Origin of the sequence: Caldisphaera sp., assembly GCF_046536515.1 — an archaeon.
Classification (GTDB): Archaea; Thermoproteota; Thermoprotei_A; order Sulfolobales; family Acidilobaceae; genus Caldisphaera.
On record NZ_JAWDMQ010000001.1, the window covers coordinates 1 to 57,671 of the forward strand.

The 57,671-nt window shown below is 30.9% G+C and carries 53 protein-coding genes and 1 tRNA gene (1 of these 54 running past the window's edge); 32 read left to right on the forward strand and 22 right to left on the reverse strand.

What is annotated here, in order from left to right; all coding sequences use genetic code 11:
- Positions 1-224 precede the first annotated feature (224 nt).
- The 4 genes from RXO53_RS00005 to RXO53_RS00020 all read left to right on the forward strand — a co-directional run bounded on the left by RXO53_RS00005 (position 225) and on the right by RXO53_RS00020 (position 4,766).
- Positions 225-1,136, forward strand: coding sequence for a C2H2 type zinc finger domain-containing protein (locus RXO53_RS00005; RefSeq protein ID WP_410712233.1), 912 nt, complete (start codon positions 225-227; stop codon positions 1,134-1,136).
- On the forward strand, positions 1,133-1,459 hold the full coding sequence (locus RXO53_RS00010) for a TA0938 family protein (protein WP_410712234.1): 327 nt from the start codon (positions 1,133-1,135) through the stop codon (positions 1,457-1,459). Before RXO53_RS00005 ends, RXO53_RS00010 begins: the two co-directional genes overlap by 4 nt.
- A gap of 129 nt (positions 1,460-1,588) precedes the next feature.
- A complete protein-coding gene (locus tag RXO53_RS00015) occupies positions 1,589-3,094 on the forward strand; it encodes an AMP-binding protein (protein ID WP_410712235.1) in 1,506 nt (501 codons plus the stop codon).
- Between the two features lie 43 nt (positions 3,095-3,137).
- A complete protein-coding gene (locus RXO53_RS00020; RefSeq protein WP_410712236.1) occupies positions 3,138-4,766 on the forward strand; it encodes an acyl-CoA dehydrogenase family protein in 1,629 nt (542 codons plus the stop codon).
- 396 nt (positions 4,767-5,162) lie between these two features.
- Here the strand turns inward: RXO53_RS00020 and RXO53_RS00025 are convergent, their stop codons facing one another.
- Positions 5,163-5,354: a hypothetical protein gene (locus tag RXO53_RS00025; RefSeq protein ID WP_410712237.1), complete on the reverse strand. Its 192-nt coding sequence runs from the start codon at positions 5,352-5,354 to the stop codon at positions 5,163-5,165.
- 382 nt (positions 5,355-5,736) lie between these two features.
- Here RXO53_RS00025 and RXO53_RS00030 point away from each other — a divergent pair, with 382 nt between their 5' ends.
- Genes RXO53_RS00030 through RXO53_RS00075 form a run of 10 tightly spaced genes read left to right on the forward strand, consistent with a single transcriptional unit; the run spans position 5,737 to position 14,880 of the window.
- A complete protein-coding gene (locus RXO53_RS00030; RefSeq protein ID WP_410712238.1) occupies positions 5,737-6,513 on the forward strand; it encodes a 1-deoxy-D-xylulose-5-phosphate synthase N-terminal domain-containing protein in 777 nt (258 codons plus the stop codon).
- A 2-nt stretch (positions 6,514-6,515) separates the two neighbouring features.
- Entirely contained in the window at positions 6,516-7,454 is a 939-nt protein-coding gene (locus RXO53_RS00035; protein ID WP_410712239.1) for a transketolase family protein, read from the forward strand.
- Complete coding sequence (gene aroF, locus RXO53_RS00040; protein ID WP_410712240.1) at positions 7,444-8,238, forward strand: 3-deoxy-7-phosphoheptulonate synthase; 795 nt, start codon at positions 7,444-7,446, stop codon at positions 8,236-8,238. The genes RXO53_RS00035 and aroF overlap by 11 nt, the downstream gene beginning before the upstream one ends.
- On the forward strand, positions 8,238-9,278 hold the full coding sequence (gene aroB, locus RXO53_RS00045) for a 3-dehydroquinate synthase (RefSeq protein WP_410712241.1): 1,041 nt from the start codon (positions 8,238-8,240) through the stop codon (positions 9,276-9,278). Before aroF ends, aroB begins: the two co-directional genes overlap by 1 nt.
- Positions 9,266-10,015: a shikimate dehydrogenase family protein gene (locus tag RXO53_RS00050; RefSeq protein WP_410712242.1), complete on the forward strand. Its 750-nt coding sequence runs from the start codon at positions 9,266-9,268 to the stop codon at positions 10,013-10,015. The genes aroB and RXO53_RS00050 overlap by 13 nt, the downstream gene beginning before the upstream one ends.
- The gene (aroC, locus tag RXO53_RS00055; RefSeq protein ID WP_410712243.1) at positions 9,984-11,132 is read left to right on the forward strand and encodes a chorismate synthase; all 1,149 of its coding nucleotides are present in this window, start codon (positions 9,984-9,986) and stop codon (positions 11,130-11,132) included. Before RXO53_RS00050 ends, aroC begins: the two co-directional genes overlap by 32 nt.
- Complete coding sequence (locus RXO53_RS00060; protein ID WP_410712244.1) at positions 11,123-11,872, forward strand: shikimate kinase; 750 nt, start codon at positions 11,123-11,125, stop codon at positions 11,870-11,872. The genes aroC and RXO53_RS00060 overlap by 10 nt, the downstream gene beginning before the upstream one ends.
- Entirely contained in the window at positions 11,869-13,095 is a 1,227-nt protein-coding gene (locus tag RXO53_RS00065) for a 3-phosphoshikimate 1-carboxyvinyltransferase (RefSeq protein ID WP_410712245.1), read from the forward strand. Before RXO53_RS00060 ends, RXO53_RS00065 begins: the two co-directional genes overlap by 4 nt.
- Positions 13,088-13,708 carry a type I 3-dehydroquinate dehydratase gene (locus RXO53_RS00070; protein WP_410712246.1) on the forward strand — a complete coding sequence of 207 codons (621 nt, stop codon included), beginning with the start codon at positions 13,088-13,090 and terminating at the stop codon, positions 13,706-13,708. Before RXO53_RS00065 ends, RXO53_RS00070 begins: the two co-directional genes overlap by 8 nt.
- A 47-nt stretch (positions 13,709-13,755) precedes the next feature.
- Positions 13,756-14,880 (forward strand): MFS transporter, encoded by a 1,125-nt coding sequence (locus tag RXO53_RS00075; RefSeq protein WP_410712247.1) that lies wholly within the window; start codon positions 13,756-13,758, stop codon positions 14,878-14,880.
- A gap of 7 nt (positions 14,881-14,887) precedes the next feature.
- Here the strand turns inward: RXO53_RS00075 and RXO53_RS00080 are convergent, their stop codons facing one another.
- Complete coding sequence (locus RXO53_RS00080) at positions 14,888-16,030, reverse strand: alkaline phosphatase family protein (RefSeq protein WP_410712248.1); 1,143 nt, start codon at positions 16,028-16,030, stop codon at positions 14,888-14,890.
- A gap of 101 nt (positions 16,031-16,131) precedes the next feature.
- Between RXO53_RS00080 and RXO53_RS00085 the strand changes: the two genes are divergently transcribed.
- The 3 genes from RXO53_RS00085 to asd are packed head-to-tail and all read left to right on the forward strand — an operon-like array spanning position 16,132 to position 18,450.
- Positions 16,132-16,305, forward strand: a complete 174-nt coding sequence (locus RXO53_RS00085; protein ID WP_410712249.1) for a hypothetical protein — start codon at positions 16,132-16,134, stop codon at positions 16,303-16,305.
- Positions 16,286-17,380: a hypothetical protein gene (locus tag RXO53_RS00090; protein WP_410712250.1), complete on the forward strand. Its 1,095-nt coding sequence runs from the start codon at positions 16,286-16,288 to the stop codon at positions 17,378-17,380. The genes RXO53_RS00085 and RXO53_RS00090 overlap by 20 nt, the downstream gene beginning before the upstream one ends.
- 2 nt (positions 17,381-17,382) lie before the next feature.
- Positions 17,383-18,450: an aspartate-semialdehyde dehydrogenase gene (gene asd, locus RXO53_RS00095; RefSeq protein WP_410712251.1), complete on the forward strand. Its 1,068-nt coding sequence runs from the start codon at positions 17,383-17,385 to the stop codon at positions 18,448-18,450.
- A gap of 1 nt (position 18,451) precedes the next feature.
- On the opposite strand, the gene RXO53_RS00100 is transcribed toward asd, so the two are convergent.
- Positions 18,452-19,189, reverse strand: a complete 738-nt coding sequence (locus tag RXO53_RS00100) for an exodeoxyribonuclease III (RefSeq protein WP_410712252.1) — start codon at positions 19,187-19,189, stop codon at positions 18,452-18,454.
- Positions 19,190-19,336: 147 nt separating this feature from the next.
- Here RXO53_RS00100 and RXO53_RS00105 point away from each other — a divergent pair, with 147 nt between their 5' ends.
- The 5 genes from RXO53_RS00105 (at position 19,337) to RXO53_RS00125 (ending at position 23,502) form a co-directional block, all read left to right on the forward strand.
- Positions 19,337-20,725: an APC family permease gene (locus RXO53_RS00105; protein WP_410712253.1), complete on the forward strand. Its 1,389-nt coding sequence runs from the start codon at positions 19,337-19,339 to the stop codon at positions 20,723-20,725.
- 35 nt (positions 20,726-20,760) lie between these two features.
- Positions 20,761-22,017, forward strand: a complete 1,257-nt coding sequence (locus RXO53_RS00110; protein ID WP_410712254.1) for an amidohydrolase family protein — start codon at positions 20,761-20,763, stop codon at positions 22,015-22,017.
- Between the two features lie 227 nt (positions 22,018-22,244).
- Complete coding sequence (locus RXO53_RS00115; protein WP_410712255.1) at positions 22,245-22,943, forward strand: hypothetical protein; 699 nt, start codon at positions 22,245-22,247, stop codon at positions 22,941-22,943.
- Between the two features lie 67 nt (positions 22,944-23,010).
- On the forward strand, positions 23,011-23,136 hold the full coding sequence (locus RXO53_RS00120; RefSeq protein ID WP_410712256.1) for a hypothetical protein: 126 nt from the start codon (positions 23,011-23,013) through the stop codon (positions 23,134-23,136).
- 84 nt (positions 23,137-23,220) lie between these two features.
- Positions 23,221-23,502, forward strand: coding sequence for a hypothetical protein (locus tag RXO53_RS00125; RefSeq protein WP_410712257.1), 282 nt, complete (start codon positions 23,221-23,223; stop codon positions 23,500-23,502).
- A 32-nt stretch (positions 23,503-23,534) separates the two neighbouring features.
- Here RXO53_RS00125 and RXO53_RS00130 read toward each other — a convergent pair whose 3' ends face one another.
- Positions 23,535-23,915: a putative metallopeptidase gene (locus tag RXO53_RS00130; RefSeq protein ID WP_410712258.1), complete on the reverse strand. Its 381-nt coding sequence runs from the start codon at positions 23,913-23,915 to the stop codon at positions 23,535-23,537.
- Between the two features lie 2 nt (positions 23,916-23,917).
- Positions 23,918-25,177 carry a M20 family metallo-hydrolase gene (locus RXO53_RS00135; protein WP_410712259.1) on the reverse strand — a complete coding sequence of 420 codons (1,260 nt, stop codon included), beginning with the start codon at positions 25,175-25,177 and terminating at the stop codon, positions 23,918-23,920.
- A gap of 96 nt (positions 25,178-25,273) precedes the next feature.
- Here RXO53_RS00135 and RXO53_RS00140 point away from each other — a divergent pair, with 96 nt between their 5' ends.
- Complete coding sequence (locus RXO53_RS00140) at positions 25,274-25,696, forward strand: cupin domain-containing protein (protein WP_410712260.1); 423 nt, start codon at positions 25,274-25,276, stop codon at positions 25,694-25,696.
- A 3-nt stretch (positions 25,697-25,699) separates the two neighbouring features.
- Here the strand turns inward: RXO53_RS00140 and RXO53_RS00145 are convergent, their stop codons facing one another.
- The 6 genes from RXO53_RS00145 to RXO53_RS00170 form a co-directional block, all read right to left on the reverse strand.
- Positions 25,700-27,202 (reverse strand): class I adenylate-forming enzyme family protein, encoded by a 1,503-nt coding sequence (locus RXO53_RS00145; RefSeq protein ID WP_410712261.1) that lies wholly within the window; start codon positions 27,200-27,202, stop codon positions 25,700-25,702.
- A gap of 18 nt (positions 27,203-27,220) precedes the next feature.
- Positions 27,221-29,119 (reverse strand): AMP-binding protein, encoded by a 1,899-nt coding sequence (locus tag RXO53_RS00150; protein WP_410712262.1) that lies wholly within the window; start codon positions 29,117-29,119, stop codon positions 27,221-27,223.
- Positions 29,120-29,266: 147 nt separating this feature from the next.
- Entirely contained in the window at positions 29,267-29,722 is a 456-nt protein-coding gene (locus RXO53_RS00155; RefSeq protein WP_410712263.1) for a Zn-ribbon domain-containing OB-fold protein, read from the reverse strand.
- A gap of 11 nt (positions 29,723-29,733) precedes the next feature.
- A complete protein-coding gene (locus tag RXO53_RS00160; protein WP_410712264.1) occupies positions 29,734-30,264 on the reverse strand; it encodes a Zn-ribbon domain-containing OB-fold protein in 531 nt (176 codons plus the stop codon).
- 12 nt (positions 30,265-30,276) lie between these two features.
- Complete coding sequence (locus RXO53_RS00165) at positions 30,277-31,455, reverse strand: thiolase domain-containing protein (RefSeq protein WP_410712265.1); 1,179 nt, start codon at positions 31,453-31,455, stop codon at positions 30,277-30,279.
- A gap of 10 nt (positions 31,456-31,465) precedes the next feature.
- Positions 31,466-32,620 carry a thiolase domain-containing protein gene (locus RXO53_RS00170; RefSeq protein ID WP_410712266.1) on the reverse strand — a complete coding sequence of 385 codons (1,155 nt, stop codon included), beginning with the start codon at positions 32,618-32,620 and terminating at the stop codon, positions 31,466-31,468.
- Positions 32,621-32,713: 93 nt separating this feature from the next.
- Here RXO53_RS00170 and RXO53_RS00175 point away from each other — a divergent pair, with 93 nt between their 5' ends.
- On the forward strand, positions 32,714-34,693 hold the full coding sequence (locus tag RXO53_RS00175) for an AMP-binding protein (RefSeq protein WP_410712267.1): 1,980 nt from the start codon (positions 32,714-32,716) through the stop codon (positions 34,691-34,693).
- 10 nt (positions 34,694-34,703) lie between these two features.
- Here RXO53_RS00175 and RXO53_RS00180 read toward each other — a convergent pair whose 3' ends face one another.
- The 3 genes from RXO53_RS00180 to RXO53_RS00190 form a co-directional block, all read right to left on the reverse strand.
- Entirely contained in the window at positions 34,704-36,362 is a 1,659-nt protein-coding gene (locus tag RXO53_RS00180; protein ID WP_410712268.1) for a long-chain-fatty-acid--CoA ligase, read from the reverse strand.
- A 95-nt stretch (positions 36,363-36,457) separates the two neighbouring features.
- Complete coding sequence (locus RXO53_RS00185) at positions 36,458-38,413, reverse strand: 3-hydroxyacyl-CoA dehydrogenase/enoyl-CoA hydratase family protein (protein WP_410712269.1); 1,956 nt, start codon at positions 38,411-38,413, stop codon at positions 36,458-36,460.
- 77 nt (positions 38,414-38,490) lie between these two features.
- Positions 38,491-39,642, reverse strand: coding sequence for an acyl-CoA dehydrogenase family protein (locus RXO53_RS00190; RefSeq protein WP_410712270.1), 1,152 nt, complete (start codon positions 39,640-39,642; stop codon positions 38,491-38,493).
- Between the two features lie 235 nt (positions 39,643-39,877).
- Between RXO53_RS00190 and RXO53_RS00195 the strand changes: the two genes are divergently transcribed.
- A complete protein-coding gene (locus RXO53_RS00195; protein WP_410712271.1) occupies positions 39,878-41,554 on the forward strand; it encodes a class I adenylate-forming enzyme family protein in 1,677 nt (558 codons plus the stop codon).
- 321 nt (positions 41,555-41,875) lie between these two features.
- Positions 41,876-42,634 carry a queuosine precursor transporter gene (locus tag RXO53_RS00200; RefSeq protein WP_410712272.1) on the forward strand — a complete coding sequence of 253 codons (759 nt, stop codon included), beginning with the start codon at positions 41,876-41,878 and terminating at the stop codon, positions 42,632-42,634.
- Positions 42,635-42,648: 14 nt separating this feature from the next.
- On the opposite strand, the gene RXO53_RS00205 is transcribed toward RXO53_RS00200, so the two are convergent.
- Together RXO53_RS00205 and RXO53_RS00210 are read right to left on the reverse strand one after the other, a co-directional pair.
- Positions 42,649-44,517, reverse strand: a complete 1,869-nt coding sequence (locus RXO53_RS00205; protein WP_410712273.1) for a peptide-N4-asparagine amidase — start codon at positions 44,515-44,517, stop codon at positions 42,649-42,651.
- Positions 44,514-48,719: a protease pro-enzyme activation domain-containing protein gene (locus RXO53_RS00210; protein ID WP_410712274.1), complete on the reverse strand. Its 4,206-nt coding sequence runs from the start codon at positions 48,717-48,719 to the stop codon at positions 44,514-44,516. Before RXO53_RS00210 ends, RXO53_RS00205 begins: the two co-directional genes overlap by 4 nt.
- Before the next feature lie 174 nt (positions 48,720-48,893).
- On the opposite strand from RXO53_RS00210, the gene RXO53_RS00215 reads away from it, so the two are divergent.
- The 6 genes from RXO53_RS00215 to RXO53_RS00240 all read left to right on the forward strand — a co-directional run bounded on the left by RXO53_RS00215 (position 48,894) and on the right by RXO53_RS00240 (position 53,251).
- Positions 48,894-49,574 (forward strand): orotidine 5'-phosphate decarboxylase / HUMPS family protein, encoded by a 681-nt coding sequence (locus RXO53_RS00215; protein WP_410712325.1) that lies wholly within the window; start codon positions 48,894-48,896, stop codon positions 49,572-49,574.
- 42 nt (positions 49,575-49,616) lie between these two features.
- Positions 49,617-50,573, forward strand: coding sequence for a hypothetical protein (locus RXO53_RS00220; protein ID WP_410712275.1), 957 nt, complete (start codon positions 49,617-49,619; stop codon positions 50,571-50,573).
- Between the two features lie 123 nt (positions 50,574-50,696).
- The gene (locus RXO53_RS00225) at positions 50,697-51,047 is read left to right on the forward strand and encodes a hypothetical protein (protein WP_410712276.1); all 351 of its coding nucleotides are present in this window, start codon (positions 50,697-50,699) and stop codon (positions 51,045-51,047) included.
- Positions 51,048-51,173: 126 nt separating this feature from the next.
- Positions 51,174-51,998: a CoA transferase subunit A gene (locus RXO53_RS00230; RefSeq protein WP_410712277.1), complete on the forward strand. Its 825-nt coding sequence runs from the start codon at positions 51,174-51,176 to the stop codon at positions 51,996-51,998.
- Positions 51,999-52,748 (forward strand): CoA-transferase subunit beta, encoded by a 750-nt coding sequence (locus RXO53_RS00235; RefSeq protein WP_410712278.1) that lies wholly within the window; start codon positions 51,999-52,001, stop codon positions 52,746-52,748.
- Between the two features lie 14 nt (positions 52,749-52,762).
- Entirely contained in the window at positions 52,763-53,251 is a 489-nt protein-coding gene (locus tag RXO53_RS00240) for an HIT family protein (protein WP_410712279.1), read from the forward strand.
- Positions 53,252-53,254: 3 nt separating this feature from the next.
- On the opposite strand, the gene RXO53_RS00245 is transcribed toward RXO53_RS00240, so the two are convergent.
- From RXO53_RS00245 to RXO53_RS00270, 6 genes are all read right to left on the reverse strand, one after another.
- Positions 53,255-53,332: transfer RNA gene (locus RXO53_RS00245), tRNA-Arg, on the reverse strand.
- 79 nt (positions 53,333-53,411) lie between these two features.
- A complete protein-coding gene (locus RXO53_RS00250; RefSeq protein WP_410712280.1) occupies positions 53,412-54,080 on the reverse strand; it encodes a bifunctional precorrin-2 dehydrogenase/sirohydrochlorin ferrochelatase in 669 nt (222 codons plus the stop codon).
- The gene (locus tag RXO53_RS00255; RefSeq protein WP_410712281.1) at positions 54,055-55,248 is read right to left on the reverse strand and encodes a radical SAM protein; all 1,194 of its coding nucleotides are present in this window, start codon (positions 55,246-55,248) and stop codon (positions 54,055-54,057) included. Before RXO53_RS00255 ends, RXO53_RS00250 begins: the two co-directional genes overlap by 26 nt.
- Positions 55,245-56,207: an Lrp/AsnC family transcriptional regulator gene (locus RXO53_RS00260; protein WP_410712282.1), complete on the reverse strand. Its 963-nt coding sequence runs from the start codon at positions 56,205-56,207 to the stop codon at positions 55,245-55,247. The genes RXO53_RS00255 and RXO53_RS00260 overlap by 4 nt, the downstream gene beginning before the upstream one ends.
- A 9-nt stretch (positions 56,208-56,216) precedes the next feature.
- Positions 56,217-57,392: a TIGR04053 family radical SAM/SPASM domain-containing protein gene (locus RXO53_RS00265; protein ID WP_410712283.1), complete on the reverse strand. Its 1,176-nt coding sequence runs from the start codon at positions 57,390-57,392 to the stop codon at positions 56,217-56,219.
- Between the two features lie 75 nt (positions 57,393-57,467).
- Positions 57,468-57,671 carry the 3' portion of a signal recognition particle subunit SRP19/SEC65 family protein gene (locus RXO53_RS00270; RefSeq protein ID WP_410712284.1) on the reverse strand. Its footprint extends 87 nt past the window's final position, so 204 of the gene's 291 nt are visible here — the last part of the coding sequence; its start codon lies beyond the right edge, outside the window; it ends in the stop codon at positions 57,468-57,470.

Sequence of the window (57,671 nt, forward strand, 5' to 3'; positions counted from 1 at the left end):
TTTCTTGCTAAATTAAACCATGGATTATAATGAATAGAAATCAATATTGTTATCCATGAGGACAATATAGCTAGATAAGCAAAGTATTTAAAATATTTCATAATATTTATTGTATTCATGTATATCATAATTTATATTAGGAAACAAACTTAAAAATAGTTTTATGAAATTTTCTTATAACTAAGGTTTAAGAATTTTATTTGATTTAAATAAATGTGGTTGCTATGCCTATTTGTCCAGTTTGCAGATTGGAATTAGACTCTTGGAGGGATATTTCTGAGCATATAGAGAAAATGGCTAATGAAAAAAGCGATCCTCAACATGTTATGTGGCTAAGCAGACATATTTCTAATAAAGAAATAAAAAAAGAAGACTTAGAGACATGGCTATTCAATTATTTTGAAAAGCCAAACGAGCTATCTCTCTGGATTAGAAAAAGGTTTATTGAAAAATTTTATTCACATAAGCCGCATCCATTTATGTTAGCTATGCAAAAACCGACTAGAGGAGTATTACTAGGTTACGTTTTGGAGCACAGACACTTTTTGCAAAATTGGGTCAAAGTTTTATCACTAATTGTTTTTAATACTGATAAAGACGATGTAATAAAATACGAGCTTGAAAACATTTCAACTGAATATTTAGGCATAAATGGTAAACCGTCTCACTATGAGCTTTTAATAAGAATGGGAGAAAGTTTAGGATTGTCAAGAGAAATTATATTTTCCACGGATCCTTTACCATCAACTAAAGAATCTATAGAAACATGGAGGTATATAGCTTTAAATAGACCATGGATAGAAACTATGGCCGCAATGCACAGCTTAGAAATAGCAGCCGACAGATCAAATAAAAACTATGGTGCGAAGATACATTATTTTGATATTGAAATACTAAATTCTGATAAATATAATAAAGAAGTAAAGGACTTCTTAAAGGAAGGATATGAAGCAGACATAGGTCATACAGGAGAAGCGTTAAATCTAATAGAAAAGTATGCAGATACAAGAAAAACTATAGAAAACATCAAAGTAACGGTTTTAAAATCTTTAGATGCCCTAGACAAATATCTTTTTGCAAGGTTAGAAAGAGCAATGCAATTCGAGCCTGAACTAATTGAGGTGATAAAGCAATGATAGTAATTGTTAATGGTTCTATTGTTGGTACAAAAGAGACAGGATGTGCACTTTGTGGAGGAACTTGGGGAAATCATTATGAAACAATAGAGGGCCATAATTTATTTTTCTGTTGCCATATTTGTGCTAAGGCATTTAAAAATATTATTAATGAAGCTAAGAGAAGAGGAAAACTTGAGAATATAGAATATATAGATATAAAAGGGAATTTTTATAAGGGAAGAATTATTGAAGCTAGGGATAGTAAAAAATCATATAAATTTTATGTTAAATTTTCTGATGAAGGAGAAATAATTGAGCTAAAAGAATTGAGTAATAGCTAATACCTATTTTAATTATTATTAAAAATTATAGTCTTTTAAGTTAATAAATCTTATAAAATTTGTTATTAATTTATAATTATTATAAAAGTATTTATATTAGGAATCTTAATTATTTAGAAGGTGATAAAATTGTTGACATTCCCTTATGTGTTAAAACGTGCCTCTTCTCTGTTTCCAAAACAAGAAGTTATTGATACCATTGAGAAGAAAAATTACAAAGAGATTTATAATGATTCTTTAAGGCTGATAACATATTTGAAGAATAATGGAGTTAAAAAAGGTGATGTGGTATCAATTATAGGATTAAATAGCGTTAAGTTTCTTACATTAATATATGCTATCACTTCTATGGGAGCAATTGCATATCCAATAAATATGAGGTTGCCTCCTGATCAATTACTATATACATTAAATAAAGCTAATTCAAAATATTTCATATATGAAAAAATATTTAAAGATTATGCAGATCTTGTTAAAGCAAAAAGAAATGAGCAAGTAATTTCCTTTGATGAGTTAAAGTTTAATATGGAGGCAGCAAAGCCAGAGTCTGAAAAACATGATGAAGCAGTTATACTTTTTACAAGCGGAACAACAGGCCTTCCAAAAGCAGTTATGTATAGTCATGAAAAAATGATAAACGGTGCATTATCTATTTTAAATCAATTATCATACTATAATGCTCCAGCGAAATTAACACAGAACGATATTATGTTCCCTCAAATACCTATATATCACATATTATCATGGGGATCGCTTATAATAGCACCTCTTATTGGAGCAAAGCTAATTTATGGAGGAAAATTTGATCCTAAAATGGCTGTAGATACAATTGAAAAGGAAAGAGTAACTTGGATAAGTGTTGTTCCAACCATGATGCAAATGCTTTTCGAATCAGGTCTAAATAAGAAAGGATTAAAGATATTGATAGGAGGAAGCCCCATACCAGATGGTTTAGTAAAAAAGATGAAAGATTATGATATGCGATTTTCCGCGATTTATGGTGGTACTGATATGCTGGCCGCTTCAATAACAATAGAAACAGAATATACATCTAATGGACTATTAGAATATCACAAAGTTACTCATCCCGTTCCTATGGCAGAATTTAAAATAGAATCTAGAATTGAAAAAGAACCTGGTGAAATTTTATTTAGAGCTCCATGGATGCCAAACGGATATTATAATGATAAAGAAAAAACAGCTGAATCATTCACACAAGATGGCTGGTTTAGAACTGGTGATATTGGATACATAGCTGATGATGGTGGGCTAGTAATTTTAGACAGGATGAAAGATGTAATAAAAAGCGGAGGTGAATGGATACCTTCAAGTGTTTTAGAGACTGTAATATCGGAATTACCCTTTGTATCTTTAGTTGCCGTTATCTCTAAGAAAGATGAAAAATGGGGAGAAAGACCGATAGCTATAGTAAAGCTTTCTAAGGAAACTCAAGATGCTAAAGAAAAGATACTTAGCCATTTAAACAAATATGTTAACGATGGAAAAATAAGTAAGTTTTGGGTACCCGATGATATAATATTTGTTAATGAAATTCCTCTAACTGGAACTGGCAAAATAGACAAAAAGGCTTTAAAAGATGTTATATATAAAAATAATGAAAAGAAGTCATTATAAAACATAAATAAATTCGAAATTAAATAATAAAAAGGTGCTAAATATGCCGTTAAATGGGTTAGAAGGTATATCTTATGCTTATGGACTTAATCATTATACTTTGGATAAACCTTTAAAAGATCTTTTAAAATTATATACGCAGTCAAAAAATGATTTTACAGGATTAGGAAAATTTGTTGGAAAGGAGGTTTACGAATCTACTTATAGAGTTGATTTAGAAAGCTTACCGAGATTAATTTATTGGGGAGCTAAAGGAGAAAGAGTAGATTATACGTGGCTGGATCCATATGAAAGGTATGTAGTAAACGAACTTATAATGAATTACGGAGTTAATAGATATCCATTTGATAATGGAACTTGGCACGATCATTATGCTGGAATATATTTAATTGGAGATCCTGGTCTGTCTTGCATACTAACCATAACTATACAGACTGCATATGCTTTAAACAAATATGCAGAGGGCAATTTAAGAGATGAATACAAAAATCTTGTTGGCTTGAGCAACAAATTAAAATTAGGTGCAACATGGTTTACTGAAACTCAAGGAGGAAGTGATTTAGGTGCTAATACTACAATAGCAAAAAGAACAGAAAAAAAGTATTTGCTTAATGGATATAAATACTTTTCAAGCGGTGCAGGTATTGCAGACATATCATTAGTTTCTGCCAGACCAGAAAAAAGTAAAGAAGGGGCTAAGGGCCTAGCATTATACTTGTTGCCAAGATACAATTCTAAAGGGGAATTGAACTATTATATTAGAAGATTGAAATATAAAAGTGGAACTAATTCTGTTCCAACCGGTGAAGTTGAATTAATAAATTCTGAAGCAGACTTGATAGGGAAAGAAGAGGAAGGAATATACTATATTATGGAGGATTTAACAGTTTCCAGATTAGCTAACGCTATAGGAGCAATGGGAGTTGCTAGAAAGGCTTATTTAGAGGCATTAGGTTTTTCGAGAGAGAGAAGCGCGTTTGGCAAAAAAATTATTGAACATCCATTAATGATTAGGGATTTACTTGATATGGAAATAAGTATTGAAGGGGGATTAGCGTTAACTTATAAGGCTATTAATGAATTTCAAAATTCCATCAACTCTAGGCCCCCATATACTAAAGAATATCACTATGCTAGATTTTTAACACATATTGCAAAAAATGTTACTGCTGAATTGTCATCAAAGATAACACAGCTAGCTATGGAGGCTTTCGGAGGTATAGGTTTCTTAAATGAATTTCCTATAGAGAGGTGGCATAGAGAGGCTTTAATAACTCCTATTTGGGAGGGAACAAGCAATATACAAGCATTGGATATGCTTGAAAGTATGGTAAAAAAGAAGGCCCATGAAGTTTATTTAGAAGACTTAAAGAGCTTGGTAAACGATTCTTATGATAAAGAATTTACAACAAAGTTGTTAAACAAAGCGGTTGATATTTTGAGATCCTTCTCTTCTTTATCTCCAAAAGAGGCTGAGTATAATTCTAAAGATTTCTTAAGGCAACAAGGTCATATATTATCATCAATATTGCTGAATAATTTAGCTAAACAAACGGAAGATAATATTTATGATTTAATATCAAAACAGTATTATAGGGTCTATGTTGAAAAGAAAGAATTAGATATGATAGACAAGTATGATGAAATTATATCTATACATGGCAGCATTTAACTTAATGTTAAAATTCTATTAGATTTATCAATGAAATCCTTCAATTTCTTTAGAATAATTATAGGACCCTATTAAAAGGTTTTAATTTTGTACTAAATTATTATTATAATATTTATAAAATTTATTTAAAAATTAAATTAAGGATATTATTAAGTGAGGATCTCTCATTTGTGTCTTAGCAAATATTTTAGCAACATTAAAGATTTCTTTTTCATTATATTCTCTTCACTTTACTATGTCTTCTTTAATAACTATGCTTAAAGAAGCTGTAACTCTATGATATATAAGCCCATTATATAGGAAGAAATACATAATCGCCCCAAGGTTATCATTTTTATTAATGGCAATAGAGCCGTCGTGTTAGCAAAATCTTATTTGTATTTTTCCTTGCTAAACTTAGGTATTTCTTATGATCCAACAGCAATAAATTCTTCTCCAATCTTGTTTCCAATAAATAAAAATGCAACCTCCAAAATTACTGATTCTGCCTACGCAACCTATTATTATATTTGGATTTTCGCCAATTAGATCTAATTGATTCATTGTTTCTTGTTTAATAATACTTTGATTTAATATAACAACATCCAATACGCTTCCTACAAGGATTTAAAATCATTTTTTGAAGCAAATTCTATCGCCTCTATCATAGCAATACCTAAGGATTCAGAATGATCAACATTTTCCTTAAAAACTCTTTTACCAACATTTGTTATATCTGATGGACTAGAGTATGCATGTGCCCATAAAGTTTCATAATTGTCTTCCTCATAGATTTTTGATTAAAGCTTTTTTATCATAAATGTGCTTGAGTCTATGTTGAATAATGAAAATGGCAACAGCCATTCCTCATTGACATATATAAATTTTTCACCATGTTTAATTTAATAAATAATGTTAAATTAAATCGAGATAAAAGTTTAAATAGTGGGATATATTATATTAGTTTTGAGGTGGAGTTGATGGAATACAAGTGGGGCGAGGGTATGATGCCCAGCCAATATTAAATAATGAGGATAAATCTTGTTCTACTCCTAGTTTGGAAAATATCTATAACTTGTTAATGAACAAGAAAATAAATGTTAGCAAAAATTTAAACGAGTTCCTTAAAAAAATAAATAATTATCATGCAGATTCTTCAAGATCTGTTCTCAACATATTGCTAGCTCTTTACAATTACTGGGTTCCTAAGGGAATTAATCAAGGCATAAAAAGGTCTATAATACTCAGCAAAGGTCACGCTTCTCCAGCTCTTTATGTTTTGCTTTCAGAAAACAATGAGGTAGAAGAGGAAGAGCTGGAAAGCTTTGCTATGCCGAACTCACGTTTACAATCACATCCAGAAGGAGGTAAAATTCCAGGTATACTATTTTCTACAGGCTCATTAGGACAAGGCCTATCAGTTGCCAATGGAATAGCCTATGCTGCTAGGCTAAATAACGAAAGGAGAGAAATAGCAGTGATTTTAGGCGATGGAGAGCTTGATGAGGGGCAAATATGGGAATCTATTTCTACTTCATTTTCATTAAAAATAGACAACGTTTTGGCAATAATAGATAGGAACGGTTTTCAGCTATCTGGACCAACAGAAGAAATAAAAATAAAGGAGTCAATAAAGAAAAAATTTGAGGCATTTGGCTGGTACGCATTAGAAGTCAGAAATGATATAAAGGAATTAATAATCGCATTAGATATGCTATCTGAAATAAATGGAATTCCTAAGGCATTGATAGTTAAAGGTGACATATAGAGTTGAACTTGAATTTTAGCTATAGAGATTCATTTGGCAAAGCTTTAGTTAAAATAGGTGAAAAGAAAAAAGAAATAATAGTCGTTGATTCAGATGTTTCTAAATCAACATACACAAAATATTTTGCTGAAAAATTTCCCGATAGATTTGTATCTGTAGGGATTAGTGAACAAGATCTTATAGGTTTTTCTTCAGGACTTGCTTTAGGTGGAAAAATACCTATTGCTGTGGCTTTTTCAATGTTTTTAATGAGGGCATGGGAGCAGATAAGGAATACAATTGCAAGAGATAATCTAAACGTAAAAATAGTTGGAACTCATTCTGGCCTATCTGATTTTTTAGACGGATCGTCACATCAAGCAATAGAAGACATATCTTTAATTAGAATTCTGCCTAACTTCATTGTTTTATCTCCTTCAGATATTGTTGCAACTGAAAAACTTGTTTATGAAATGGTAAACCATTACGGACCAGTATACATGAGAATTGGCAGAGATAATTCGCCTAAAATTTATGATGAAAATGAGGAATTCAAAATAGGAAAATCTAAAATACTAATGGAAGGAGAAGATATTTTAATAATTTCATACGGACCAATGGTAGCTATTTCTCAAGAAGTTGCTAATTCGTTAAATAAAAAAGGATTTAGTATATCATTAATGGATCTTTATTCAATAAAACCTTTTGATGAGCAAGCTGTTACAAAATATGCAAAGAATGCGAATCATGTTGTTACTATAGAAGAGCATAATGTCGATGGAGGAGTTGGTGATATGATATCTTCTTTTTTATCATCTAGAATACCAAAAAAGGTGACAAAAATAGGCATAAAAGATTCATTTGGAACTTCTGGTAGAAGCTATTTGGAATTAATTGAATTTTTTAAACTAACTCCTAAATTTATAGAAGATAAATTGAAGGTGATTAGTGATGAATTATAAGCTAGTTAGTAAGGAATATAAGGAAAAAACTTTGGTTAAGGTAGACGATGTAATTATAGGTGATAAACCCATAATAATAGCAGGTCCGTGTGCTGTGGAAAATAGGGAACAAATCATAAAAACCGCTATTTTTGTGAAAGAAAATGGGGCAAAGATTTTAAGGGGAGGAGCATTTAAGCCAAGAACATCTCCATATAGTTTTCAAGGTTTAGGTGAACAAGGTCTAAAATTTTTAAGGGAAGCTTCTGACGAAGCAAAAATACCTTTCGTAACAGAAATAATGGATGTTGAGCATATAAAGCTTGTTTCAGAATACGCTGATGCCCTTCAAGTAGGAGCAAGAAATATGCAAAACTTTTCATTATTAAAAGAACTAGGAAAGATTGATAAACCTGTATTCTTAAAGAGAGGTTTTGGAAATACTGTAGAGGAGCTTCTACAATCAGCAGAATATATACTAAGCGGGGGGAACGATCAAGTAGTATTAATTGAAAGAGGTATTAGGACTTTTGAGTCTTCGACAAGATTTACTTTAGACATAGCAGCAGTACCTGTATTGAAGAGCTTAACTCATTTACCAGTTATAGTAGATCCAAGCCATGCTGCAGGCAAAAGATTTTTAGTTCCTCCTTTAGCTAAAGCTGGTATAGCAGTGGGTTCTGATGGCCTAATGATTGAAGTTCATCCAGAGCCAGATAAAGCATTATCAGATGGTCCTCAACAATTGACTTTTGAAATGTTTAAGCAACTAATGGAAGATATAAGGAAAATAGCGGTGATTTAATGATATTTGATGTAGGTGGAGAAAAAATAAATGTTATGATAGGGGAAAACATATTAAATTCATTTGATAAAGGGAAAAAATATTTTATAATATACCAGAATTCTTTATCAAATGAATTAGATAAAGTTTCGTCGAATTTAATGGATTATGATATTTATGAAGCCCCTGATGGCGAGAAGGCAAAAGATGTAGATGTAGCTTTGGATATAATAAAGAAAATGGTAGAAAAAGGATACACAAGAAGAGATGCCATAATATCATTAGGAGGAGGAACAATATCTGATTTATCAGGTTTTGTAGCATCAATTTATATGCGAGGGATAGATCTTATTAATATACCAACAACACTATTATCTATGGTAGATGCATCCATAGGAGGAAAAAACGGAGTTAATTTTAGAGGAATTAAGAATGTTATAGGCACTTTTTATCAGCCCCATATGATAATAAATGATATACTATTTTTGAAAACTCTGTCAAAAGAAGAAATATTAAATGGTATGGGGGAAGTAATAAAATATTCTATTATTATGGATAAGGATCTTTATAACTATATTGTTAACAACAAAGAAGAAATATTAAATTTAAACAAAGATAACTTAATTTTTGTTATAGAATCTTCAATAAAGGATAAAATGAAGATAGTAGTGAATGATGTAAAAGAAACAAATGGGTTAAGAGCTGTTCTCAACTTTGGCCATACAATAGGCCATGCAATTGAATCTGGGAGCGAATTTAAAATTAAGCATGGCTTTGCGATATCTTATGGCATGGCTTGCGAGACTCAAATTGGAATTAATGAAGGGATTATTAATGAAGATATTTATTATGCAATAAAGAATGTATTAAGTTTATACAAAATAGAAGTAAAATTAAATGATATAGACATAAATAAAGCCTTAGAATCTATAGAAAAAGATAAGAAAAGATTGAATAATAAGAAAATTATGATTCCTTTACCAATAAGCCTTGGCGAATTTAAAATTTTCACAATGGATTTAGATGTTATTAAAAAGGGATTCCTAAAATGCCTAAATTAAACCTTGGCTTATTAGGTGAAAATATTAGTAAAAGCCCATCGCCAATGCTACATAACCTTATTTATAATTATTTTAACATAGATGCAGAATATAAATTATATGAATTGAAAACAAAAGATTTTCATGAAAAAGTTAATTACTTATTAGAAAACAACTATGGATTAAATGTTACGATGCCTTATAAGGAATTAATTATAAAATACATAAAGGAATTATCGTATGATGCTAAAAAAATAGGAGCAATAAATACTATAAAAGATGGAGTTGGCTATAATACTGATTATCTTGCTTTTAAGAATATATTGTCTCAATATGATGTAAGATCATGTTTAATTATTGGTGCCGGTGGTTCCGCTAGGGCAGCATCTTTTGCTTTATCCGAATTAAATCCAAATCTTATTTTGATATATAACAGAAGTATAGAAAGGGCTCAAAAATTAATAGATGACCTTAAAAAAATTAATAGCAATGTTAAATTTATTAAAAATCTCAATGGAGTTGATGTAGATGTTTTAATTAATACTGTTCCAGTTGAAATAGAATTTAATGTAAAACCAAAAACCCTATACATTGATTTGGTTTACACAAGGAAAGCCAAAAAAATTTCCAAAAATATAACTGATGGAATTGATTTTTTAATAGAACAAGGTTTGCTATCTGATGCAATTTGGTTTAATATTAAAGTAGATGAAGAGGTAATAAAATATGTCAGGGAATTCATTAGGAAATCTTTTTAAAATAACGACATTTGGAGAAAGTCATGGAAAAGCAATAGGTGTAGTTGTAGATGGGGTACCTTCTGGGCTAAAATTAAGCGATGAAGACATATTTTTTGAATTAAAATATAGAAGGCCTGGAAATAAATATGTTTCAACAAGAAAAGAAGAAGATAAGCCTCAAATTATAAGCGGCATATTTAATGGTAAGACAACAGGTATGCCTTTAGCAATATTAATAGAAAATAAAGATCCTATGCCATTGCATTATGAGGAAATAAAGCATAAACCAAGGCCTGGGCATGCTGACATAGCATATATTGAAAAATATGGGTATGAAAACTGGGACTATAGAGGAGGAGGTAGAAGCTCTGCTAGAGAAACTGTAGCAAGAGTAGCAGCAGGTGCTATTGCAAAGAAGCTCCTTTTGCTTAATAATACAATAGTTGCAGGTTATATTAAAGCATCTGGAGATTTATTTATTGAAGAAACACCAAATTTTGATGAAATTCTTTGTTCAAGAGAGAGTGAAGTTAGAACCATAAAAAGCAAAGAAGAAAAATTAAAAGAGATTATTGAGAAAATAAGAAAGGAAGGAGATAGTATAGGAGCAATGGTTGAAATAATTGTAAAAAATCCACCAAAATCGCTTGGAGAACCAGTTTTTAATAAACTTAAATCAGATCTTGCGAAATCATTATTATCAATACCAGGGGTTGTTGGATTTGAATATGGAATCGGATTTAAATCTTATAAACTTAAAGGAAGTGAAGTAATGGATGAAATATATTATGATGGGAAATTTAGATTTAGAAAAAATATATCTGGAGGTATTTTAGGAGGAATATCTACAGGTGAAGACATAATATTGAGGATAGCGTTTAAACCAACTAGCTCAATTAATAAAGAGCAAAAAACCATAGACATGAATAACCTTAAACCAACTACTTTATCAATAATTGGAAGGCATGATCCATGTATAGCTATTAGGGGGGTTTCTGTAGCAGAATCAATGGTAGCCTTAACCTTAGTTGATCATTCGATGTTATCTGGTATCATACCTAAGGTTAAGCTAACAGATCAACAAAGCGATATTATAGAAAAGAGGTGGTCAGAATTCAAGGAAAAATGTATGTAGCTTATGCAGGAGTTTCTATAGTTAATGCAATTCCGTGCGGAAGAGGAGCTGTTATACCAATCAACTTGAAAGCTTACGCTAGAGAAGGAAGTAAAAATAGAGATTCTCCTTTAATAAATGCAATAGAGGATTATTTGTTTAAAAAATTCAATTTAAAATCAAGTTTTGAAGTTTTCTCTGAAATACCTGAAGGTGTGGGTTTGAAGAGTAGCAGTGCAGTTTCAGTTGCTATATTATCATCTATAAAAGAAAGAACTAGATTATATCCACCACTTCTTTCGGCTATAATAACAAAGGAATACGGTCTTTCTATTACTGGGGCATTTGATGATGCAGTTTCAAGCTATGAAGGAAAAATTAGTTTTACGGATAACTTAAATTTAAAAATTTTAAAACTGATCGAAAATCCTTATGATCTAAATGTAATAATTTTTATAAATGGAAAAAGAAATGAGCTAAATATAAATCTAATGAAAGAAAATTGTAAATTCTTTAACGAAGCGTTTATGAAAGGTATTAATGGGAATATATTTGAGGCTATTAAAATAAATGGATATCTTATGGCTAAGATAAACAATTATGATATGCAAATTTTAGATTACATGATCAAAAAGGGAGCAATTACTTCAGGTATTTCAGGTAATGGACCAGCATATTTTGCTTTGGTTAAAAAAGGAGAAGAAGGGCCTTTGCTTGATTATTTGGGGGATAAAGCTATAGTTACTCAGGTGGTAAAATGAAGGTAATAATATTTCCTTCCATAATTAAAGGAGAAATAGATGCTCCAAAATCAAAAAGCATAGCTATAAGAATATTATTTGGATCTTTAATAAATAATATTTTGTTAAGAGAAAAAATTCCAGAGTCTGATGATATTAAATACGCATATGAATCTATTTTAAAAATGGGTGTTTTACATGATAATAATAAATTGGAAAAACCTGATATGATTAATCTAAATAAATCTTTTTATGCTGGGGGTTCTGGAACAGTCGCTAGAATCATAGCTGGACTAGCAATTATTTCAGGGGGAGAAGTCATAATAGATGGAGATAAAAATTTGAGGAATAGACCTTTTGACGGATTGTTGAAACTGTCTAAATTAACTGGATCAGAAGTCTCTGGCAATAAATTACCAGTTAAAATAGAGAGTAAAGGGAAAATTAATTATATTGAATTACCAGAGCTTGAAAGCTCCCAATACATAACGGGTATTATTTATGGTATGGCTATGAATAACGGAGGAATAATAAAATTTAAGGAAAAAATTCCTTCATTATATTATGTAATGCTAACTATTGATTTGTTAAGCAAAATGGGTTGCAATTTAAAGTTTGAAGGAAATGAGATATATGTTGGAAAATGCATCAAAAATACCTATGAAGCACGATTTCCAGGAGATTTTTTATTATCATCTTTTTATGCTATTTCTTCATTGTTAACCGGGGGGTTAACAATTATCAAAGGACTTTACGAACCACCCAAATATTATGGAGACCATGATATAGTTAAAATTTTAAATAATGCTAATGTAAAGTCTGAGCTCAAAGATGATAGCTGGGTCATTTATAATAGTGAAATTTCCGGAGAAATAAATGTTGATGTAGAGAACACACCAGATATGGCTATGTCATTAGCACCTTTAGGAGTTAAATTAAAAATTGAAATTAATGGGACAAAAAGATTAAAGATTAAAGAAAGTGATAGGATATTATCTATTAAAGATACTATGGAAAAATTTGGCAGTTATGTAAAAATTTATGATAACAAAATTATAATAAAACCCAATGAATTAAAGGTAGCTGAGATTGATTGTAATAATGATCATAGGGTAGCTATGATGGCTTCTACTGTTTCATTTATTAAAGGAGGAAGAATAAATAATGCGGAATGCATAAATAAGAGCGATCCAATGCATTGGGAAAGGTATAAAAAATTAGGCGGTGAGATAAAATTTGAATAAACCATTAATAGTATTATCTATACCCTATAATAATGTTAGCCAATATATTGATTTTGGAGCTGACTATATTGAAGTAAGATTAGATTATAAGAAAAACTTATCTATAAACGATATAGATGAATTTTTAAAATATAAAGAAAAAATAATTTTAACTATTAGAGATTTAAATGAAGGAGGAGTTTTTCCAGTAAAGGATGATGTTAAACTAAACATATATAAAAAAATTTATGATTATGGGATTAAATATGATGTAGAGCTGAGGTTTTTAGAAAAATATAAGGTACCATATGATGATGAAATAGTTTCATCTCATTACTTAAATTTTTTACCCAGTATAAATGAGCTCATTGAAAAATATAAAAAGTTTGATAACCTATTTACTGCAAAGGTTGCAATTAAAAATATAAATGGATATAAGTCTATACTGACAAAATTTTTAGAAATAATAAATAACCCTACAGTTATTCCTATAGGGGCACCTTGGTATGAAAGGATTTCATTCTCACTTCTCGGTTCAAAGCTTTTATATGTTTATGATAAAGTGCAAACTGGGGAAGGGCAACCAAACTTCTACATAGCCTCAAAAATATTATACGAAATATTTAACAACTAATTGTTTATGTTTTTAATTTTCATAATATTAAGTAATTAGGGATAAAAATGTTAAAGAGAGAAAGACTTATTTCGTATTTGCTTATATTGCTAATATCATTAACGGCACAAATTCCTTTAACTACATTGAGATTTGTTATACCTATATTTGCCCATAATGCAGGGGCGTCAATATTTATTATAGGCCTTTTGGGAACAGTTTATGGTTCTATATATTTTGTTTTAGCATCAATATTCGGAAAGTATTCAGTAAAATTAGGAATTAAAAAAATGGCATCTTTAGGTATGATAATTTATCTAATAATATCACTTTTATACACACAATTTAAGACACCTTACGAATATCTTTTAGGAAAGGGTCTAGAGGCAATATCAATGGCAATGGTATGGCCGGCTGTTGAAGGATTATCTTCTAAGCTTGGTCATAAAGATAAAGAGAGCGCATTGCTCATGTATACCTTTGGATGGAGTATTGGTGCATCAATAGCGCCTTATATTGCCTCTTATTTACTCGTTTACAATTATTTTTATCCATTGTATTTCTCTTCAATAATAAGCCTTACGTCTTTTATTTTTATTATATTATCAAAGCCTGGAGAGGAAGGAGAAATTATTGAAAATTTTGAGAACTTTTCTATAGTTTTTAATATAATATTTCCTATGTTATTATACGGGTTTGATTCATCAATATTTTACAGCTTTTATAGCGTTTATGGGACTGTATATAAATTTGGAGAATATGGGACGGGTTTAGTTGGAACATTTTATGGTATTTTTCAAACAATAGCATTTGTTATAAGTTGGTTAATTTCCAAAAGGGTTAAATCAGGTAAGTTAATTATTATTGGAAGTATAATGAGCTTATCAGTATTTATTATATATTTATATCACACAATTTTGGTTAGTATTGTTTCATTTTCTATATTAGGGTTTGGTATGGGCCTGGTTTATTATTCGGCATTAATAAATATTTTTAGGACATTTCATAAAGATGTTACATCTAAAACAGGAATATTTGAGTCATCTATAGGGGTAGGGTACGTAATAGGTCCATTGGTTGCCGGAATACCAACAAAACTAGGTTATATCTTACCTTGGGTTGTTTTGGCATCATTCTCTTTCTTATTATTAATAACAGAAATTGTTGGTTATTTTTATAATAAATTAATATAAAAAATTTTTAAATTTTAATTAAAGGAACGTAGATTTCTTCATAAGTTAATCCGCTATGATTTCCTTTTAAGTTTAAGCCAGGATCATTCTCCCTATATGTATATAAATATTTTGTTTCATTATCCTTAGCAATACCAATGTAATCTCCCATATTATTGTTTAATACATACTGATCAACTTTTCCTAATAATTTTTTCTCTATTATTTCATTTTTATCAAAAACCAGTAAATTGTATTTTTCTTCAAGATAACTCTTTATATTGTTTCTTGCTTTAAACCATATAGCCCTTGAATCTCCATAAGGAGGGATTTCTAGCATGTCTATTAACTCCTTATCTTGATTCCAAATTACTGTTTTTTTAATTGTAATTTGACCATGATCTGCAAATATAATGAAAGTGTAATCTTTATATTTATAAGCAATTTTTAAAAGATTTTCTAATACATATTTTGTATCATAGATTATGAATTCCTGATATTCATTATTATAACCATAAGAGTGTCCTAAATGGTCGGGACTATCGTAATAAACAAAAATTCCATCATATTGATCAGATGTGAGAGCTTTAACTAAATTGATTATCATGTCAGTTGAATTGTGATATCCGTTTAAAAAAATTTTATCAGGTTTTTTTAGATCTTTATGAAAAGTATTTGTAAATTCTGTATTTGAGATATTATTATGAACTATTGATAATAATTTTTTATCGGTTTCATATAGCCAAGGCTTTACAGGAAATGCTTGACTATAAGGCATATATTGTTTTATGGTGTCATTAATGGATTCTCCAACATAGTTGTATCTCAAAGTATTTATTATACCTCCTAGTTTCTTGTTAAACATGGTATAGCCTAATATTCCATGCTCTCCAGGAGATTGAGCAGTAAACAGAGTTGCAGTAACTGCTGAGGTAGTTGATGGGAAAATTGTTTTTATTTGTTCTATTTCTCCCCCTACAATATTTATGTTAATTCTTCTGAATAAATCCCATCCTAAACCATCCAAAAATATGAATACTAACTTATTTCCTTGAAATTCCATTGGATTAACTAAGCAATCTCTCTTTACGTTAAAAAACTTTGCTAATCCGCATGCTAATCCGTATATTGTTTTATTTGTCTCATAGTCAGGGTAAATTATTTCCTCCATGATATCCCCTGTATTGAAAATTTATAAGAAATATAAAATATTATATTTAAGTTTAGTTGCTAATAAGATTTATCAATAAAAATTTAAATACTTGTATAATAATGTGGGAAATAAGAGGTGGGGATGATGAAACACCAAACAAAAATGTTAGATATTTAGTATATTTTGTTCTAGGTATTTTAGATGTTTTTGTTAATAAGTTAAAGGATGTTTTGTTAATTAATATAAATTATATATATTACAAAGGTGATCCTTATGAAAATAACTGTTTTTAAAATAGGAGGATCTATATTAAAATCTAAGGACTCTTATTTAAAAATATCAAATTACATTAAGAATTACTTAGAGAATAGGCAGGAAAAAATATTTATAATATTATCAGCAATAAAAGGAGCAACTGATTTACTAATAGATTATTATGATAAAGATAATGCAAATGCCCTTAAAGATTTTATAGAATCATATTATGAAATAGCAAAGTCTTTTGATAGCAAACATCTAATTAATGAAATAAACGAGCAAATCAATGTGCTTATTAAATATAGAAATCAAGCTAATAAAGATCCAGCCTTAAGAGATTATGTTATTTCATATGGTGAAAAACTGAGCAAAATTATAATGAAATATGCATTAAACTATAACGATTTAGATGCAGAAAGCCTTGATGCAGACAAAATTATTATAACTGATAAGAATTATGGAGATGCTACAATAGATTTAATAGAAACAAGAAAGATGATAGAGAAAGTAAATCTTAATAAAAGAGTGTTCTTAATAGAAGGTTTTATAGGAAAATCATATGATAACCATGTAACTACATTGGGGAGAGGCGGATCGGATTATACTTCATCTGCATTAGCATATATATTAAATGCCGAAAAGCTCTACTTGGTTACAGACGTTCCTGGCATTTTCACTAGTGATCCAAAAATTGTTAGAAATCCAAAAATTGTTAAAAGACTAAGCTTTGAAGAGGCTATTGAGGCATCAAAATATAAAGTGAAAGGAATTAACTATAAAACTTTTTATCCATTATTGAAAACAAATGTTAATGTTTATGTAGGTATGCCTAATAACTATAATACATTAATAAATAATAGCACCTATTGTAATGGATTTGCAAAGTTAATAGGATATAAAGATGACAAAATTGGTAAGATAATAGGATTAATTGGCGAAGGAATGAACAAGGAAAATATTATAAACAAAATTAGTGAAATTATTGGAAACTATAATGATGAATTGATTATAGAAAAAAATGGTACAAGACCTTCCATTTCAATTAATATTAAAAATTATAATTTTTATGAATTATTGAACTCAATTCATGATAAGTTTATAGGTGATTAGAAATGAAGCTAAATGCAGTAGTTGTTGGTTCAACAGGTCTAGTTGGACAAAGGTTAGTTAATTATTTATCTAATCATCCATGGTTTAATTTGATTGGCATAACTGCATCAAAAGAAAAATCAGGAAAAAAATACGAAGATGCTGTAAGATGGAGTTTGGAAAAGGAAATACCGAATAAAGTTAAAGATATGATTATTTACGACACGGATTTAGAAATGATAAGTTCTCTTAAGCCCGATATAATTTTTACTTCATTACCATCAAATGTCTCTACGGTATATGATATAGAATTGGTAAAAAGAGGTTTTACTGTTATATCTCATGCAAGCAATAACAGAATGGAACCTGATATACCTTTGCTTAACCCTGAAGTCAATGCTGATCATATATCTGTATTAAAAATTCAGAAGAAGAGATGGAAAGGGACATTACTTAAAGTACCTAACTGTGTTACGTCCATATTAACTTTAGCTCTAAAGCCTATTTATGATGATTTTGGAATACAACAAGTTTTTGTTTCAACTATGCAAGCATTGTCAGGAGCTGGACTTAATGGAGTACCATCAATGGCTATATTAGATAATATAATACCTTTTATAGAGCATGAAGAAGAGAAGATAGAAAATGAAAGCTTAAAAATATTAGGGTACATAACTCCTGAAGGCATAAAATTAAATGACAGACTTTATGTATCTCCATCAGTTCATAGAGTTAATGTTCTGGAAGGTCATTTGGAAAGCGTTTTTATAAAAACAGATAAAGATGTTGATGTAAATGATATAAAGGAAAGCCTTACAGAATTTAGGAACAATAAAATTAAGAATTTAGACTTGCCTTCAAAACCAAAAGATCCTATTATTATTAAAGAAGAAGTTGATAGGCCTCAACCTAGGTTAGACAGAAATGAAGGAAATGGTATGAGCGTAGTTGTAGGTAGAATAAGAAAAGATAAGAAAAATTGGATTAAGTTTAACATATTGGGCCATAATACAATAAGAGGGGCTGCAGGTAATGGTATTTTGATTGCGGAAGTTTTATTAAAGAACAATGAATTGCTAGATTTTCAATAGCTTATTCTACAATAATATAAACTGGAGCATGATCAGAGCCATAAATTTTATCTAATATATCACAGTCTTTAACCCTATCTAATAAATCCTTAGAAACAACACAATAATCTATTCTCCAACCTATATTTTTTTCTCTAGCATGGAATCTGTAGGTCCACCAAGAATACCTATTTGGCTCCTTATGGAAAACTCTAAATGCATCAACATAACCCATTTCTAAAAAATGTGTCATCCAATCTCTTTCTTGTTGAGTAAATCCAGGATTGTTAATATTATCTTTAGGTCTTGCAATATCTATTTCTTTGTGTGCAACATTAAAGTCACCACAAATTATTTTTGGTTTGCTTAAATTGTTCAAATATTTCTCTATAAGGCTATTAAAGTTCAGTTTATAGTCAAGCCTTGTTAATCCATGTTGGGCATTTGGAAAATATGCATTTATCACATAATAGTCTTTAAATTCCAATGATATTACTCTCCCTTCAGAATCAAATTCATCATGGCCTATACCATATGTAACGTTGAGAGGTTTTACTTTACTCATTGTAAGAGTTCCTGAATAACCTTTTCTCTTAGCTGGATTAATGAAAATTTCGTATCCAAGCGTTTTCAGCTCTTCTGGAACTGTATCTGTTTTAATTTCCTGAAACATTACAATATCAAATTCTAATATCTCTTTTGGAATGCCTTTATCTAAGAGACTTCTCAATCCATTTACATTCCAAGTTAAAATTTTCATTAAATCACCTAAATGTTAAATTTAAAACAAAATATTTAAATATTTATAAGGATTATACATCAACATCAAAAATGTTTTAATAGAATTTTATTGAACGTTCAGCAAAGTAAATTTTATTATTTAATTATAATGATCTTGGTGCTAAAAATGGCAGAAAAGAATAATTTATCAAAGAATTCTGTAACATTTCTGGGAGATTTCTTTAATTCTCTAGCAGGTCAAGCACCAACTTACAGCATAGCTGGAGGAACAGCTTATATATTAAGTACATCTTATGCTTCGTCACCATTGGCTATGCTGATAACATTAATTGGCATATTAACTATAGTATATTCAGTTATATTTTTGTCAAAAAGATATGCGCACTCAGCCAGCTTTTATTATTATGTATCAAATACTTTAGGTACTTTACCAGGTTATATAAATGGTATAATATATACAATTTTTTATAGCATTATAGGTTTAGGATCGATATCAATTGCGTTTGCCTATTTAGGCTTTGAAGCCATCTATGCATTAACAGGTATAAAGATTAATCCGGTATTCTTACTTATAATACCTGTATTATTAGCATATATAATAGCTTATTTAGGAATTAAACCGAGCATTAGATCAGAATATATAGTTTCAATAATTGAGATCACTATTTTATTAATATTTATAATTTTTTCTTTTGCATATAATGCAAAAAATATGTCATTAATACCCTTTACTCTAAAAGGAACATTTTCAAGTTCATTGATTGGTAAGTTAGCTGCCATTTCAGGTGGGTTAATTTTTTCTATAACTTATTTTATGGGGTTTGAAGTATCTACGCAGCTAGGTGAGGAATCAAAAGAACCTAATAAAAACATACCGAATAGCACCTTTATATCAACCTTAATTATGGGTATACTATATATTTTATCAACATATGCTATATTGTTAAATATAGGTTATAGTTATAATTCTATAGATAATTTTGTTTCACAAGCACAGGGAGAAGGAGTAAATCCAGTTTTTCTTTTAATGAGAAAGTATTTGGGATTATTTGGTTTAACAATATTTTCAATTATAACATTAATTAGCGTTTTTGGTTGCTATTTGGCTACTTTAAATGCTACCTCTAGGATGATTTATGGTATGAGTAAAGAAGGTTTAATGCCTAGCAAATTAAAAGTAACGCATAAGAAGTTCAAAAGTCCTATAAATGCTTTAACTGTAAGTACATTGATGAGTATAATTGCAATTATTATATTTTATTTAATATCATTAAATTCAGGTAATTTAATAAATTTGACATATAATGCTATGGAAAGAGCTTATGCAATAGATTCACTTTATTATGTTATTTCTCTTGCATTAATTTCAGTATCATCATTTTTAATTTCCAAAATAATTGGTAAAATTATTAGTATTATTGGATTAGCTATTCTAGCAATAACATTTTATTATTCCATAATAAATATTTATTATTTGGTTGCATTAATATTATCATTTATATTAACAATCTTGGCTTACTTTTTGTTTAAAAATAAATATCAGATAAAGATATAAACATAACTATAGACTATTTTCTAGAGGGGAAATAAATGGGCAAGGTAGCATTGGTTAATGGCCTTGTTTTTGACTCAACAAGAAAACCTGTTTTTAAAGGAAATATTTTAGTTAATAATGGAAAAATTGAAAAAGTTGGAAAATCAAATGAAATATCGATTCCTGATGATTATAATGTAATTGATTTAAAGGGTAAATTTATTATGCCTGGCTTAATAGATGCTCATCTCCATTTAACAGGAAGCAGAAGCGGAAAAGTAGAAGAAGACTTAATAACACCAATAGGTGTATTTTTTGCAAGAGCTATTAAAGATTTAGAGTCAATTATTGATGCAGGCTTTACAACTGTTGTAGATGCAGGAAGCATAATAGCCCTCCAGCTGAAAGATGCAATTAATGAAAAAACAATAATGGGACCTAGAATTATTGCAGCAGGTCCGGTTTTATCTCAGACTTTTGGACATGGAGACACGCATTATATGCCAATAGAATACGTTGATTATAGAACAACGAAAAAATTAACTCCTTTTACTTCTTTAATTTGTGATGGATCAGACGAATGTAGAAAAGCAGCTAGATATGCATTTAGAGAAGGGGCAGACTTCATAAAAGTAATGGCTTCTGGAGGAGTATTATCACAAAGAGATAGACCAGAATATAGACAATTTACTTTGGAAGAACTTAAGGCTATTGTGGATGAAGCTAATGCTGTAGGGAAATGGGTACATGCTCATGCAGAAGGAAAGATAGGAATAATAAATTCAGCGAAGGCAGGAATAAAAGTAATAGCTCACGGTGATATGATGGATGAAGAAGCGGCAAATGAAGTTTTAAAAGCAGGCAGTGTAGTAATTCCAACATTTGCAATTGATTATGCTTTATTAGAGAAAGGAAGCGAACTGGGTGTACCTGAATGGGGTATGAAAAAAATAAAAGAATTATATGAGATACATGTTGAAAATGCTAGACTAGCATATAAAATGGGAATTAAGCTAGCTACTGGAACGGACTTTTCTGGTGGGGTAGGAAAACATGGAGATAATGCTATGGAATTAAAACTTTTTGTAGAAAAAATTGGTATGAAAAATGAAGAAGCATTAATTTCTTCAACTAAGATTGCTTCGGAAGCAACTGGGTTAGAAAAATTAATAGGGACAATAGAAGAAGGAAAGATTGCAGACCTAATTGTTATTAATGGAAACCCTCTGGATGATATAAACGTATTACTAAATAAAAATAACATACAACTTGTTATGAAAGAAGGTGAAATATATAAAAATAAACTTATGTAATCTTGAAAAATTTTAAATTTTTATTATATTTTTAAACATTTTTAAATTAATAGGAGTTCCTTATATATTTTATAATGTTTTCGTATATACTATACTAACAAAATATTAGCAAAATAAATACATTTAAAAAATAATTTTAGATAATTAGTATAATTTAGGTGTGCCTAAAAATGGAAAAATATAAATTATTCTGTATATTAGGATTATGTATTCTATTATTATTTTCTATGCCTTTTGCTTACTCTAAATCGGGAACTTCCAAATTTATAATCAATCAAACTACATTTAACCTCACCCCAGGTCAAAAAATAAGCGAAGAGTTCCAGCTAATTTTAAGTAGCGGAAGTACATGGGGCACAAGCATTGTTGTTTCTCCTTCTATAACTGGAATATCAATAATATTTAATCCAAGTAGTGGCGATCCAACTTTTTCTGGTACATTAACCATATCGGTTTCAAACAATACTAAGCCAGGAGAATATATATTTAATGTAAGTGCAACTGGAGACGTTCCAACTACTTCTCCAACAACAATTATAGTTTATGTAAGTTCTCCAGCAGTTACTACAACAACGACTTCAACAACGACTTCACCTCCTCAAACAACATCATATACCTCTCCTACAACTCAAACCGGAGTTACTTCAACAAGTCAAAAACATAATAATTATTTTTCATATGTCATAATTATAATGATATTATTAGCTATTATAATAGGGAGTTCATTATATTATACTAAAGGATTAAAAGCAAACAAATTTGCTATGACAGGCTTATCTGTAATTAGCGTTATATTATCACTTTATCTAATTGTTGCTGATTCAACATTAAGAAATTTTGCAGCTATTCATTATTATTTGCTTATTATATATACTATAGTATTGATAAAGCAAACGACAAACCTTCCCCTTCTAGGGGCGAGGTAAAGTTTTTTAAGTTTAGAAACTTATTAAAAATTGAGACAGTTGCTAAAGGGGTATGCGTCACTGAAACATGAGGTACGCCTCTACCCCAACTAACAAGTGTAATAAAATAGGGTTCCAAGCCGATCAACTCTTAAGGCATGAGGAGCGGGAGCCGATTTCTCCCGCAATATCGGCTTGGAGGATAATAGAGTAGCACCCGTAAAAGGGGTGTAACCCTTGAGACCTCAGGAAACTCGCCCTTCAGGGCGGGGAGGAGGTCAGAGCATTAAATCCAATCATGTATATTACAAAAGAAGAGATTAGTTTTACTTTGTTTAGCATTATTACGGGTTTATTTTTTATAGGTATGCTTATAGATTCACTTATGGGTATGCCCTTTTCATCTTTAGAAAATGTTGGTAGCGGATTTAGTTTAAATTATTTTTATGGTTTTGGAATGAATGGATTATCAAATTTTTCAATTTCATTTGTTTTTTCTTCTTTATTAATAGTAACGTTTCTTATATTAATTATTGGCATAATAAGTGTTGTCAAATCAAAAAATTCCGCTAATGTTTGATCATGAAAAAAGATAAAAATTTAATTATTCAATTAATACGAGCATTTATTTATATTAATTTTTCTAAATAAATTATTTACAATCTTTTCATTCACTTTTTTCCCATGAGGTCTTAAGCCTCCAGTAAAGCTTGAGGGAATATGCAACAGTTCATGAATTATTACCTTTACTTTTTCTTCCTTTGATAAAATATCAAATCTTTCACTTACTACTTCAATCACATAGATAGGCTGTGATTTTAATGCGAATCTAATGGCTGATGGTATGGAATAAATCCTTGCAAAAGCCCTTGTTTTTGCATTATAGCTCCTAATAATATAAACATATTCAAGTTTAATATAATCTAATTTTAAGTCATTTACAATGCATTCCATTAAATTTTCTAAAAATTTATCATTTTTGTATGTTATCATTTCTATCTTAACCTTAGCATTATATAAGCAAAAACTTTTGAGTCATTAATTAAATTATCTATAATAGAATATTCATTAGGCTGGTGTGCGACATCATCATGGGTTGACCAAACAACAGCTTCATAATTATACGCTCTCAAAAATGATGCAAAAGTTATACCTCCAATGCCTCCAACAATAGCATCTTTATTTCTTAATTCTTTAATAGTTTTTTTAATTTCTAAGACTAATTTATTATCGGTACTTGTTGGCTTAGGAGAATCGTTTTTATCTATTATTTCAAGATCTATTATAGGAAATACTTTGTCTTCTATAATTTTTTTGCTTTTTTCTTTTAACTGTTCAATGGTTTCGTTAATTTCACTTAATACACTATCCAACTTATAATCTGGAATAACTCTACAATCAAAAGTAACTTCATGAAATCCTGGTATAATGTTTGGTGAAGAAGAGCTTCCTTTTACCATTGTAGGTTCAAAAGTAGACTCAGGAGGATCAAACAAATTATTTGTTTTATTAAACTTTTTGTGAAGTCTATCATCTATTTGTTTGGCTAATTCAAGTGAAATCCTATGTGCATTTAAACCTAAATGTGGTGTCGAAGCGTGTACCTGTTTGCCTTTTATTATTAGTCTAAATTGTAATATAGATTTTTCAGCTATTTCAATAAAAGTTCCATCTTTATTACCTGCATCTGGCACCAAATAGTAATCGTCTTTATTAAAAAGATAGTTATGGTTTTCTAACAAGTATTTCATTCCATATTTAGATCCGGCCTCTTCATCGCTTACAAAAGCTAGCTTTATTGTTAATCTTGGACTAACTTTTTTATTCATTAGAGCCTTTACTGCATATAAAGATGATATAAGTGATTGTCCATTATCTTCAGAGCCCCTAGCATATATTTTGTTGCCTATGATCTTTGGTTCAAAAGGCTTTGTTATAGTCCAATCCAGCATATTTCCAGGTGGTACTACATCGATATGGGTAATTATCCAAAGAGCCTTGCTATCTTCGCCTTTATAAGTTGCTATTATGTTTGGTCTAACTTTATCTTTAGCCCTATTATCAGTAGAATAAAACTTTTCTATTTTATCGAAATTAAATTCGTTGTTTAAAATTTCTATGAGTTTGTTAGCTTTATCAATTTCCCCTTCTCCGCCAAAATCGGGACTTATAGCAGGTATTTTTAGAAGATCTATAAAAGATTTAATCGCATCATCCTTTATTTTTTCAACTTCTTCTAAAACTAAGCTCTCCATTTGTATCCCTATTATTTTAAAACCTATAATTAATATAAAAATTTATTCTATGAAAAGATATTAAGTTAAAGTACAATATAATTAGATGTGATAAAAATGGTTGAAAAAGAGAAAATTACTTCTGATGAAGTTGATATCGAATATGAAAAAGATAAGGTTACATTAAAAAAATTAACAAGAATGACTAAAAAATTAAGTTTTGCTGGTATAGAGACACCAGATATGAAAGATCCTCTAGCAATCCCCCCACTCAGATTGGTTTCTTCAGATAATTTATCTATAGAGTTTTCTAGAAGAAGATTTTCTTTACCTTTTTATCATAGGAATATGGATTACGACGAACTAATAATTTGTTTAAAGGGCAAAGCTTTGTGGGAAACTGAGACAGGAAATTTTGAATTAAATGAAGGAGAAATGTTAATTATACCAAGAGGTATAGCTCATAGACCGATAAATCCTAGCAACGATTATATGGCATTAGAAATAAAATATAAGAATAAACTCTCTTTCTCAGTATAAGGGTTAAATGCTATCTACAAAATAAATTTTTCTAATTTTTTTATAGAATGCAACTTTAGAATTTACAAAATTTATTAAATCCTCTTCTTTTATTTTTCCTTTATAATTTTCCTTTAGTACTACTTTGGCTACCGGTAAATCACCAACTTCAGGATCTTTTTCTCCAAATACATAAACTTCTTTTACAGCTTCATGTTTTAATAGCAAGCTCTCTATATCTTTTGGAAATATAGGATATGCTTTATACTTTAACATCCTTTTTTTAACTCCCTTAAAGTATAATAGTCCCTTATCATCTGATGAAACTAAATCGCCTGTTTTTAGAAAACCTTTATAAAACGCTTTATTAGTTTCTTCGGGATCTTCATATCCCTTCATTATCCAAGGAGCTTTAATTAAAAGCTCTCCAGTTTCTCCTTGCTTCACTTCTTTTTCTGGGTTATTCGGATCAACTATTTTTATTTCAACACCATATATTGGTAATCCTAAAGTACCTTTAACTTCATATAATTCCTTCGGCTGATACGTTACTGTCCAAGATTCCGTCATACCATAGAATTGGACTAAAGGTGAACCAAATACCTTTACAAACTTTTCCTGCGTTTCTGGCTTTAATGGAGCTCCACCAGAAAGGCCTAGCTTAATAGTATTTCTAAAATCTTCATTAGATTTTTCTATAGTTTCTATGAGAGAATCAAAAGACATAGGGGCAGCAGACATAAAGTTTATATTTAAATTTTTTATTGAATTTTTTACTAATTCTGGATCCCATCTTTGAACCATAATTGCCGTTCCGCCATTAAATAATGGAGTTAAAAGGCTTATTTGTAACCCTAATACATGGGTTATTGGGGCTATAACAAGTGAATTGGGTTTAAAATCAAACGAAATCGTTTTAGATAATGCTTGAACAGCATATGATAAACCCTTATAAGTATGGTAAGTTTGCATAGTCCTTCCTGCTATGCCTGCATAATACATTATTACTGAAACGTTATCTAAATTTATTATTTTATTCTCATTATTATTAACATTGCTCTTAATAATGTCCTTTAAATAAAAAACTTTGGGTAATTCGTTATCTTCTTTAACCTGACCATCTAATACTAACACTTCATTTATACCTGAATCCTTAAGAGTTTTTCCCTCCCTTTCAAAAAATTGCCAAGATATTAAAGCATATTTTATATTTTTTCCTTCAATTTCTAATTTTAAATCTTCAGAAATTGTTAAAGGATCTACCAATACAGCCATATTTCCGCTTTTCATTATACCTAATAATCCGATAACTGCATCAATCGTGTTATGGGCTGCAAATAATATTTGAGATTCTCTAAACCCTTTTTCTAATAAAAAACTAGATATCTTATCAGATAAGTATTTTAAATTATGGTTTGTAATGCAATGATAATTTTCAAGCTGTATTATGCTACATTTATCATGTTCTTCCTCTGATAATTCATCGAAAAATTGAAATATTGGTTTATTAATAAAAAATTGATTCATAAATTATAAATCACCATTTCAGCTACCACTCATCGCTTTTTTAAATTCTTCGTATCTTTTTCTTAAATCTTCAAAAGCTACTGGATCGTCAAGCGTTGATAAATCTCCTAAAGGCTCGTTTCTAACAGTTGCTCTTAATAATCTTCTCATAATTTTACCACTCTTTGTCTTTGGTAACTTGTTAACAAAAACAATGTAATCTATTATAAAGCCAGAGTTCTTTGCATATTCTTTTAATTGATTAGATAACTTTTCATCTGGTGTATAACCTTTTCTGGGGACAACAAATAGCAATAATTTTTCTCCTTTTCCTTCAAACGATGGCATGCTTGTTGCTGCAACTTCAGCAACTGCTTGATGGTTTCCTATTAAGCTTTCAACTTCCATAGTACCTACTCTTTCACCACCTGGTTTCAGAACGTCATCAGCTCTACCTAATACAAACAAATACCCATCTGAATCCATGTACCCATAGTCTCCAAAGAATACGTAACCTGGGAATCTTGATGTATAGACTTTACTATATCTTTCCAAATTTGGATCATTCCACATTTTTCCTAATGCTGGAGAATAAGGTTTCAATACTATATAACCTTTTTTACCTGGAGGTAATGGAGTTCCATCATCATCAACTATTACTACTTTACTTAATGGAAATTCAATACCTGCAGAACCTGGCTTAAACGGTATTTCTCCTATTCCGTAAGGAGTTGCTGCTGCAGGTGATAAATGCTCTGTAAACCAATAAGCATCACCTATATATACATCAGGCAATTGTTCTCTAAACCAATTAAAGAATCCTACATTTAAAGTTTCCCCGGTATTGAGAACTATTCTAAGTGATGATGTATCTCCGGCTTTAACTGATTCTTCTCCTAAGCTCTTTAATGCATAAAGTGAGGTAGTTGATTGCCATACTAAGGATACATTAAACCTCTCTACAATTCTAGACCACAAATCCGGTTTAGCTCCAATATAGCCTTCAAATAAAACTGAAGTGATTCCGGAAACTGGAGCTGTGTAAAGGTTTGCCATAGGCCATACCGGCCAACCTAATGCCGAAACAGTCCACCAAACATCATTAGGTCTCAAATCATATAATCCTCTAAAGGTCCAATTTAATGATAATGGGTATCCTATTTGTGTTTGTGTAATTCCTTTAGGCTTTCCGGTCGTACCGCTAGTATAGTAAATTGTTCCTACTTCATTAGCTTCTACTGGTTCTGGAGGAACGTAAACTTTACCTTTAGGAGCTATATCCTCGTAAACAATATCTCTATTTTGTTTTAATGAAAAGTTTGTAAAACCTCTGCTAACAACTAAAACTTTTTCTATAGGCAAGTTAAATTTATTAGCAACATTATCAAAGTAGTTCTTGATATTAATTTCTGAACCTGCGTTTATAGTATTACCAAATACAACAGCATATTTTGATCCTGTATCAACAAATCTGGTTGCAATTATTTCATCAGTTAAACCGACATAATGTATTACAGCTATAGCTCCTAACCTATGAACAGCAAGTCCAAATATAACTGCCTCTGGAGAACTAGCCATGAGCATTGATACAGTATCTCCATGTTTTACTCCCATTTCTTTTAAAACATAAGCTGCCCTGTTTACCTCATAATATAAATCTTGATATGTAATGGATTTTGTATTTCCCTTCTCGTCCATCCAATAAAATATTACTTTGTTTGCTTCATTAGGCAAATGCCTATCAACAGCATTATATGCTAAGTTTGAAATTCCCCCAACAAACCACTTTTCAAAAGGTGGTGTTCCTTCCAAAATTTTTACTGGCTCTTTAAACCAAGTCATTAAATTCATTCTGTCGCGCCAAAATTTCTCCGGATTTTCTAACCCCTCTTGGTTCATTTTCCTTATTTTTTTATAAGAAAATAACTCCCCTTCCACCTATTTTCACCTTGTACACATTATAGTATTTGATCTTGAATATTTAAATTTTCCCACATAGTTCCTACTATACAAATTGCTTATATAGTAGATTTAGAAATTAATAATAATTAAAAAATAAATATAGCATAATAAAAATTAAATAAATTAACTTAATTCAAAATATTTTATATCGTTTATAGTTCCTTTTCTTTCATTAGTTGGCCTAAATACAGGCTTTAGCTTTATACCAATTTCTAGCTTATCTAACGGCACGTTTAATAGGTGTATTAATCCTGTTTCTGCGTTTTTAGGTTTAACTACACCTACTATTCTGGGACTAGATAAATTATTTTTGTACATATCTTGGTATACTATTGTATATGAAACTAAGATCCATTCATCATTTATTTCTACTAGTTCTCCTTGAGTGAAATCAGGGCAAAACGTTTTTGGAGGGACATATATTTTATCATGGCATTTCATACCAAGTATTTTTCCTTCCTTTAATCCTTTAGCGAATTCTAGTCCATGAATACCTGGTGTATATACATATTTTTCAACTTCTTGTTCTCCTGGAAATATAACTAAATCCTCCATCCTATTTCTTTTATCATAACTCATATCATATCACCTCATAATGGCTCAAAACATTCTATATCTAATATGCTTCCCGTTCTTTCCTCTTTAGGTTTCCACTTCACTTTAACTTTCATGCCTATGGCTTTTCCGCTTATTACATCTTGAGGATCAACGCATATTTTATGGAAAAGTCCTGCAAATTCATATTCTCCATCTCTGTAACCAGGAACATCAAGTTTTATAGTTCCTACAACTTCAGGCTTTTCTATTTTTTCTCTTTTTGTAGATATATAAGTAATTACAGCTGTGTGAATTTCTCCTGTTTGGGGCACTTCGACCCATTCGTTTGTTGCAACATGGCACCACTCGCAATAAGACCTTGGAGGTACAAATATTCTACCGCACTTTGGACATTTCCTTCCTAATATTTTTCCTTCTTTTAATCCCTGTAAGAACTTCGATATTGTTGTTCCAGCTGCAAAATCATATTTTGCTTGAGGCATATCTTCAACTAGACCTATAAGGGAATACATCTCATTTTCTTTAAGTTTTATTCCAGGTAACTTATTTATCTTAGAGCTCATATCATACACCCCCTAATTACTTAAAACTATAACTGTACCAGCTTGCATGAGATCTCCCCAGGCATTCGCAACAGCTTTATGAACCGGCTTCTTAACTTGTCTTTTTCCAGCTTCGTATCTAAGTTGCCAGAAAAGCTCTGCAACTTTCATTGTTCCAGCGGCAGCTATTGGATTTCCGACACCTAATAATCCTCCACTTGGACTTGTTGGTAGTTCTCCGTCTCTATTAAAATATCCTTCCTTGACTAGTTTCCATGCTTCGCACGGTCTAGCAAGCATTAAACCTTCTATATGATGTAACTCCTTATAATCGAATGGATCGTATGGTTCAGCAACGTCTATTTCTTTCCATGGCCTTTCAATTCCAGCCATCTTATATGCCATTCTTGCTGCATGGTTTAGGTATCTTGGAAATGCAAGTTCTCTATTATACCAATGCTGATTTTCAAGCGTAAATCCTATACCATCTACCCAAACTGGGGTATCTGTTATTTCTCTGGCAACATTTTCTGACGTCATTACTAAAGCAGCTGCTCCATCTGTAACAGGTGAAACATCTAATAGATTAACTGGCCATACTAAGGTTTCACTCTTTAAAACATCATCTACAGTTATATTTGCAGCCGTCAATGCGGCAGGATGATCCAATGCATTTCTTTTGTTTTTAACGCTAACAAGGGCAATATCTTCTTTTTTAGCGCCACACTTAGCCATATATCTCCTCATTTCCATTGCGAATATCCAGATTAAATTAGGTCCCAGCGGTCTTTCAATAATTGGATCCCATATATACTTGAAAACGTATTGTGGATGCGGATGGGCTGGACTCATTTTTTCTTCAGCAATAACCAAAACTTTCTTGCAGACACCGCTAGCTATATGCCAATATCCTGACTCTGGGACAAAAACTCCAGTGCCTCCTCCAACATATACTCTAGTCATGGGTTTATTGATTGCTCCAGATCCATCCGCTAAGTATTCTCCTTTAAAGTGCATTCCATCAAATGTATCAGGAGCTGATCCAATAACAACACAATCTATGTCTTTGAGAGTTAAACCTGCAGAGTCTAAAGCCATTTTTGCAGCTTCCCATGCTAGTTCTCTAGGTGTTTCTAAAGCTCTCCTCATAAATGTAGTTAGACCAGCACCTACTATTGCTACTCTATCCTTCATAAATATATTAGATCTCATCTTTCTCACCTCACACCGAAAGAAGAGCTACCATACTTGTGTAAGTTGGAACCCCCCTCCATGATGCTACTAGACCTCTCCTAACATTTTTCAACTGATGATTGCCTGCTTTACCAGTTAATTGAAGATAAGCTTCTAATAGCCTGGATAACCCAGTTGCCTCTAGTTGAATTCCCATAGACAAGCTACCTCCGCTGGGATTAATTGGTAGATAGCCATCACGATTAAAGTCACCTTTTTCTAGCATTTTATGGGCTTCACTTTCTTTAACGAGCATTGTCTCTTCTAAAGCTAATAATTCCATAAAACTAAATCTATCTTCTACTTCTGCAAAATCTACTTGTGGGTTTCCGTTAAGATTAGCCAATTTATACGCCATAATTGCTGCATTTCTAAATGACTTCATTTTTCCCCATTCATGCCATTCTGTTGCCCCTGTACCAGTTTCTGTTGAATATCCTATTCCCTCTATCCAAACTGGATTATCTGTTAATTTCTTTGCATATTCCTCGTTAGCTAAAACAAATGTTATACTAGCATCACTAAATGGAGCTATCTCATAATTTGTCATAGGATATATACTATAGTTAGATGATAATACATAATCCAAATCTAACTTTGTTGAAAAGGAAGCTCTTTCATTGCTCAATCCATTATTTTTATTTTTAACTGCAACCATAGCTAAATGTTCTCTTTTCGCGCCTGTTCTTTTCATATATGCAACAGCGTCTAAGCCTGCATAAAATAATGGATTAACGTAATCCAAAGGCCTTACATGCAAAGGATCTAATGCAAACCTATAAATATCCTGTAAAGTCTTAATTTCGCTTGGTTTTCCATGGGATTCTACAGATACTACATTAAAGTGACCAGTTTTGATGAGCATATATGCATGAGCTATTCCTTCTAATCCATCTCCAGCAACAGTAAAAGTTGGTCTTAATGCTCCTCCAATTGGTTCTGGGGCGAATTCATCAGCAATTGCTATTCCCTCCCACATGTCTTCTTGACAATCAACAAAGGCATCTACATCATATCTTGGATCAATTTTGGCGCTAGAATATGCTCTTGCTGATGATTCGAACATCATATCTTGAAAGGATATATCAATTGTTGTTGGCTTAAAACCATACCATCCCGCTGCGACTATACCAACACGTGACATTAGCACACCCATATGTATTTTGAAAAAAACTTGTATAAATACTCTGAGTATATTAGTATATATAACAGTGTACACGGAGTAAGTGGTGGGAGAATGGTATATATTTGGACACCTCCAAAAGAATTAAAGGATTCATCAAATGTATTTGAATTCATGCAAAAATATAATTTTGAAGATTATGGTAGTTTAGTTAAAAAAAGCCAAGACGATTTAAAATGGTTTTGGGGTAATTTGCCAGAATGGCTAGGATTAGAATGGTTTAGAAAATTTAAAGAAGTTTATGATACTTCTCAAGGGATCGAATGGACTAAATGGTACATAGGGGGGAAAATTAACATTTCTTATAATGCTCTTGATAGAATAATAAAAAATGGGCTAGGTAATAAAACAGCAATGATATGGTATGGAGAAGATGGGAAAGTAGTTAATTTAAGCTATATAGAAATGCTTGATAAAGTAAATAGATTATCAAATTATTTAAGTGAAATAGGTGTGAAAAAAGGTGATGTTGTATCAATTTATGCGCCATTAATGCCAGAAACTGTTATAGCTATGTATGCTTCTTTTAGAATAGGCGCTATAGCTAACCCAATATTTAGCGGGTTTGCCCCTGACGCTGTAGCAGAAAGGATAAGGGCTGCGAACTCAAAGGTGTTGGTTACATCGGATGGATATTATAGAAAAGGAAAAATAATAGAGCTTAAAAAAAGCGCTGATGAAGCTGTTAAGAAATCTGGCGTAGATTTAAAAGTTGTTGTTGCAAAAAGATTCAATAAAATGGAGCTTCCATGGGATGAAAAAAGAGATATTTGGTTTGACTCTGCAATAAATGGAAAAAGGCCAAATTTTGAAGCGGTAGAAACAGAAGCTGAAGATCCAGCATTGCTTATGTTCACGAGCGGAACAACAGGTAATCCAAAAGGAGCTGTAATTAGCCAAATAGGGTCTATTTTGCAGCCATCAAAGGAGCATTATTTCAACTTAGATATTAAACCTGGATCAATCAGAGATTATAATGATATATTATGGTGGATTACTGATATTGGATGGATGATGGGTCCGTGGCAAGTTATAGGAACTCAAATTTTAGGAGCAACTCATTTTTCACTTGAAGGAGCACTGGATTATCCGAGTAAAGATAAAGTATGGGACCTTATAGAAAAACTTAAAATAACGCATCTTGGATTTGCTGCAACGGCAGCAAGATTGCTAAAATCTTTTGGAAATGAAGCTTTAGAAAGCCACAATTTATCTAGCTTAAGAGCCTTCGGAAATACTGGGGAACCAATAGATGAAGACACCTGGTTCTGGGTAATGAAAGAAGTTGGTAAAGAAAAGAGGCCTTTAATTAATTTAAGCGGAGGAACAGAAATATTAGGGTGTTTTCTCTTACCATCTCCTGTTGTTAATCTTAAACCTTCAACCCTTTGGGGACCAGGTTTGGGTATGAGTGTTGACGTTTTTGATGACTATGGAAATCCTGTAAGGAATAAGCCAGGTTATCTTGTTGCAACAAAACCATCTCCAAGTATGACTAGAGGACTTTGGAAAGATCCGAAAAGATACCTAGAGACTTATTGGAGTACATTTAAAGGGGTTTGGTTCCATGGAGATTATGCGTTAATAGATGAGGATGGTCTTTGGTTTATTTTGGGGAGAGCTGATGATGTAATAAAAGTAGCAGGCAAGAGAATTGGTCCAGCAGAAGTTGAAACCATAATAAATTCGCACCAAAGCGTAGCAGAAAGCGCATGCATTGGTTACCCAGATCCTGTAAAAGGTGAAGTTATAGTTTGCTTTACAATACCTAGGCCTAATAAAGATATTACAGATAAGGAAATTAATGAAATAAAGAGTTTAGTATCGGAAAAGCTTGGAAAGCCCTTTGAACCTGAAAAAATAGTCAAGGTTAAGGATCTACCTAGAACAAGAAGTGGAAAAATTATGAGAAGAATAATAAGAGATGTAGCAAAAGAAGGAAAGGCTAGCGTATCTCCTGTAATTGAAAATCCAGATTCCATTGAGGAAGTAAAAAGAGCTGTTAATGAATTAAAAGAAATAATGAAATCGTAGGCTAATAAAGCTACGGGTTTTGAACATTATATATATTTTTATATTGACTTCTTATTGTTTTTTTATCAAATTTTCCAGTGCTTGATTTTGGTATTTCATTTACAAAGAATATCTTATCTGGAATTTGCCATTTTGCAAACCTTTTTGATAAATGCTCTTTTAATTCTTTTTCTAACTCATTATAGTCTTTATTTCTATACTGTTCCCTCAATACTACAAGAGCTATAGGTCTTTCTTCCCATTTGGGATGAGGTACTCCAACTACTGATGCCTCTAAAACAGCAGGATGTGCCATTAAGTAGTTCTCCAAATCTATACTAGAGATCCATTCCCCTCCGCTTTTTATTAGATCTTTAATCCTATCGACAATTTTAACATAACCATTTTCATCTATAGTTGCGGCGTCACCTGACTTCCACCAATTATTAATAAAAGACTCTCTTGATCTCTCATCATTATAATACTGTTTTGCAACCCATGGACCTCTAATAATTAATTCTCCAATACTTTTTCCATCCCAAGGTAATTCATTACCAGCGGGATCTATTATTTTTACTTCAACACCAAATATTGGTAAGCCCTGCTTTCTTGCATATTCGATTTGCACATCTTCGCTTAGTTGTTTAATTTTTATCTTTGGAAGATTTGCAGTAACTAAAGGAGTTGTTTCAGTTGCACCATATGCATGAGTTATATTAATTCCAAATTCCTTCAGTTGCATCATAAGTGCCAATGGAGGTTCTGTGGCACCTGATACAAACCTTATATTATTCAATTTTGGTCTAGGTTCCATTTTTCTAAGCACTTCTAATAATGGAATTAATATTGCAGGAGCACCAGCTGCCGCTGTAACCCCTTCGTTAATTAAAATGTTTGCTAGGCTATCTGGTGTATATCTTCCAGGCAAGACTATTTTAGAACCCATCATTGTTGCAGCTATATGAGCTCCCCATCCGTTTGCATGAAACATAGGGACTATTGCTGCAAATGTATCTTCAGGCTTGAAATTTAATACCCCATTAATTCCCCAACCATGTAATATCAAACTTCTATGAGAATAATAAACGCCTTTCGGTTTACCAGTAGTTCCAGAAGTATAACATGCTGTTGCAGCTGATTTTTCATCGATTTCCTCATAGTTCTTTTTAGGAGAATTGCTTTTAATTAAATCCTCATAACTATATACATTGTTTTTAATTTCTATACTAAGCTTTGTAGGATCATCACTCATTATTATAGAAAAATCAAATTTATTATTCTTCATCAATGCATTTCCTAATTCTAATAGACTTTCATCAATTAAAATGCCCTTTGCTTTAGAGTGCTTAATTATATAATCGAGGTCATTAATAGCTAATCTTTGGTTCAATTCAAGCATAACTGCACCGATACCTGTTATTGAAAAATAAGACTCGTAATATCTATGATCATTCCAACCTAAGACCGCTATTCTATCACCTGGGTTAGTTCCTAACGATTCTAATGCACTAGACATTCTCTTTACGCGATCGTAAACTTGACTGTAATTCATTCTATGAACTTTTCCACCTTGCAAATTTCTGTAAGAAACTACCTCTGTGTCGTAATGAACTTTTGATGCATATTCAATTACTCTCCACAAATTAAGTTGATAATCATCATTCATTGTCGAGGGAAATCCCCTAATCATATCATAACCACCTTTGTCCCTTTATTTTTGTATTCAAAAAGGTATATAAACATTACATTGAAAACTAAAAATATTTTTTAAATATAGAAATAAAATCATTCTCCTTTATAAATTGGCTTTCTTTTTTCTAAAAATGATCTCATGCCTTCTGCAAAATCTTTTGAATCTGCTAATATAACCAGTTCGTTTAATGAGTTCTTAAGCGGGTTAACGAAAATTGATTTAGATGAATTTACTGCATTTTTAACTGCTTTTAATGATAATGGTGATATCTTAGATATTTTATTTGTAATTTCAAAAACAGCAATATCAAGTTGTTCGTCAGGAACAACTATATCTACTACTCCTAAGTTTTTAGCCTCATCCGCATTAATCCAATCTCCTGTTAACGCATATCTAACTATCTTCTTATTTGTTAAATAAATACCTAACGGAGAGGCTATAGGAGGAAACGCTGCAATAACTGATTCGGGTATTGAAAATATTGCGCTTTCCGTTGAAATAACTATATCTGATAATAAAGTTAACTCCATTCCTCCACCAAATGCGTACCCTTTAACTGCAGCAATAATCGGTTTTGTGTAATTTAACATTGTGTTAACTAAAGGCCATGCCAGCTCGTCAAGCCATTTTTTTGCTACAGAAGAATTAGTCCAATTTTTCATCATTTCTATATCATCGCCAGAACAGAATGAACTTCCTTCTCCTGTTAATACAACGGAATAAACTCTCTTATCGTTTTCTGCTTTTTCTAAAAATATCCTTATATTTTTCCAGACATCTTCATTTAAAGCATTAAGCCTGTTAGGTCTTCTTATAGTTATTACTGCATGGTTTTCCACTATTTCATAAGAAACTGGTCCCATATATTCTATAGAATATGTATAATCGAAAAATCCTTTTCCAGACTTAACTCCTTTTCCTGTATTCAACATATTAACTAAATACTGATTTGCTTTATATAGCTCGTATCCAGTTTCTTTATATCTTTTGTCTAATAAATTTATAATATTATCTAAACCATAATGGTCAGCATAATACAATGGACCATACGGCCAATTCATGCCTAGCGTCATTGATTTTTCTATATCATTTTTGCTAGCTACTTCGTTTTCTATAAGCCATGCAGCTTCGTTTACAGCTACAGATATTATTCTGGCTGGATTCAATTTATACATAGAATCGCTAGGTGCTAAAATCTGCTTTTTAAATATTTTATTTGTATATTTATAAAATCCCTCACCTGCCTTAGCACCAATTTTACCTTCTTTTACCATTTTCTCCAATATATTTGGAATGAAAAGCTTCTCTCCTCTTTTAATCATTTCGTTCAATGCATTATAAACTACATCTATTCCAACATAATCCAAGAGCTCAATAAATCCCATGGGAAATCCTAATCTAAATCTAGTCATTCTATCTATGTCTTCTTTGTTATACCCTTCTTCTAGCATTATAATTGATTCAAGGAATGTTTTTGTATTAATTCTATTAACTAAAAATCCTGGAACATCTTTTTTGACCAGCACATAATCTTTTTTAATTTTATTTACATATTCTATAATGCCTTCTAATGTTTCTTTAGATGTTTCTTTTCCTAGTATTAATTCAATCAACGGCATTAAAACTGGAGGATTCATAAAATGTATTCCTATAAATTTATCTTTTTTATCAATTGCTTTAGCCAAATCATTTATAGGTATTGTTGATGTATTTGTAGCTAAAATGGCATCCTTTTTTGCATATTCTAATACATTTTTAAATACTTTAACTTTTAAATCATAATTTTCAGGCACAGCTTCAATAATTAGATCGCAATCACTCAAATCTTTATAATCAGTAGACGTTTTAATTTTTTTAATTATATCATATATCTTTTCTTTTTCTATTAATTTTGATAAGCTTGATTCTATTTTTTTGATTGCATTATCTAATATTTCCTGAGAAACATCTATCATAACAACATCATATGAATTTAAGGCAGAAACCTCTGCAATCCCATGCCCCATTGTTCCAGAACCTATAATACCAACTTTTTTAATATTACCCAAATTCCTCACCTAATACATAATTGTACATATTATATTTAAAACTATTTTATAACATGTTAATAACAAAATAGATTGTTTTATTTTTTAACGGCAGTTATTTTTCCCATCAATGATTTTGCAATAACAAGCTTTTGTATTTCGTTTGTACCATCTCCAATCTCAATACCTTTTATGTCTCTATAATATCTTTCTATGTTGCTTTCTTTGCTATAACCAAAACCCCCCTCAACTTGCATTGCCAACCTAACCAAATCTACACCCCACTTAGCTGTTGCATACTTAGCTATAGAAGACCACATAGGGTAATCTATATCATTGTTATCTATTTTTTGAGCAGCATTATAAATTAAAAGCCTTGATGCCTCAAGTTTTGTCTTCATTTCTGCAATCATGCTTTGAACCATTTCATGTTCTATTATAGGTTTGCCCATAGTTTCCCTAATCTTTGCATAGCTTAGAGATTCATCGAATGCTGCCTGCATTATACCTAGTCCCATAGCAGCAGTTACCACTCTTCCTTCATTTACTCCATCCATAACTATTTTGAATCCGTTATTTAATTCCCCAACCAAGTTTTCTTTAGGAACTCTGCAATCTTTAAACAAAAGCTCGCTAGTCCCACTACCACGGACTCCCATCATATCTAGTTTGCTTATTTCTATGCAATTATTTTTATCTAAAACAAAAATTGATATTCCTTTATGCCTTTCTTCTTGTTTCCCAGTTCTTGCAGCAACTAAGAAGAAGTCTGCATATGTAGAATTAGTTATCCAAGTCTTCCTACCGTTTATAATGAAATCATTACCATCAATTTCAGCTCTTGTTATTATATTTGCTGCATCAGAACCACAGCATGGCTCACTTAATGCAAATGCACCTATTTTACCTTTACCAAGTTTTGTTAAGTATTCCTCTTTTATTTCATCGCTTGCATAATGAACTAATGGGTATGCAACCATAGTGCCTGATACTGTTGCCATTATTGATATTGCTCCAGATACCCTAGCTAATTCTTCAACAACAACAACTGATTCCATAGTTGATAAATTAGGTCCACCATATTTATCAGGAACTCTTAATGCAAAGTAACCCATGCTTGATACTTGGTCTAAAATATCTTTATTGATATAATTATCTAAATCAATTTTTTTAGCAACAGGAGACAATACCTTTTCTGAGAATTCCCTAACTGAACTCCTCAACAAATCAATATCAGATTTTGCACTCAATTTAATACACCAATAATTTGTAACATTAAAGGGTTAATATATTAATTTAAGCTTTTTATAGTTTTTTACTACTTTCTTCAACATTATTATAAATATTTAAATAAGAAGGGTTTTAAAATAAATTAGAGATTTTAAATTCTTTGAAATTTAATGCTTTTAATATTAAGTAATTGAATATCTTATTGTATACTAAGATTTATTAGATTCAACAATAAAAAATTATACAGGTGGGAAAGTGGTAGTATTGCACAGCAAAGATGTAATAAATAAGTATGTTTCTGAAGGGTGGTGGGATAATATAACTCTTATAGAAAGATTCAAAAGAAATGTACTTAAAAACCCAGAAAGGTTAGCTGTTGTTGATCCGCCTAATAAAAAAGACATAACGGGTTTAGCACCTGAAAGGTTGACATATTTTGAGCTATACGAAAGAGTAAAAAGAGGGGCTTCATATTTACTTGATCATGGAGTTTTCAAAGACAAAATCGTGTTAGTTCAATTCCCAAATACCATAGAACTTGTTTTGGCGTATTTGTCTATTTGGAAGGCTTCTACTATAATTTCTCCTATACCATTGCAATGGAGAAAATATGAAGTAAAGAAAGTATGTAACATAATAAAACCTTATACCTATATGTTAATAGAAAGATATAAAGATTTTGATTATCTTTCAATGTCTAAAGAATTAATGGAAAATGAATGCTCAAGTATTAAAAATATTATTACTTTATCACAATGGAGTGAAATTACAAAAAATTACAAAATAAGAGATGATATTAATGAAACATACTTAGATGGAAACGATATTGCTACAATTGCCTGGACCTCTGGAACTGAAACAGATCCTAAAGCTGCACCATTAACTCATAATAATTGGGGATTCTTAAGATTTTTATACGATGGAAATAGATACCCTGGAGCTATATTGAATGATGGAGAAGTAATAGCTGTTTCTTCACCTCTTATTAATATGGCAGCCATTGGAGTTGGATTAGTTCCATGGATAATTATATCTGGCACATTAGTTCTTCACAATCCATTTGACCCTGTAATATTTTATAACCAATTGATAAACGAAGGCGTTACTTTCACATTAATGGTCCCAGCTATAGTAGTATCTTTATTAAAGCAGGGTTTATTTAATCAAAGACTGAAATTAAAATACTTGGCTCAAGGTGCAGCTCCGCCACCTCCATGGACATTTGTTGAACTTAACAAACTAGGGATTGAGCCAATAAATATATGGGGCCAAAATGAAGGAACTGGACTATTTTCTACAAGAGAAAATATAGAGGACCTTGAAAAAAGATCAAGAGCCTTTCCATGGCCTCATAAAGGTTTAAAATGGTACCAAGTTTTTAATAATGCTATTGATACTAAAATTGTAGATCCTGCTGGAAATGAGCTAAAAGAGCCAGGGCAAATAGGAGAGCTATGCTATAAAAGTCCTTTCACTATGGCATCATATTTTAATCAACCTGACTTTACAAAAAAATCATTCGACAATGAAGGATATTTTTGCACTGGTGATTATTTCCAAATAATTGATCATAGTACCATATCATTTTACGATAGGAAAAAAGACATAGTTAATAGGGGTGGCTTCAAAATACCAAGCGCAGAAATAGAAGATCTATTAAAGAAGCATCCAAAAATATTAGATGCTGCCGTAGTTGGATGGCCTGATCCAAGGCTAGGAGAAGTAGTTGCTGCTTTTGTTGTATTAAAACCTAATGAAGCTTTAGACTTAGAAGAAATCAGAAAGTTCATGGAAGAACAACAAGTGGCTAAATATAAATGGCCCGAAAAATTGATAATTATTGATCAAATACCAAGAAATCCCTTGGGAAAAGCTTTAAAAAATATGTTGAGAGATAAAGTTAAAGAATTAAGTGAAAATCAATCTATTTAATTCCTAGATTATAAAACCCTAGGAGTTTTTGTTAAAATTTCTAATTTGTTTTGACAAACTAAAACAGTATCTGGATATCTATATCCTCCTAAACCATTTAAATACCCGTTCTATGGCTAGAACCATATTCTTCTTAATAATGGTATTAATTTTTTTGAAACACTTGGGAGTTCATGAGTAAGAGTGTGTAGTTTACCTAAAATAGAATTCTAAACAATATCTTCTTTTATTAAATCTTAATTTAATAAATAATTTTTTAATTTGTCAAAAAAATTTATATATTTATTTATAAAGGAAAATAAAGGCAAAAAGTGATAAAAAATGAATCCAATGATTTATGCATGGATATTCTGGATATCAGGAAATACAATAAGCACTGCATTTGGAGCATATTTAGTTAGAAAATATAGGAATACCTACGGCCTTCCAACACTAATAGTATTATATTCTATTTATTCTGTAGGTGCAAATATTTTAGCATCAAGAATAACAATTTACAACATTATAATACCTTTCATAGTCTCGGGAGGTACATTAATATTTCCATTCGCTAGCCAACTTGATGATATGATTAATGAGGTATATGGTAGGAAAAAAGCTTATACAGCTATTGCTGTTGCTTTAATAGCAAATATATTAATGGCGACCTTCATTTTAGCTGATGCTATGTTACCAGTTCCTTCTTGGGAAGATGTTGCTAATAAATATTGGCTCCAGTTTATGGTAGCTGCTCCAAGAATAATGATAGCATCATACATTGCTTTTGGGGCTGATGAGTTATGGAATGCAACCATTTTTGCTAAGTTAAAGATAATGGCGTATAAAACCGAAGAGGATTGGAAATCAAATAGAAGAATTATTGCTTTGGTTTTGACTAGAGTTACGACATCTGATATATCAACAATGATTATAGATAGCATCATATTTTACCCACTAGCTTTCTTTGGTATTTTAAATTTAAGTGTTGTCCTAAATATGATATGGATGGGCGCTTTAATGAAAATTATTTTAGCAATATTTAATTCTCCATGGTATATAGTTTATAGATTGCTAATCAAAAATGTAAAAAGAGATTTTTAATTTAAAATATATAATTAATATAATTTAATAAAATTAAATCCTAGTTTATCGCATGTATGATAATATTTTAATTCTTTTATTGTTTTAGAATAGACGTTTAATGCATTACTATTGTAACTATCTGATACCTTCATAAAAGATTTATAGTATTTAACCAAATACCCTGCCATATTAATTGTATTGTTTTGGATTGCTTGAGCAAAGAAATTCTCTTCAAAACCAATTCCATTAACCAAGTATACTGCGTTTAATGTCTTAGTAACAACAGCGTTATTACTTGTTAATCCAACTAAAACAGCCCCACCATATTGATTTATTATCTCTAAAATGCCGCTAAATCCCCCTATAGCATTTAAATTATATTCTAAAGATTCAGTCAAGTTGTATTTTCCATTAATATACATAATTGAATATGAAGGATTCATGCTAATAGTTCCGTTTTGCAAATAGGTTGCATTATATGGTATTATATATGGATTTGTAATTGGAGCTACAAAGAAATCATAATAAAAGCTTATAGGATAATTTGCATTTATAAGTAATGAGGAATTTAATAAACCTTTTTCATAGGAACTCTCAGAGAATTTTTCATCCAAAAATGCGTATTGATTAAAATATGAAAACGTTTGCTTTGCAATAGTTATACCTGATTGAGCAGATGATGCTATTTCTCTTCCATATTTATAATTTAAAATTGATGTATAGTTTATATAATAATTAGATGCTTCTTGATAATATATGCCTGTAAATCCTGGAATTAATATTGGTTGAGTATCAATTAAATTAGATTTCATATTAATTATTTTTCCAGAAATTAAGGGATTAGAACTATTTACCCAAAGCATTAATACACCAGATATATCCCATGTGAAATATGGGCTTTGCATCATTTCTTCAGCTAGAATTAAATTGCTTATAGTAACAGATAATGTTACGTTACTTCCTAATGCTAATAGTGGAGTTAAATCTATATAGTAGGGCATATGGAATGAAAGTGTATTAATAGATGTTAAAGGTTTCCAATAGAATAAATTGATTCCTCCAGTATAAATTGTCTCAAATGGATTTAAAATACCAGCTAATTCGTTGTTGTAATAAACTTCTATATTTCTTATCGCTGGTTCATTAGCGTACCAAAATTCGTCGTCTTCTCCACCTTCTTCAAATAATAACAACATAGATTTTTCGGTCCCATTGGGTATATTTAATGATTGCATAGCAATATCCTTATTAGGTGTTAAAACTGTGTATGAATACCCAAAACTATTAGTAAATAATGGTATGAAATAGTTGGGTAAATTACTTGGTGGACTACCATTATAAAGATATAGAGTTACGTTTACTAGGTAATAACCAGTTATCCCTATTTTAGGTACAATATAGTTGGGCAGCACTATTTGAAATTCAACTGGCCCAGATAAAAGTCTTTCAAATAAAGTCAGATCTACTTCCGATGTGGAATTTAGAATTTCTTGTGTTGACCCCCAAAATATTGGAGTACCATTAGCAAATATATAAAATGCCCTATCATACTGAGTTCCATTATGCTCACTTATTGAAACGTTCATAAGTATTAAGCTGTAGTTTCCTCTTGGTATATTAATTATTTTATTATAAGGTATCATTCCACTTTCTCCAAAATATGCGTTCGTTGCTATATTAATGACAGTTGGGGTAACGTTTGGAGGAATAATATTGAAAGCTTCAAATGAATAATAACCGTCATTTCCATTCATTCTTTTAATAATTGAAGAAGATATTGTAATGTTTGCAATCCTTTTTCTATATAAATTACTATTAACTTCTGTATGAGCTAAAGGCAAAATATTTATCAACAATAAAGGGATTAAAATTATTATAGAATATACTATTATCCTTCTCATTTTACCATCCTCCTCATAGCTAATGCTATACCTCCTATAATTATACCTATAATACCAACTGTCAAGCCTGAAGCACCTACTACATAAGATGTTGAGCCTTTCTTACTGGCTGCAAGTGCCGTTGAATTTACGGAACTTATCATTTTTTCTAAGTTATTAACTAGTGTTGTCAAGGTAGAATTGAAATTAGATGATGCTGTGTTAATTTTGTTGTTTAATAATGAAACATTTGATAATATATAAGATTGGAGTTGAGATGATGCTGTGTTAATTTTGTTGTTTAATAATGAAACATTTGATAATATATAAGATTGGAGTTGAGATGATGCTGTGTTAATTTCTTTTGATAAAGTATTTTCTAAATTATCAATAAGCAAGGTTTGGTATAATAAATGATAGTTATTATAAATTTTTACACTAATATTATAAGATAAACCATTATTTAAAATAATAGTAACAATGTATGTTCCATCAGGCATAGATGTTGAATTGAACGGAATGGCCAATTCTAACATTCCGTTCGCAATTTTATAGGTGTAATTAATGGGTATGCTGTCAAGTAATACTTGTACTGGTGTAAAGTTATTATTTGATAAATTAATATAAACATAATTTATAGCCTGCGTTACATTGATAGGATAGACAGATACAACCTTTGGTAATGTTACATTAGATAAATGAGTAACATTGTATTCATTTAACCCACTTAAAACAATTTTACTGTTTTCCTGCGAAAATGCGTATATAAGATTTTCAAATACAGAATTTACTATGTTAGCATTGCTATTAATCAACGAAACACCAACTATTCCAGGACCTATATTATCGTTTAACAAACTTATATTAGAATCTTCAGCCATTATTCTATTTATTTGAGATCCGATTATCTTTACTGTTGAATTTGCTATAGTTAAATTGTTTATTACACTATTTTCTATGAGTAATGATGCATTTTTAATAATCAAACTATTAGAATACACCCCTTCTATACTATTACCAATAACGGTTCCCATAGGTAAAGAAGTATAATTATTTTGGTTAATAATTAAAGAGCCTATGAAAGTATAAGGCTCTAGATATATATTATAAGGAGTAGATACTTCATCATTGCCATTAGCAGCTTCTCCTGATACAGTAACTGACCATGGACCTGATAATTCCATAGAACTTAAACCTGTAAATATTCCGGGACTGCTTAATGAAGGTAACTGTAATATTCCATACCATTCGTTTAATGATGAATTATATTGTAATGGTATTCCAACTGTGAAGCTATAATCTAATAATCCTGAATAGTATTGATCAGGTATCAAAGTTGCAGTAAATGTTCCATATTTAACTTCTGTTCCGTTTTGATATGTAATATTTGCAAATACTTTTATATATTGTCCTTCATATGCTGTAGAAACCGATTCTATATTAGTATTTAATGTAGAGGGGGAAACGTAGAATGATTGATTCGCATAACCAAATAATGGACTTATAGCTGTTGATTCGTTAGAAATAAAAACTACATTGTAAAATCCGGAAGTTAAATTGGATGGTATTGTGAAAAATCCTGTTTGGAAGCCTGAAGATGTGGGTTGTAATGGAATCTGAGCGACTAAATAATTAGATAAATTATATATGTTTGCATATATATTGCTTGTAAACATACCAAGACCAATTGGATCAATTGCTAAAGCAGCAAGAATAACTGTTTCTCCTGGTGAAGCACTTGGCAATCCATCATTTACTGGTGTTATGACAAAGCTTTCTAGAATTGCCTCTCCAAAATATTCATAAGTATAGACATTTCCTTGCGATGAATTCACCATTAATATATAAGATCCTTGTGGGTCAGGATAAGGTAGAATCATTTCTCCATAATATATGCCTCCTCCTTCTGAAATTAAAGGTGTACTATAATAAACAACTCCATTTTTAATTAAATATGCATTTAATGATAAATTGTCGTCAGGATTACCATTTGGCAATGTAGCATATACTTCCACATAAAATGGGTAATTAGCAAACAATGGAGGACCATAAGGATATGGTGCTGGCGTTGGAGGTGATATTATAGCTAGTCCTACACCTACATCAATATCTGTTGCCCCCATACCCACTAAATTACTATTTGAAGTTCCATTTACTACTATTGTCCATATATTTGGAGGCATACCTTGCGTAATGTTTACATTCCCTATCCAATACTGACCATTAAATTCTAATGGTATTTTTTCTAATAAACCGTTAGATGTATAGATATATGCATTAAAGTTCCCTGCTGTAACTAAAGAACCATTTTGATAAGTTATATCCGATATTATTTCAAAAGATGTATTATACATATACCATGGATATTGTGCACCATTTTGATAAGTAGTTACAGATATTTCTAAATGAGCTTCGCTAATAATATTTTCAATTGCTTTAGCTAGCAAACCGGCATTAGGACTGCCTAATCCTGTTACTAAATTATATCCTGAATTTGCTGAATAATAACCATTATATCCAAAATTTATTTGGTGAAACGCCATATCATATAAAGTTTTATTTTCATATATTTTATATAATAATGGATTTAGTAATCCTAAACTAGTATTGAGATATCCATCAATATCTGCTGTCACTCCAGCCCATAATGGTGATGCTAGGCTAGTTCCTCCAATTACTTCTAAACTTCCATCAACTAACTCGACAAAGCCTGTATAGGGATTTGCGTCAGCTGCTACATCTGGAACAGCTCTATAAGTTCCTGTAACAATTCCTAATTGATACCATGGCTTTGGTATTAATGTGGAATACCCTCCTGTCGAAGCAACTTCACTTGTTCCATAAAGTGGTGAAACCGACCATGCATTTTCATATCCATAAGTACCGGTTGAGTTCAAATCAGATAAATAACCTGAAGTTATATTAACAAATAATGAAGTTCCTCCTACTGCTGTTACAAATGGTGATGTTGATGGAAATGAAACTCCCCCGTATAGTTCTGGGGTACCTCCGTAAGCGCCCTCATCTCCGCTAGATGCAAAGAACGATATTCCTTCTGCACTACCTAATGCAAAATAATAGTCTGCATATGCATAGCCTAAATTAAATTGGGCTTGCACATAATATGGATCTGACGTATAGAAGCCCGTTAAAGCTATCGTATTTTCTGATGCACCCCAACTCATTGACACAACGTTTGCCAAATCCAAGCTTACTACATAATCTATCGCCTCATACAATGCATTTGCTGGATTAGATGTTACTAACAAGTAAATGTGAGCATATGGAGCCATTGTTTGAGCTGCTTCTACGTCTAAAGCAGTTTCTATATCCCAACCTGTTCCAATTCCAATACTTGGATGATAAGGACCTATAGGTATTAAAGTTAAGTTTACTGAGGGAAGCCCAAACATAGAATCAAATTGATATAGATCTTGATAAATTAGTGGATCTCCATAGGCATCTATTATAGCTATTGATGATCTATCGCTGTATTTCATTATATTGGTTACATTATATGCCCCTTCAAAGTCTCCAGGGGTGTAATATGTTATTGCACCCGCCATTTGATCTTTTTTAAAATCATTAAATAGTTTATAACCAGAACTATTTAAAGGAACAAAGTATTTATTTATTATTTTTCCCGATAAGAGATAAGGCGGTTTAAATTGAGTAAAATTATTTAATCCAAATATTAAGGTATTTGAGAGTATAGATGGTATTTTTGGATTGTTATTAGGAGCGTAATAAATTACACCATTGTAGCTTTTATAAAGAACTAAATTTGTTTCAAATACCTTCTCTACTAAATAAGCTGGACCTTCAGCCATAATTGAAAATCTATCAGGACTTTGGTAAGTAATTATGAATCCTTGCGATTTTAAGTAATCTATTACATTATTAAATTCTTGTAAAGGCGGAGAAAACGTATTTAAGACTTCATTTCTATTTAATGGCTTAATTTGTTTGTTTGCCACCTCTTGAGATAAAAATAGTAAATAACTATAATTTTGAGGAGGGAAGAATACTGAAAAACTAATCATTGTATTATCTGGTAATTGACCCAAATATGTGCCGTTAAGTGAAGGGCCATAATAATATGTACTGTTATTAGTTGCTTTATTTGATACTGCAAATGTCAAAGGACCAAAAATAGATAGGATGAAGACAAATATAAACACAAACGAAGAATATTTAATTAGTTTCTTAAAAGTTTTACCCACAATAGTTCACCAGACGATTTTATTTATATTATTTAAGTTTAATAAATCTTTCTAATTAACAAGAAATGTTAAATAACAAATTGATCTTTAAAGGACTATCTCAAGCTTAATTTTATACTAATGCAATATTTTTTAAGTCAAACAAAAGATTATAAATTGGTGAATGAATTGGTAATGAAGTTTATAGAGAGACTTGAGAAATGTAACAAACTATTGCAAATAGCTCTTGATTTCACTGATATAAATCCTGCAATTAAAATTGCATCAAGCATTGATAGAAGAGAAAATTTAATCTTAGAAGCAGGAACTCCTCTTATAAAATCTTATGGAATTAATTCTGTTAAATTATTGCACTCGTTGAAAGGTAATCATCTAGTTTTTGCAGATCTAAAAATTATGGATGTAGGATCTTTGGAGGCTAACCTTGCATTCAGTAATGGAGCTGATGCTGTATCTGTATCAGCTGCAACTAATATAGAAACGATAAAGGAAACGGTTGAGGAAGCAAATAAATGGGAAGGAGTCGTTTATGGAGATCTTATTGGAGTTGAAGATATTCAGAAAGGTATTGAAAAACTTAAAAACGCAAAAGTTCATGTAGCTTTACTACATATAGGAATTGACGTTCAAGTTAAAATGGGTGTTACAGCTGGAAATTATGCTCAATTAATAAAAAAAATAAAGGATAGCTTTGGAGGAATAGTTGCAGTAGCTGGAGGTATCAAGCCTGAAGAAGTACCTTTAATTTCATCTGCTGGAGCTGATATAATAATAATAGGAGGAGGTATAACTAAAGCCAAAGATCCTTATGAGGCAACTAATATAGCTATTAAAAACTTAAATTCAAAATGTTAAATTATTTAAAACTTTACAATAAAGTTTATATTGGAGATTAAAGTGAAAAAGGGTATAATGGTAGGCTTTGGAAATGTTGGAAAAGCTTTAGCTAAGGAACTTATTTCTCTTAACAAGATTGAAATTATAGCTGTGATAACGTCAAAGGGAGTCTATAAATTAAAAAATAATTGGAGATCAGAGTTAAACAATTTAGCAAATGAATATCCAAGAGGAAATAGAGAGAAAATCGATATTTTAGATTTAATTAATGAATTCATTCCAGATATAGCCTTTGTAACAATTCCTCCCTCATATTATAATGGAGAACCTAATCTATCAATATACAATACGTTGATCGATAACAATATTAATATAATAACAGCAGACAAAACAGGACTTGCTTTAGAATTTAGCTCTTTGATGAAGAAAGTTAAAAACAATAAATTGTTCTTTGGATATAGAGCAACAGTAATGGCTGGAACGCCAGCCATTGATGTGGCAAAAGGACTTAGAGGGAGAAATCTAAAAGGGATTAAGGCTGTGTTAAATGCAACAACAAATTATATCCTGAGTTTAGTTGAAAGCGGATACTCAATGCAAAGTGCTATAGATAAAGTAAAAGAATTGGGTTTGGTTGAGCCAGATCCAAAAATTGATATAGACGGTTATGATGCAGCTGCAAAACTGAGTATAATATTAAACACATTAGATATAGAATCTAACATAAATGAAATCAAGAGGGAATCCCTACTAAATATTAATGAGGAAAAAATTAGAAAAACTTTGAACGAAGGAAAAAGGATAAAATATATTGCTTATTTTGATGGTAACAAAAAAGGCGTGCATTTGGAAGAAATTGAAATGGATTCTCAACTTGCTAGAGTTTCAAAAAATTATAACTGTATCCTATTTAATGTTGATAATGATACAATAACTTTAACAGGACCAGCCGGACCAGCTATTTCTACTGCTAAATCTATGATAACAGATGTGCTAGAATACTTAGAAAAAGATTAATCTCTTTAATTATATTGCAGATTTGTAAAATTATACTATTTTAATAGATTTCACCTATTTTAATTTAAACATAAGAACATAAAATTATTAAGGTAAAATATTAACATTATTTTAGGTGGTATATTGGAAACATATAAAGTATTAGGCTTAATAGGTCTTTTGCTAATCTTATTTGTAACAGTTATATTTTCTATCTTTATGTTATTTGGATTTTATTACTATTATGGATTTATGGGAATGATGGGATATTATAGACATTATTATATTTATAGATATTCATTTATGATATTTCCAATAACAATAGGAGCATTATCTATAATATTTGCAACAATTGGGATTTCTATAAATGATAGGATTGCGTCTGGAATTTTGTTAATACTATCTGCCTTTATATCTATACCAATTGCTTTTGGAGCATTTGGAATAGGCTTCATTTTATTGTTATTATCAGGAATACTTGCGTTAATAAAGTAAATTTTTATTTAATGCTAAAATAATTTATAAAACGCAATAATTTTTTATGATTACTTATGCTTTATAATTTTCAATAATAAAAAAATATATACCCTAATGAATACATTAACTACAAGGTAGAGAATTATGCCAACTAGTAAAGTTATGAGTTTAAATGAGGCTGTCGATCTTATAAATAACGGTGATTTAATTACAATTAGCGGAATGACATTTTTTAGAAATCCTATGAGCTTTATAGCAGCTTTAGTTAATTCAAATAAAAAAGACCTATCTTTTGTCGATAGAGAACCAGGATTTGGATTAGATGTGCTGACGGCAGCTAATAAGTTGAAAATGATTAGGGCTGCAATGGCAACATTTGAACACTTTGGGCTATCTCCAAGCGTAAGAAAGGCTGCTGAAAGAAAACAGGTAGACTATTTAGAAGATACTTGCGGAGCAGTAATAGCTGGATTGAGAGCAGGAGCTCAAGGAGTTCCTTTTATGCCAGTTAGGGGTGTAATAGGTTCCGATTTGGTTAAAATACATGAAGAAAGAAATACATGGAAAATTATAAAAGATCCATTTACTAATGAAGACATTGCAATTATAAAAGCAATTGAACCAGATGTAGCTGTAATTCATGTTCATATGAGCGATGAGTATGGAAACGCAGTTATATTGGGTCCCAGATATGAAGACGAGTTAAAAATAAGGGCTGCCAAGAAGGTTATAATAACAGCTGAAAAGATTGTAGATAAAGAAGAACTAAAGAAAAGAAATGCAGAAACTTTATCTTCTACACTAATTCACGCTACAGCAGTAATAAATGCAAAAAATGGTGCATGGCCAACTGCTATGTATACTATGTATGAAGCAGACTATAAGGCGATAAAAGAGTATTATGAATATGCAAAAGAAGGAAGAGCTATGGATTGGATTAAAGCCAATTTAATCAAAAGGTGGTATTAAATGTCATCTAGACCGACTGATATAATGATTAAATGCCTAGGAAGCTTTATAGAAAATAATGAATACGTTTATCATGGGTTAGATAGTATACTACCTCAGCTTGCAATGGTTTATGCAGCAAAATATTTAAAGAAAGACTTCATATGGCACAGCGTTGCAGAACCTTTTTTAATTGATCCATCAAAGTTAAGGGTAAGACCTTCTACAGGAGATCCATACTCCGAGCAGGAAGGTATTGCAACATTAACAACCATAGATGCATTTGATATTGCAGCTAAAGGAAAAATGGATTTAATGTACTTTGGAGCAGCTCAAATAGATGAAGAATCAAACATAAACTTAACTGTTATTGGGAGCTATGAAAAACCAAAAGTAAAGCTTCCAGGAGGGGCTGCTACAGCATATCTTTACCCTATAGTTAAGAAGATAGTGATATGGGCGAGACATGATCCTAGGGTATTAGTGAAAAGGGTAGATTTTATAACAGGTAATGGAAGTTTAAGGATTAATAACAATCTAGGCACATACTTATGCACAAACAAGGCATTAATAGAGTTCAAAAAAGGAGGACCAATTTTAAAGGCTCTTATTCAAGGATTTGATGTAAAAGATGTTATTTCTAGCACAGGTGGAATGAAAATACAGGTACCAAATAAAGTAGACGAAATAAAAGCATTAAATGATGAAGAGCTTAGAATAATTAATCAAGCAGATCCCTATGGCTTAAGATATGAAGAGAATTATGGCTGAATTGGTGAATTTTAATGGAAGATGTTTTTTGTAGAATTATAAAAGGTGAGGAAAAATCTTATACAGTTTACTCAGATAATAATGTTATAGCTATAATGGATATTTATCCCATGTCAAGAGGACAAACCTTAGTTATACCTAAAAAGCATTTTGTATACTTTTATGAAATGCCTGACGAATTAATTTACAGTTTCTATAAAGCTGTAAATATGGTAGGTAGAGCAATGATTAAGGCATTTAACCCAAAAGCTATAGCATTAATTGCTAGAGGACTAAGGGTTCCTCATTATCATTTAATATTGATTCCAGTGAGGGAAGGGGATATTACAGATAAATATTTTTCAGTTATGGATGCATATCAGGGCTTCCCTAAAGTAAGCCTTGATAACCTTCAATCAAGGCTTGAAGATTTTAAATCTTTAGCATTAAAAGGAAGGGTACAAGTTAAGGAGGAAGATTTGATAGAGGACATGAACAAAATCAAAGAATCTTTAAATTCTTAGTTGTGGCGGACCCGGGGGGATTTGAACCCCCGACATTCGGCTTAGGGGGCCGACGCTCTATCCTGGCTGAGCCACGGGTCCAATTAGGACCACTAGGCCCCAGCATCCCTCTCGGTATGATGCCAAAAGTTTAGTTTGTAAATAAAATTTTAAAGCTTTACTAATCTTTAATATATTGCCTTATAATTTCTTTAGCTCTCTCCAAGGCTTTTTCTATGTTTCCTTCTTTAACGTATTTTTCATAGATATCATCTTTTTCTACTTCAAAATATAAATTATATCTAAGCTTAGGATCAATAATTTTTTCTTTCATATATCTTTTTAATTCCTTCATTGAATCGTAAAGCGTCTTAATTTCTATATCATTTTTTAAACAACTTTCTATTTTTTCTAAGCTTCTTCTCGCAGCAATACCAGTATAGCCTAAGCTTGTTGTAGCAACTTCCAAATATTCATAAAGTTTTTTCCTAAACGGTACTATTACGTTACCTTTTGAAGCATCTGTTGCATTATTTATTAATTTTCTTTTCTTTTTAGCAATTTCGTATATTTCATTATTAATTTCATTATTATTTGTAGCTATAACTATTAAATCGTTTTCCTCAATTAACTTTTCTAAATCTTTTGGATCTTTTATTTCAAAATTTACTAATTTTACCTTTCTATTATTTTTTATTTCATTTATATCTTCGCTGAAATAAGAAGCCACTATAGTAACATTTGCACCAGCATCCAAAAAGGTTCTAGCTCTTCTATTACCTACTTTACCCCCACCTATTACCAAAACATTAAAATCAGAAAAATCAATATATAATGGTATGTAAGTCATTTAAATTCCACCTTTTTTCTATTTCATTATAGTCCAAAAAGCATAGAGGCTCATCTCCCCAAAAATCTTTGTTAACAACTTTTGCTCTACCCCTACTGCCTCCACCACATATCTTTTTAAATAAACAAGAAGAGCATCTTTCTCCTCTCAAGTTTTCCGACAAATTAACAAATTTTTCAAGGTTTTTATTGCTTAAGTTAAGAATGTCTTTCAACTTTTGCTCTCTTAAATCTCCTATTATATAGTCTTCAATAAATTGACATGGTCTTACAGTTCCATCAGGATAAATACTAATTGTTTTCCTTCCGCAATCACCTTGAGCTTCTATCATTTTAAGGTATTTAATAAAATCATCCTTATTATTAGCAATCTGATCTGCAACATATATTCCAATAAAGTTTCCCCTAACAAGCTGGATTTCTAGCTGAGTCTTGTATTCCTTTGCTTTCTCTATGAGCTCTTTTGAGAGTTGAATTAATTGATCCTTTGTAGGTAGATCTGAAACTATATTAACAGCTCTCCCAATAGTATCTAAAAGATATAATGATACTCTTTTGGCTTTAATTTTCGCAGCAAAGTCTATCATCTTAGGTATTTCTAATACGTTATATTTTGTAACAGTAGTCCTTATTCCTACATCTATTCCATATTTGATTGAGTTCTGGATACCCCTTATAGTTAACGAGAATGCGCCTTCATAACCCCTAAACTTATCATGATACTCAGGGTTTATGCTATCAAGCGATATGCCTATATAATCATACCCAAGTTCTTTTAATTTTTTTGCATTTTCTTCTGTTATCAATGTTCCATTACTGCTTAAACCCAGTTTAGGCCTTTTTTTATTAGATAAAATTTCTGATAATTCCCAAAATTCTTTTCTGTATAAAGGCTCTCCACCTGTAAAAATTACTAAAGGGATCTGCAAATTTACTATTTCATTTGCTACCTCAATTAACTTTTCTCTGCTTAATTCTTCCTTTGTACTTTTTGATGAAGCATCTATATAGCAATGTACACAATTTAAATTGCATTTATACGTTATATTCCAGAAAATAACAGGTCTTAATTCGTTAGAAAAATTCGACGGTTTTTCTTTATTATAATGTCCTTTTATCTTTGATGATACAGTTCCTTCTCCAGTTACCATAACACTTATAGGAATCATCTGACCACACCTGGTTTTAAATCGGCTAAGCTATATATGATCATAAGGTCTTTTGGTTTACACTCTCTTTTAAGAATATTAGCCATATCCTCTATTTTCTTTTTATCTACAGCGTGAACCATAGAATAGCTTACATGCTTCCATCTACCTTCTGGTACGGATTGCCTTAAAACAACATGAGTTGAAAAACTCATTGAGGCAGCGCATTCACATATTGATTCTTCATTTCCATTGGGTTCCATTACTATCATTCCATTTTCCTTAAATCCAAGTTTTTCTCCATCTAAAGAAGCCCCTGGATCGGCTAAAACCCCTTTATCTAGTAATTCTTTTAATATGTATTCAAGCTCTTCCTCCTTTAAATTATACTTCTTTAAAACAAACTCATAAGGTTTCTCATTTATAGGAAGGCTTTTTACAGATAATGGAAGATCTTTATCAACGTTTAAATCTTTTAATAAAGGAACTCTTTCCCGCAATAAAGCGTATTTCCCAGCTTTGGATATACCGTTTATAATATCATACTTAACGCTTAATTTATACGTTCTTTTAGAAAGCAAAACAACATAGGATTTTGAATTAGACTCTCTAGTCATTCTTTCTGCTAAATTAATCAATTCTTCATTGCTAGCTCTTTTAGCTACTATCCAAACATTATAAATTGGGTGGTTTCTCAAATAGCTGTGAGTAACAAGAGGATCTTTCATAGCTATTTCGGCTAACTTTTTATAATTTTCTCCAGAATCAAATGCTATTAAAGCAGCTTCATTACCTTGTGCCCTAAAATTGTAGTAAAAACCTATTCTCTTTATTATGCCTTCTTTTTTTAAATTATTTATTCTTTCTAATAGATCTTCCAGCTTTAATCCTAATTTATTAGCTATATCGTCATAAGGCCTTGTATGTAAAGGAAAATCATATTGTAATTCCATTAATATTTCCTTATCTATTTGGTCCATATAATCACCCTAAATTAAATAATTTAAATTGTATTTATTTAATAACTGTTCATAATCCCCAGGATTATATAAACATGAAGGATCTTCGCTTAGCGGATCTCCAGAATATGCAAATGATCTGGCTCTGCTACCTCCGCATATATTTTTGAACTCACATATTCCACACTTCCCTTTTAGCTGAGAAGATCTCAATTTTTTGAAAAGTTCAGAATTCCTGTAAATATCTACTATACTTTTATTTTTTATGTTTCCCGCTGGATAAGGCAAAAATCCACTAGGATATACATAGCCATCATGAGATACAAATATTATTCCTTTACCATCCCTGGTTCCATGGGTTTCAGCCTTACTTTCTTGATTTGGTTCTCCCATTTTTTCTCTTAGCCTGCTCACAAGTTCATAATAAAGCTTTCCATGATTTATTGCTTTTTCATGATCAATACCATTTTTTTCTAAATATCTGTAAAGCCATGCTACCCTTCTAAATATTGGTCCTTCCGAAGTCCTTATTGTTATATTATATTTACTTGCCTCATATAAAAAAGATGAAACGTCTTCCCATTCATCCTTAGTTAAATCTTCTTCAAATTTACCTCTTCCAACAGGTATTAAATAAAAAACTTCCCATACCTTTACTTTCAATTTGTTTATTAACAAATCCACCATATCGGGAAGTCCTTCTACAGTTGATCTCATAACAGTAGTGTTTATTTGTACCTTTATTCCTTTTTCACTTATTTTCTTTACAACTTCAACTGATCTGTCCCATGTACCTAAGATTCCCCTAATTTTGTCGTGTGTTTCTCTATATGGAGAATCAATGCTTATAGATACGGAAGATACATTATATTTTAAAATCTTTTCTATAGCTTCATCATTTAATAAAGGAGTTACACTTGGAGATAACGCAACAGTTATCCCTTTATCTTTAGCATAACTTATTAGATCCCATATATCTTTTCTCATTAATGGGTCTCCACCAGATAAAACCAGTATGGGAGATGGTTTTCCAAACTCATATATTTGATCAATTAACTTTATACTTTCCTCATGACTTAATTCGTTAGGCAGAGGTTTTGTTATAGCTTCTGCTCTACAATGTTTACAAGCAAGCCCACAGGCCTTAGTCGTTTCCCAAAATATCAATATGGGCTTTTGATCCATAGGCCATTCTCTATGACTCATAGTTTACCCCATAACTTTTAATACTTTCTAAATAAATATTAAATTGTATATGTTTATATAGACACGTATAATTAGTTACATAGATTTCTGTCTCATTTTTATTATTTCATCTGATATCAATTTTAGAATTTTCCTTTTGTTCTCCTTTTTTAATATAACTACCCTCTTCGTTTGTTCGTACCACAATTTAGGATATTTCTTTTCTTCAACTATTGGATTTAATCCTAATTTCTTTGCTGCCATTACTATTTCTTCAATGCTAGGCTTTACTATGGCTTT

Coding starts and splice junctions, on each gene's coding strand:
- RXO53_RS00255 (WP_410712281.1), bottom strand. CDS start 55,248: ATGATTCCTATAAGTGTTATGGTAACTGGAGAAGGAACTGTATCATCA.
- RXO53_RS00250 (WP_410712280.1), bottom strand. CDS start 54,080: ATGACTTACATACCATTATATATTGATTTTTCTGATTTTAATGTTTTG.
- RXO53_RS00170 (WP_410712266.1), bottom strand. CDS start 32,620: ATGTCACGTGTTGGTATAGTCGCAGCGGGATGGTATGGTTTTAAGCCA.
- RXO53_RS00230 (WP_410712277.1), top strand. CDS start 51,174: ATGCCAACTAGTAAAGTTATGAGTTTAAATGAGGCTGTCGATCTTATA.
- RXO53_RS00215 (WP_410712325.1), top strand. CDS start 48,894: ATGAAGTTTATAGAGAGACTTGAGAAATGTAACAAACTATTGCAAATA.
- RXO53_RS00085 (WP_410712249.1), top strand. CDS start 16,132: ATGTGGGAAATAAGAGGTGGGGATGATGAAACACCAAACAAAAATGTT.
- RXO53_RS00050 (WP_410712242.1), top strand. CDS start 9,266: ATGCCTAAATTAAACCTTGGCTTATTAGGTGAAAATATTAGTAAAAGC.
- RXO53_RS00175 (WP_410712267.1), top strand. CDS start 32,714: ATGGTATATATTTGGACACCTCCAAAAGAATTAAAGGATTCATCAAAT.
- RXO53_RS00060 (WP_410712244.1), top strand. CDS start 11,123: ATGTATGTAGCTTATGCAGGAGTTTCTATAGTTAATGCAATTCCGTGC.
- RXO53_RS00080 (WP_410712248.1), bottom strand. CDS start 16,030: ATGGAGGAAATAATTTACCCTGACTATGAGACAAATAAAACAATATAC.
- aroC (WP_410712243.1), top strand. CDS start 9,984: ATGTCAGGGAATTCATTAGGAAATCTTTTTAAAATAACGACATTTGGA.
- RXO53_RS00235 (WP_410712278.1), top strand. CDS start 51,999: ATGTCATCTAGACCGACTGATATAATGATTAAATGCCTAGGAAGCTTT.
- RXO53_RS00115 (WP_410712255.1), top strand. CDS start 22,245: ATGCCTTTTGCTTACTCTAAATCGGGAACTTCCAAATTTATAATCAAT.
- RXO53_RS00005 (WP_410712233.1), top strand. CDS start 225: ATGCCTATTTGTCCAGTTTGCAGATTGGAATTAGACTCTTGGAGGGAT.
- RXO53_RS00075 (WP_410712247.1), top strand. CDS start 13,756: ATGTTAAAGAGAGAAAGACTTATTTCGTATTTGCTTATATTGCTAATA.
- RXO53_RS00200 (WP_410712272.1), top strand. CDS start 41,876: ATGAATCCAATGATTTATGCATGGATATTCTGGATATCAGGAAATACA.
- RXO53_RS00165 (WP_410712265.1), bottom strand. CDS start 31,455: ATGAGATCTAATATATTTATGAAGGATAGAGTAGCAATAGTAGGTGCT.
- RXO53_RS00145 (WP_410712261.1), bottom strand. CDS start 27,202: ATGAATCAATTTTTTATTAATAAACCAATATTTCAATTTTTCGATGAA.
- RXO53_RS00240 (WP_410712279.1), top strand. CDS start 52,763: ATGGAAGATGTTTTTTGTAGAATTATAAAAGGTGAGGAAAAATCTTAT.
- RXO53_RS00105 (WP_410712253.1), top strand. CDS start 19,337: ATGGCAGAAAAGAATAATTTATCAAAGAATTCTGTAACATTTCTGGGA.
- RXO53_RS00090 (WP_410712250.1), top strand. CDS start 16,286: ATGAAAATAACTGTTTTTAAAATAGGAGGATCTATATTAAAATCTAAG.
- RXO53_RS00065 (WP_410712245.1), top strand. CDS start 11,869: ATGAAGGTAATAATATTTCCTTCCATAATTAAAGGAGAAATAGATGCT.
- RXO53_RS00120 (WP_410712256.1), top strand. CDS start 23,011: ATGAGGTACGCCTCTACCCCAACTAACAAGTGTAATAAAATAGGGTTC.
- aroB (WP_410712241.1), top strand. CDS start 8,238: ATGATATTTGATGTAGGTGGAGAAAAAATAAATGTTATGATAGGGGAA.
- RXO53_RS00260 (WP_410712282.1), bottom strand. CDS start 56,207: ATGGACCAAATAGATAAGGAAATATTAATGGAATTACAATATGATTTT.
- asd (WP_410712251.1), top strand. CDS start 17,383: ATGAAGCTAAATGCAGTAGTTGTTGGTTCAACAGGTCTAGTTGGACAA.
- RXO53_RS00135 (WP_410712259.1), bottom strand. CDS start 25,177: ATGGAGAGCTTAGTTTTAGAAGAAGTTGAAAAAATAAAGGATGATGCG.
- RXO53_RS00020 (WP_410712236.1), top strand. CDS start 3,138: ATGCCGTTAAATGGGTTAGAAGGTATATCTTATGCTTATGGACTTAAT.
- RXO53_RS00205 (WP_410712273.1), bottom strand. CDS start 44,517: ATGAGAAGGATAATAGTATATTCTATAATAATTTTAATCCCTTTATTG.
- RXO53_RS00010 (WP_410712234.1), top strand. CDS start 1,133: ATGATAGTAATTGTTAATGGTTCTATTGTTGGTACAAAAGAGACAGGA.
- RXO53_RS00110 (WP_410712254.1), top strand. CDS start 20,761: ATGGGCAAGGTAGCATTGGTTAATGGCCTTGTTTTTGACTCAACAAGA.
- RXO53_RS00100 (WP_410712252.1), bottom strand. CDS start 19,189: ATGAAAATTTTAACTTGGAATGTAAATGGATTGAGAAGTCTCTTAGAT.
- aroF (WP_410712240.1), top strand. CDS start 7,444: ATGAATTATAAGCTAGTTAGTAAGGAATATAAGGAAAAAACTTTGGTT.
- RXO53_RS00180 (WP_410712268.1), bottom strand. CDS start 36,362: ATGATTAGGGGATTTCCCTCGACAATGAATGATGATTATCAACTTAAT.
- RXO53_RS00125 (WP_410712257.1), top strand. CDS start 23,221: ATGTATATTACAAAAGAAGAGATTAGTTTTACTTTGTTTAGCATTATT.
- RXO53_RS00160 (WP_410712264.1), bottom strand. CDS start 30,264: ATGAGCTCTAAGATAAATAAGTTACCTGGAATAAAACTTAAAGAAAAT.
- RXO53_RS00155 (WP_410712263.1), bottom strand. CDS start 29,722: ATGAGTTATGATAAAAGAAATAGGATGGAGGATTTAGTTATATTTCCA.
- RXO53_RS00130 (WP_410712258.1), bottom strand. CDS start 23,915: ATGATAACATACAAAAATGATAAATTTTTAGAAAATTTAATGGAATGC.
- RXO53_RS00140 (WP_410712260.1), top strand. CDS start 25,274: ATGGTTGAAAAAGAGAAAATTACTTCTGATGAAGTTGATATCGAATAT.
- RXO53_RS00265 (WP_410712283.1), bottom strand. CDS start 57,392: ATGAGTCATAGAGAATGGCCTATGGATCAAAAGCCCATATTGATATTT.